Genomic DNA, 57671 nt, shown 5'->3' with positions numbered 1-57671 from the left:
GTCGCGTCTCTTGCGGTGGCCGTGTATTTATCGATCGCGGCTTTGCTGATCAAGGCGTTCTTGTACGTATTGGTGGGCACCGCCAACCGATCCGTTTCCTCGTTGCTGGGAGGCTGCGCATTGGGAGGAGCCATATCGAGCATGCACTATATCGCGATGGAGGCGGCGTATTTTATTCATGACCCTGCCGGCGACAATCCTGTCGTCGCGACCAGTCCTAATGTGCTTGCCGTTGCTATTGCATTTGTTGCGTTTTTGCTGATTTTCAGCGGCTTGGTCTTTACTTATTTGGGAGGAAAACTTGCCCAAGTTCGCGTCCGTATCAATGCCGTTCTCGACTCAACCAATCAAGGTTTTGTGATGATGGACAGAGACGGCGTTATTACGGAATGCAATAGCGCCATGTCGGTTTTGACGGGCATGGATAAACAGTTATTGATCGGTAAATTTTACTGGGATTTAATGATTACGGATCGCAACCTTTCGGCGGACACGGATCAACAGTTATTGGCCGGTACGTTTTACCGGGATTTAATGGCTCCGGATCACGTCCGCGCAAAGCAAGGCAATCGCCGCGCGGAAGTCAAATTAAACCGCGCCGACGGCAGCCTGTTGCCGTGCCTGGTCGATAGCAATTCAATCTTCGACAACGAGAGCGATGAAATATTGTATTCCTTTGCCTTGTTCAGCGACATCAGCCAACGCATAGCGGATGAGACGGAACTGCGGGAGCGGGAAATGCAATTTCGCGCTTTGCTCGAATCGACGCCGGACCCCATGGTCATCGTAGACGGCAACGATTCAATTAACATGATTAATCGTCAAGCCGTGGATTTGCTGGGCTACGCCAAGGACGAGCTGTTGGGGAAAGCGGTCGGTATTCTGTTAACCGATGAATCGGGCCGGATATACAATCAATTCCGTAATGATACGAATGCCCAGGCCGCACCGGCGAGCAGGCGGCAGGAGCTTTTCGTTAAAACCAATGGCGGCCGAAACATTCCGGTCGAGGTTAGCCTCAGTCCTATCGAAACCTCCAAAGGGGTGTTAATCGCGGCGGCGCTACGGGATATTACCGAGCGCAAGCGATACGAAGAAAGTATCCTCCAGTTGGCCGAGGCCAAAAGCCAGTTATTGCAGACGGAAAAAATGTCCGCAATAGGCCAGTTGGCGGCCGGCATCGCCCATGAATTGAACACTCCCATCGCTTTTGTTTATGCCAACCTTGGCGCTTTTGACGGCTATATTAAAGATATTCTGGAAATAACCGCCGCTTATCGCGCCAATGCCCGGCCCGGCGACGTTGTTGCATCGGCGGCCGAAAAAGACTTTGAATATTTGCAGTCCGATATTTTCGAGCTGATCGCCGAATCGAAAGACGGTTTAATGCGCATGAAATCGATTGTGGACGATTTGAGAAATTTTTCCCGTGCCGACGGCGGGGAATGGCAAATAGTCGATTTGCATAAAGGACTCGACTCGACGCTGAACATCGTTAGAAATGAGCTCAAATATAAATGCGTCGTGACCAAAAACTATAGTAACGATTTACCGTTAATTCGATGCTTTGCTTCGCAACTTAACCAGGTCTTTATGAATTTGCTGGTTAATGCGGCGCACTCTATTGAAGGACGGGGAGAAATTGCCATCACTACCCGCATATGCCCAACGGATCATTCTGCGATTCAGGTTTTAATCGCCGATACGGGTTCCGGCATTGCTCAGGAAAACCTCAAACGGATTTTTGAACCTTTTTATACGACCAAGCCGATAGGGCAAGGCACCGGTCTTGGCCTTTCAATTGCATGGGGGATTATCGCGAAACATCATGGTACGATTGACGTGAGCAGCGTTGCCGGTGTTGGCTCAACGTTCACGATTACATTGCCGATCGAACAGGATGATTTAATAAGCGAGGGTTTTCCGGTCGCGTAAAAAGAGCCCGTTATCTGTTATTACAATCGCGGTCGGTTCTATTTTTCTCAATGGTTTACGCCGCATGGATTAATCGTCCAATAAGTTTTGGCCGCCGTAACAGCTCATCCCTGGGCTGTTACGGCTCAAGCAACCCGGTCGCCAAACGTCCACAGCCGGCTTTGAACGGCTAAACCGTGGCCCAAAGATGTAGAGCATTCCCCGGATACCGCGCTTTCTCTCCGTGCGGTTCGCGCCCCACCGAACGCTACGGTGTTAAGCCAATTGTCCTCCCAGCGTTTAGTCCGGCTAATATTAAAGATGAGTTGGGCAGCTTGTCTGCTCAAACGAAACTTATGCCCTTTGGGTATAAGTCAAAGTTAAGCTGTGCCGTTCATATTATCCGGGCTTTTTCACTGTTTTATCCTTCGCCCGTCTTTATCAAAAGAGGCAATCGCTCGTAATCTGCCGAGAGTCCTAAAGACAAAGCCCGGAAAATGATGTTTCGTACTAATAAACATCCTGCCGATGCCGTCAATCCAAACTAATGCTGATAAGTGCCAATCAATTCCGCATGTTCGATCACATGCCCTTCCATCGCTTTTTCCAGCTCGCTCTTCTTCGGCTGGTGCAAATCGGGCAACTCGATATTCAACGCATAAAGTTTATGAAAGTAGCGATGCCGGCCGGTGGGCGGACAAGGGCCGCGATAACCTGTCTGTTTCCAGTCGTTTTTGCCTTGCAGCGTACCCGCCGGCAAATCCCTTACCGCAACGGACCGAGGCAGTTCTGTTGCTGTCGGCGGAATGTTATAAAGCACCCAGTGAACCCAGGTCATTTTAGGTTTGGCAGGGTCCGGCGCATCCGGATCGTCGACGATCAACACCAGGCTCTTCGCATTTTGCGGCACTCCGGACCAGCTTAAAGCCGGCGAAGTGTCGTTACCGTCGCAGGTGAATGTCTTCGGCATTTCTCCCTGATCGGCAAAGTCAGCCGATTTGAGGCTCAAAGTCATGTTTTGCTCTCCTTCAGCCAGCGCGGCTGTCGTAAAAAAGATGCTGGAAATTATAGGGATAATAGCAAGCTGCTTGATTGGGCTCATTGATCACCTCAAAAATAAAATTGTCGTTGCCGGTCCTGAAGCTGGAAGAGCCATGAAAATAGCCAAATAGCGAAAAAACCGCGCCCCGCCTAAACCATAAACCTATCGCGAACGCCTGGCAATTGTAGAAAAGACTTACAGACAAATAACTTTCCGTTGCTTTAAACTCCAAGCCTTACAGCCAACTCTTGCTCTATAAAATCAGGAGGTTGCGAACATGAAACATCCGATATTCCGGCTTGTGGTTAGCGGTATCGTTTTGCTGTTTTTTTCCGCCTGCGCCATAGCCGAAAACGATTTCGCACGGCAGCGTCACGCATTGGTAACCGCTATCAAAACCGAAACGGCGGGAACTCGCGGCTATTTGGATAGCGAATCGCTTGACCAGCGGGTTATAGAAGCCTTGCTGAAAGTCCCCCGGCATGAGTTCGTGCCCGATGCCGAGCGGCCTTTTGCTTATGCGAACCGGCCCCTCCCTATCGGCTACGGACAAACGATTTCCCAGCCGCTGATCGTCGCGATTATGACCGACCTGCTGAAACTGAATAAATCCGGCCGGGTTCTGGAAGTCGGCACCGGTTCCGGTTATCAGGCGGCGATGCTCGCCGAACTTGCCGATAACGTCTACACGATCGAAATTATTGAGCCGCTGGCAAAGTGGGCGTCCGCCAACCTCAAGCGCGCCGGTTACGATACCGTCCACACCCGCACCGGCGACGGCTATTACGGCTGGGAAGAAGCCGCGCCTTTCGATGCGATTGTCGTTACCGCCGTTGCGAGCCATATACCGCCGCCGCTGATCAAGCAGCTAAAACCCGGCGGCCGTATGGTCATCCCGGTCGGCGCCCCATTTATGACGCAATACCTAGTGTTGGTGACTAAAGACGCCGACGGAAAAATCGGCACCCGGCAAATCCTGCCGGTCAATTTCGTGCCGCTGACCGGCAGGCATTAATAAGGATTTGCTGTAACTATTCAGCGAAAAGAGAAATAGAACACGGATTAAACGGATCATCACGGATTTTAAAAAAGCGTCATCGGACGGTTAGAGTTAAAAATCCGTGTAAATCCGCCCTATCCGTGTCATCCGTGTCCTATTAGATATATGTAGAGTAGTTACGACTTGGTTGTATTTTTGTATCGTTTTGAAAACTTTCGTGCTTTCCGTGGACAAAACGATTTCCTATCATTAAAGGAGAAATGATGAAACCGCACTTACCGCTGTTGGCCGCCGTCGCGATTATTTCGGCATCAGCCCTGGCCTACGAAGTGTTATTGATGCGCTTGTTTTCGATTATTCAATGGCATCATTTCGCTTATATGATGATCAGCCTGGCGCTGTTGGGTTACGGCGTCAGCGGCGTGTTCCTGGCGCTGAACCGCGACCGGCTGGTAAAGCTGTTCCCGACCTGGACAATGGCCAATATGCTGCTGTTCAGCTGCTCGGCGCCGATGTGTTTTTTGCTGGCCCAGTACATCCCGTTTAATCCGGCGGAAATGCTGTGGACGCCGATGCAACTATGGAATTTGTGCAGCATTTACCTGATCCTGGCCTTACCTTTCTTTTTTACGGCCAATGTTGCCGGCTTGGCGCTTTACCGCTATAAAGACCGGGTATCGTCGATTTATGCGGCCGATTTGTCCGGCGCCGGCATCGGCAGTATCGGCATTATGTTGCTGCTGTTCTTGCTGTTTCCCGAAAAAATATTGACGGTGCTGATGCTATCGGGAGTCGTGGCGACGCTGCTGGTATCGAGCCATGATTTAGAGCGTTCGAAACCCTGGGTCATGCTGTCCGTTATCATCGGCTTGACCGCGATCATCACGCCTTCGGCTTCGATAGCGCTGAAAGTTTCGCCCTACAAAACCCTGAACCAATTACTGCAACTGCCCGGCACCCAAATCATCGGCCGCTATTCCAGCCCGCTGGGCTTGATCGACATCGTCAAAAGCGGCACGACTCCGCTACGCCATGCGCCCGGCCTAAGCCTTAATGCAGCAACAGAACCGCCGGAACAACTGGCCGTATTTACCGACGCGGACAATATGACCGCAATCACCCGCTACGACGGCAACCCGCAAACGCTCGGCTACCTGGATCAAACCACGTCGGCCCTGCCCTATCACCTGAAACGACACGCCGACGTCCTGATCCTCGGCGCCGGAACCGGCAGCGACGTATTACAGGCCAATTATCATGCGATTAAGCATATCGATGCGGTCGAACTGAATCCGCAAATCGTCGAGCTGGTTCAGCGCAAATACGCCGGCTTTACCGGTTATCTTTATTCGAGCGCCCATGTTGACGTTCATGTCGACGAAGCCCGCGGCTACCTTGCCGCAACCGGCAAAACCTACAACCTGGTCAATCTTTCATTGCTGGATGCGTTCGGCGCATCGGCGGCCGGGCTTTATTCAATGGCAGAGAATTACCTTTATACCGAACAGGCGGTACGGGAATATCTGCGCCACGTCAGCCCGGACGGTTATCTGAGCATTACCCGCTGGATTAAAATCCCGCCGCGCGACGAAGCCAAACTGTTGGCGACCGTTATCGGCGCATTGAAAACAGCCGGTATTGCTCAACCCCGGCAGCAGATCGTCATGATTCGCGGCTGGCAAACCAGCACCCTGCTGGTGAAACGCGGCATTATTTCCGCCGACGAGATAGCCCGTTTAAAACAATTCTGCAACGAACGCAGCTTCGACCCGGTTTACTATCCCGGCATAACGGAGCAGGAAGCCAATCGTTTTAATGTCCAGCAGCAACCTTACCTGTACCGGGCCGCAACGGCTTTATTGGGCGATCGGAGCCAGGCATTTATCGACGCTTATAAATTCAATATCGAACCGGCAACAGACGACAAACCTTACCTGTTCCATTTTTTTAAATGGCGCACCCTGCCGGAAATAAGCTCGTTAATGGCAAGCGGCGGCAGCTTTTTACTCGAAAGCGGCTATCTATTGCTAATCGCCGCCTTAGTACAAGCGGTACTGGCCAGCCTGCTATTGATAGTATTACCGTTGCGGCTTTGGAAAAACAAGCTCGGCATCGAGCCGGACTCAGGAAACCATCTACCCTTGTTGGCGTATTTTTTCTGCCTGGGCCTGGCTTTTTTGTTTATCGAAATCGCGTTCATCCAGAAATTTATGCTGATCCTGCACCATCCGCTTTACGCGATTACCGTCGTGCTAAGTACGTTTTTATTATCCGCCGGCGCCGGCAGCTATTTTTCAACCCGGCTGACAGCCGGCACGGAGACGCCGATACTTATGCTGCCGATAGGGGTCATTGCCCTGCTTAGCGTTAACTATGCGTTGGGCTTTGGAACCATCGCCGAATTTTTACTGAAGACCGGCAGTTTGAGCCGCTACTTGTTTTCAGTGATTCTGATAGCGCCGCTAGGCTTTTGCATGGGCATGCCGTTTCCGGTGGCACTGGCTAAAATCAGCCGGACGAATCCGGCGCTGATACCCTGGGCCTGGGGCATCAACGGCTGCGCCTCGGTGATCAGCGCAATACTGGCAACGCTGATTGCGATGCAGTTCGGCTTTACCGTATTGATCTTTCTGGCGGTGGGTTTGTATGGGCTTGCGGCGTGGTGTTTTCCCAGATTGGCATAAATTTAACAGCCAAACTGTCCACTTTATCGACGTTGCGGCTCACTGCCATTAAGTTAGGGCTCCGTTCGCCCTGACCCTTCGGCAGCGCTCAGGACTGAAGGCCTTGTCGAAGCCCGTCATGAGCTGGCCGAACTCACCACGAACGGCTTAACTTAATGCCAGTGACGTTGCGGCTGGCAAAACAGCCATCGCTAACATAAAATTGCCAATTGCTCCTCATAGTCAGCACATTCAAATATCTACGCTCAATCCGGTCATTCAGAATAATCCCCCCTAATTTTACCAACGCAACAACAGCCATTATGAAACGTTCCTTTTCAAGATACTTACCGCAGTCCGCTTTAGGCTTGTCTCTGGCATTGGCAATATCGCATGCGCTCGCCTTACCGATGAACGGCAATACGCCTAATGTTCTTTCATTCGGCTTCGACAACAATCTTGCCGGTTCAATCGACAAATCGTCCGATTTGCCGGCCGGTTACCGTTATCACTACCTTACCGGCGGCTTGGGTGTCGATGATTGGCGCCATTGGAATTCTCCCGATGGCGCGTTCGTCGATCAATGGCTGAAAGACAGCAACGATGCAGGACTGGTCCCGGTGCTCAGCTACTATGAAATCGTCCATGCCGAACCTAATCCCGACGTGGAACCGCCTTTACAAAATCTGCAAACGCCTGCAACGATGAAAAACTATTTTGAAAACTGGATTTTCTTAATGCAGCGCATTGCGATATTTGGCCGTCCGGTCGTCGTTCATCTGGAACCCGATTTGTTCGGCAATATTCAATGGAATAATAGCGATCCTGCGCTCACGCCTGTTGCAGTTGCCTCATCCGGTCTTCCTCAAGCGGTCGGCTATGAAAATAACGCCCGCGGTTTTGCCCAGTTGATCGTTGCGCTTCGCGACCAGTATGCCCCTAAAGTGATTCTGGGGTGGCATGCATCGACATGGGCGACGCGTACCGATTTAATCTTGAATCAAGGCGATCCGAACAAGCTGGCCTTGGCAACGGCTAAATTTTACCAAGCGTTGAAAGCGCCGTTCGACGTGATGTTTAGCGGGCTTTCCGACCGCGATGCCGGTTATTACCAAACACAAGGCAAAGCTAATCATTGGTGGCAACAGGAAGATTTCGACAGTTATCGCCAGTTCATCGCCCGCTTATCCGGCGAACTGAAACAGGACGTCATTCTCTGGCAGATACCGGTCGGTAATACCTTATACCGCAGCAGTAACAATACGGTCGGCCACTATCAGGACAATCGTCCGGAATATCTGCTGCAATCGGTGCTGGATAACGGCGATAGCAGTCATCTTCAACAGTTCCGCGATGCCGGCGTGGTCGCCTTTTTATTCGGCGCGGGACAAAAAGACCAGACCGAATATTTCGATGCGCGCAACGACGGCATCACCAACCCCGACCCCATCGATAACCGCCTGTACAATCATACCGATCACTTGAATGATCGCGTCCCGTTGAATGCCGACGATGACGGCGGTTTTCTGCGCTTTGCGGTTAAACGCTATTATGCCGACGGTGCTTTATCGCTGAATAAAACAGCAACTGCCTGCAACGACGGACTGGATAACGACAACGACGGCGCCATTGATTACCCTGCCGATAACGGCTGCGCCTCGATCGACGACAACGATGAAACCTCGCCGCCTGCGATATGCGCCGACGGCAAGGACAACGACAATGACGGCTTAATCGACTACCCGAACGATCCGGGTTGCGCGACAGCCGCCGGCAACAGCGAAGAAAACCAGCCTGTGCTGACCGATTTGCCTGCCAGCGTGAAAACCAACTCCAGTTGGAATACCGGTTATTGCGCGGACGTGTCGGTAACCAATAACAGCCCTGCCGTTGTTGAATGGCGAACTTCATTCACCTTGCAAGGCACGATTAAAAGTTTTTGGAACGCGCTGTATACACAAAATAATCAACAAATCACCGCGACCGGCGAAAGCTGGAATAAACTCTTAAAATCCGGCGCCTCGGCCAGCTTTGGCTTTTGCGCCGATCGTCCGCAAGCCAAAGCGGTCTGTGGCGACGGCCTTGACAACGATAACGACGGCAAGATCGACTATCCGGCCGATAGCGGCTGCTCATCAACATCGGACAGCGATGAAACGGACACGCAACCGGCTAACTTAGCGACCCAATTATCGATAACGAAGGATTGGACGAGCGGTTATTGCGCTAACGTGACGGTCAAAAACACCGCTGCCAAAGCGCTGGTATGGCAAGTCAGCATCGCGATAGAAGGCAAAGTGAACTCTTTATGGAACGCCATCTATAGCCAAAACGGCGCTATCCTGTCAGCGTCGGGAATGAAATGGAATAAATCGGTTGCCCCTGGAAAAAGCCGGGATTTCGGTTTTTGCGCGACGCGTTAACAAGTCCATCGGGATTTTGAATGGGGGCTGTAACACTCTCTCCACGCCGGTTTAGTGAAACTGGATAAATAAGTTGGAGCTGTCAAAAAGCAAACATACCTTACTTTCCGCTCATCCACGAACGAATCAGTTATCCAAATAATTTAAGAAACAGAGTATAAACGATGCCAACCATATCCATTTTTTACGGTATCCAAATCATGATGTATTTTTATGACAATGGAAAACATAACACGCCGCACATACACGCTGAATATCAGGATGACGAGGCGGTGTTTTCAATTTTAGACGGTGAGGTTATTTCGGGTATGTTGCCGCGCAAACAAACACGGTTAGTGCAGGCATGGATTGAGATACACCAGGAATCTTTAATGATCGATTGGAAATTGGCGGTAACAGGCCAAGAACCGTTGCGCATTGAACCGTTAAGATAAATCGAGGCGCTTATGAAATTGATTAATGTAGAACCTAAAGATGATTATATCGTTCGGATTTATTTGGATGACGATACAGTCGTTGATTTTGATGTTAAGGCAGAACTGGAACGAATACCTTGCTATAAATCGCTCTATGACAATGAGTTGTTTAAGACAGTAAAGTTTAAAAATAAACGCATCTATTGGAACGACCAGTGCGATTTTCATTTAGATCAAATTTTGGAACGTGGGCGTTTTGTTAACATTGACGCAAAAGAAGAACAGGCGGCGGTATCGAAGCAAGCTCAGCATTAACGAGATGATAGAGTTCAATACGAACATCACGTCTTATTGAAAGGCTCTCTTGACAATAAAGTCCAAGCCCACTAAGTTGGCTAACATTAGCCAACAAAGCAGAGGAATCCCCCATGCAAGTCAACATACTCGAAGCCAAAAACAACTTGTCCAGCCTGATCGTTGCCGCCGAGAGAGACGAAGAAGTCGTAATCGCCCGCAACGGCGTACCCGTCGCCAAACTTGTTAAATATACGGCCAACAAAGTCGCCCCGCCTGGAGCCTGGAAAGGCCGGGCTACTTATGCGGCGGACTGGAATTCCGCCGAAACCAACGCCGAAGTAGAACAATTATTCACCGACAGCAACAATGCGCCTGCTGCTTGATACCTGCATTGTCTACGACTGGCTGATGGGCGAAATCAAGGACAGCCCGGTCATCGAGCGGATTCAGGCCGAAGGCGCATTGGTCAGTTCGGTTACGGTCTGGGAAATGGCGATCAAAAACGGCTTGGGTAAAATGGCCTTGCCTTCGGAACATATCGCCGAAGACATTGAAACCCAAGGTTTTCAATGGCTGAATATCACGCCTTACCATGCCCAAACCGTTCTCGAACTGGGCGATCGTCATAAAGACCCGTTCGACCGGTTGCTGATTGCCCAGGCCAAGTACGAGAGGCTATGTATTGTGACTTACGATGTGGTGTTTCGGGATTATTGGGATGATGTGCTGTTTATTAGGAAATAGATAAACTTGACGGCCTGTAATATTGGGCAGAAAACCGTTTCCCCAATCTACTTGGCTATTAGAAACTGTCAATGGTGATCAACCAATGTCACATTTAGAAGAACGTATTCAATTTTTTGCTAAGATTGAAAAATAAGCTACATCAAGGCGCATAACAGATGAACGACAAAACTGACGACGATGAAATCCTAAAAGAAAATGTGAAGCGGAAAATAATTATCGATTTCTATGTATCCAAGGATATTCCAACTGAACTAGAAAACTTCAAATTCAATGTATTCATTAGATTGAATGCCATAAAAATAACGTTTAAAAATGTTTCCTTCTTACACTGTATTTTCGACAGCTGCTATTTAAAAAACTGTGTATTTGATACATGTGACTTCACTGGTTGCAGATTTATTGGTTCTAATTTTCACCAAACCTCTTTTAGAGGATGTAAGTTTGACTTTGCAACTTTCGAGCGTAGCCAATTAGACGACGACATACTGAGCGAGGCTCCGAGGGAAGAAAATCTCAGAATGCGTTTCGCTCGATCCTTGAGGATGAACTACCAACAGATTGGAAATGCCAAGGCTGTAAACAAAGCAATATCGCTCGAACTTGAGGCGACATCGATCTATTTGTACAAGTCCTGGAGATCCGGGGAGAGATACTATAAGGAAAAGTATCCGGGATTATTAAATGGCATTGTTCAGTTTTTAAAATGGCTAGAATTCTGGTTACTTGACTTCATTTGGGGAAATGGCGAAAGCATTAGGAAATTGCTGAGCTCAATCATTCTTATTATTTTCGCAATTGCAGTCTACGATACCAATACGAACGGTAGTCCACTGAACATTGGCTTCTACTGGAGCAGTCTTCAGACAGCAGTTGCAGTATTTTTAGGTACATTGTCCCCGTCTCCGTCCAATTTTACTGTTGGGGTACTTTCCTTCATCACGGGAGTAAGGTTCGTCTCAATTGCACTGTTAACTGCTTTGCTGGTCAAGAGGTTTAGTCGACGATGAGCACCCATTTTTATGTTTTTGGTTCATTATGCCGGGGAGAAACCGACCCGGCATCAGATATTGATCTTCTCGCCTGCCTTTCTAGGCCCAATCCTGAGATTGATCCGAAAAAGTTCTCGATATATACCTATGAACGTATACGTCAACTATGGCACGAGGGAAACCCCTTTGCATGGCATTTGCATTTAGAATCTCGACTAATATTTTCCTCAGATGGCTCAGACTTTCTCCTGAATTTAGGTGCACCATCAAAATACACGCAGATTTCGGAAGATTGCATGAAGTTTCACAAACTGTTTTCGGAATCCTATCATTCTCTGATGAAATCCAGCAACAGCATGGTGTTTCATCTCTCTTGCATGTTCCTCGCTACGAGAAATTTTGCCACTTGTTATTCATTTGGTACTGGCCAGCCAATATTCTCAAGGAAGTCTCCATTGCTTATAGACCGAAAATTGCCAATCACCAACGAAGTCTTTGATGTGTTCGCTCGTGCTCGAATATTATCAACTAGAGGGTATGGCTCCTCTATATCAGAAGCGGAGGTCAATACCGCGAAGTCCTCGGCCCCAATTATTCTTGATTGGATGAAAAATCTATCGCCTACTGAAGAAATGCACTATGAGCGAATTTAACAATCGTATTGCTGCGCAACGCGAAATTCTTATCGTCGTTAATAGAGGTGGCTGGCGAGAGGAACTGTTCGGTCTTTCAAGTGGAGCTATCGATCGGTGGATAAATGCAAATAGACTTGAAAATGGTTCGGCTTTGGTTGAATTGATTCGTCAAGCAGCAGACAAACTCTTTTTTCTTTCAAATAAAAGCCAAGAGCAAATTACTGAGGACTATAAACATTTATCTGGTGAGGTGTCTGCTCTAACTGATCAGATTAAACAGACAATCATTAATATGCGTTGATTTGTGTAACGGGCAAAACTTCCGCAAGTTATGCGAACAATAGCAGATGGTTGTTAAAGGGGCGACACGCTACCAAATCGAATTGATGACCATGTGGACGAAACAGCAACTCGATAAGAAGCGCATCGTTCGCGATTGATGCGCCTCCTGTCGTCGGCACATCCTATGTACTTGTGCGTAATTAAAAAATAATACCCAGTACGTACCCTACAGCCCGGAGCAAGCTCTTTTCGCTGTCCAACATTTGGCTAATTGTTTAATCCCGCCATCAAATCCCCAGCCATATCCCCCAACTTTCTCAACGTCCGTTCCAACCTGTCATTCCAAAGCACCGCGCAACTAAGCCGGATAAAATTGCCGTATTTTTTCTGCGTAGCCGAAAACAACGGCCCCGGCGCGATGATGATGCCTTCCAAACTGGCTTGCCGATGCAGCTCCATCGCATCGACTTGTTCCGGCAATTCAACCCACAACGCGAAGCCGCCTTCCGGTTGCGTCACTTTGGTGCCTTCGGGAAAACATTGACTGACGGCCTTGACCATCCGCGTCACGCTTTGCGCATAGTCCTGCCGGACTTGGCGCAAGTAACGGTCGTAACCGCCCTGCTCCAGCAAATGCGCAACGATCAGTTGATTCAGTGTCGGCGTGGCTTGGTGCAGCATGTATTTGAGGTTTTCGACTTTTTTCATGTGCCGTCCGGGAACCAGCCAGCCGACGCGCAAGCCCGGCGACAAGGTTTTCGCAAACGACGAGCAATACAAAACCTCGCCCTGTTGGCTCCAGGCTTTGGCGACCGAAGGACGTTTCAAGCCAAAGCCCAAATCGCCGTAGACGTCGTCCTCGACCAGCGGAATGCCGTGTTTTTCCAGCAATGCGACCAGCGTTTTCTTCCGTTCGTCCGACATGCAGGAGCCGAGCGGGTTGTTGTAATTGGAAATCAACAGGCAGGCTTTGATCGGCCACTGTTCAATCGCCAGTTGCAAAGCTTCGACAGAAACGCCTTCGCGCGGATGCGTCGGAATTTCCAGCGCTTCCATGCCGCAGGATTCGATGACCTGCAACAAGCCGTAAAAAGTTGGCGATTCGATGGCAATCACGTCGCCCGGTTTGCAGACAGCCAGCAGCGCGAGCCGGACCGCGTCCCTGGCGCCATGCGTGATGACGATGTCGTCGGGGCCGGCGTCGCAGTTCAGCTCGACCATGCGTTTGGCGATCTGGCGGCGAAGCTCCTGATTGCCGAGCAATTCGTCGGTATCGAAACAGCGCTTTTCAAACAGCCGCGCGACTTTTTGGGTGGCTTGTTGCAGGACTCGCGTCGGCAAAAAATCGGGCGTCGGCACCGACGAACCGAGGTTGATCTGGTAAGGATCTTTGGCCGCCAGCAGGATTTGCCGGGTCAGCGATTGGCCGGTAACGCGGGACGGCGTCGTTGACGGCTCGGAAATACCGGGTTCGGTGATCGGCAACCGGCGAACGGCGCTGACGTAGTAGCCGGAGCGGGCGCGAGCTTCGATTCGGCCTTGGTCCTCCAACAGCCGATAGGCTTCAAGCGCAGTCGATATACTGATGTTCATTTGCCGGCTTACGCGGCGTATGCCCGGCAAGCGCTCTCCCGGACGGTAAACGCCTTGTTCGATATGGGCGAGGATGTTTTCGGCTACGGTTTCGTAGAGATGTTTCATATAGTTTTTGGATTTCTGCGCTTTAAGCTGGGTTCGACGAATTTAGCATAACTGTACTGCTTGATAGTTTAGTTTTTTATATTGTATCGCCGCTTATTGCTCCAGCCCCACTCATATCTCTCGTTCCTACGCGCCGCGCTCGCCGTTATACACATCTCGGCGTAGGCCTGAAATCTGGTTGTTCCGTTGAGCGTTGCGCGAGTTAGACCTTCCAGGTTTTAAAAATTTGGAAGGTCTGCTATCCGCATGTTTCCCGTCTAACGTAGGTAAGGAATAACATCTCGCGAAATATTTGTGTATAACGATAAGCGCGCCGCGTGGGAACGAGATAAACGACATACTCTCCATTCAAATTACTCGTCCCTTTTCCATAACAGTTATCCGGTTTATGCGGCATAACAGATGACTTAAAACCGCAATCTGTACCCTAAAAATCGTTTTTTCCTGAATCTGTCAGCAATTCTGTCTCGTTCGTAAACTATGTCCCGTCGATTCCCCTCAGCGATTGACAGCCATAGCTCTTCCCTGCATCCCGCGATGCAGGGCTTTTTTATTTATTACGAGGAATATCCGATGCCGGCAGTTCAAAAACCAGCTCACGTTAAAGGCGATTTTTTTGTCGATTACGAAGAGAAAGTCTTCGAGGACGTCAAAGCCGAACCGGGCGAAAAAGCCCTGGTCAAATTCCACACCGTCGCCTTTGAAGGCTCTATCGGCTACGTAAACCTGTTGCAAGCCACCCGCCTGCAACGCAAGGGTTTTGAGACTTCAATCCTGCTATACGGGCCGGGCGTAACGCTGGGCATTCAACGCGGCTTTCCGCGCTTGGGCGACGAGGCTTTTCCGGGCCATCAAAACTACACCAACCAGATCAACAAATTCATCGCCGAAGGCGGCAAGGTTTACGCCTGCCGGTTCGCGCTGCAAGCTTTGTACGGCCACGGCGAACCCAGCCTGATCGAAGGCATCCGTCCGATCAGCCCGCTGGATGTGCTGGACATCGTGCTGATCCATCGCCGCGAGAACGCTTTGATCCTGGATACCTGGACGATGTAAATCACTCGCAATACTGAAAACGGCGGTTTTGTCCACGAAAGACACGAAAAGCACGAAATAAATCGGGTAGATACACATTTAATATTTTTTCGTGCTTTTCGTGGACCAACTGTTTTTCCCCCAGAATAATCAGCAACAGGAGTACAGATTGTGACATCGACAAGAATTGTCAGGGCGGCGGCGGTACAGATTGCGCCGGTGTTCGATTCAGCTACCGGCACTATCGACAAAGTTTGCCAAGCCATCGGCGATGCGGCCAAGGAAGGCGCGCAGTTGGTGGTATTCCCGGAAACCTTTGTGCCTTACTACCCGTATTTTTCGTTCGTGCTGCCGCCGGTCGCCGCGGGCCGCGAGCATCTAAAGCTCTACGAACATGCGCCGGCCGTGCCGGGACCCGCCACCGATGCGGTTGCGGCGCTGGCCCGTTCGCTGGGCGTGGTCGTGGTGCTGGGCGTCAACGAGCGCGACCACGGCAGTCTTTACAACACGCAATTGATTTTCGACGAATGCGGCAAGCTGGCTTTAAAACGCCGAAAAATCACGCCGACCTATCATGAACGGATGATCTGGGGCCAAGGCGACGCATCCGGCCTGAAAGTGGTCGAGACCGGCGTCGGACGGATCGGCGCTTTGGCTTGCTGGGAACATTACAACCCGCTGGCCCGCTATGCGTTGATGGCGCAGCACGAGGAAATCCATTGCAGCCAGTTTCCGGGCTCGCTGGTCGGACCGATTTTCGCCGAACAGATTGAAGTGACTATTCGTCATCATGCGCTGGAAGCCGGTTGCTTCGTGATTAACGCGACCGGCTGGTTAAGCGACGAGCAAATCGAATCGGTGACGCCGGACCCGGATTTGCAAAAAGCACTGCGCGACGGCTGTTGCACCGCCATCATATCGCCCGAAGGCCGGCATCTGGCCGAACCGTTGCGCTCCGGCGAAGGCATCGTCATCGCCGACCTGGACATGTCGCTGATTACCAAACGCAAACGCATGATGGACTCGGTCGGCCATTACGCCCGCCCGGAATTGTTAAGCCTGAGAATCAACGGCAGGCCGGCGGAGCCGATGTTCAACGATGAAGCGCTTCCTTTTCCAATCCTCCAAAACAGCGAGCAAGCCAGTCATGAATAAACAGCTAATCACCGAGCTGCAATCGTTGGGATTACGGCTGGAAGACGCCGAATCGGGCATGGCCGTCCGCCGCGGCGGCGCCGGTCCGTCCGATCACAAAGCCGTCAGCATCGGCGGCAAGACCGTAATGGTGCCGATTACAACGATCGGCGCGGCCAAATCGCCGTTTACCGCCTCAACTCCCGACCAACACGGCATCAGCATTATCCGCCGCGATGGCCGCGTCATCGACTCGATTGCATTTCCCCGCCGGCCGCGTTTTTACGATTTAAAAACCGAAGACGGCGTGCCCTATTCCCATATCGCGACCTTGCATGCGTCCGATGTACTGGCTACAACGGTATTGCAATCCTGCATCCGCTACGGCAACCGCAAAAAATCCTGCCAGTTTTGCGCGATTGTGCAATCGCTGAAAGCCGGTCGAACCATCCTGCGCAAAACGCCGGAGCAGTTGGCCGAAGTCGCCCGCGCCGCGGTCGAGCTGGATGGCGTCAAGCATATGGTCATCACGACCGGCACGCCGAACCTGAGCGATCGCGGCGCGGCGATTTTGTGCGAAAGCGCCCGCGCGGTGAAAGCCGCCGTCGCTTTGCCGATTCAAGGCCAATGCGAACCGCCGGACGACGATAGCTGGTTCGGGCTTATGAAAAAAGCCGGCATCGACAGTTTGGGCATGCACCTGGAAGCCGTCACGTCGAAAGTCCGCGCCCGCATCATGCCCGGCAAGGCCGGCGTGCCGTTGGAACGTTACATGGACGCTTTCGATGCGGCGGTGGCCGTGTTCGGCCGGGGAGAAGTCAGCACCTATATCCTGGCCGGGCTTGGCGATAGCGCGGAAGCGATACTGAGCGTTTGCGAACAGTTGATCGGTAAAGGCGTTTACCCGTTCGTCGTGCCTTTCATACCGATCACCGGCACGCCGCTGGCCGATCATCCATCACCCGACCCACGCTTCATGCGAGACATTTTGCAACCTCTGGGCGCGATGCTGAAACAAGCCGGGCTGCGCTCCGCCGACATGAAAGCCGGTTGCGCCAAATGCGGTGCTTGCTCGGCCCTTTCCAGTTACGAGATTTGATATGTTGAACGAAGCTATCAATCGTTTTATGCCCAACGAGTACCTGGTCAAATGGGTAACGCAAGATTGGGAACGCGAGCAAATGCTGCGCTTGCGGCAAGCTGTGTTTTGCGAGGAACAAGGCGTTTTTGAAGACAATGATATTGACGACATCGACCAAATTGCGACGCCGATTGTCGCGCTGGCCTGCGTCGGCGGCCTGCCCGACGAAGTGGTCGGCACGGTCCGCATTCACCAAAGCGAACCCGGCGTTTGGTGGGGTTCGCGGCTGGCGGTCGCGGCCGACTACCGCAAACTGGGCAACTTGGGCGCGGCGCTGATCCGCCTGGCCGTCACCAGCGCCCATGCCCAGGGTTGCCATACTTTCCTGGCCCAAGTGCAAAGCCGCAACGTGCCGTTGTTTCGCCGCCTGCACTGGCGATCGTTGCAGGAAATCGAACTGCACGGCAGGCCGCATCATTTGATGCAGGCCGATTTAGCTTGGTATCCGCCTTATGCCGATGGCGAAACCGGCTTTATTGCGACCGGCAGGGTTGCGGCATGAACGATTTAAACCGCCTGACGCAAAGCGTAAAGAAAAGCATCGGCCTGGCGCACAAGCGCGACATCGCCGCCGTGACCGGCCTGCTTAACAAACGCATGCCGTCCGGCGCAATTGCGCTCGGCGACGACTGCGCCGCGATAGCCGACCGCGACGGTTTTTTATTGTTCGCGGCCGAAGGCTTCCTGAACGAGTTTGTCGCGACCCAACCCTGGTTTGCCGGTTATTGCGGCGTGATGGTCAACGTCAGCGACATCTACGCGATGGGCGGCCGGCCGATTGCGGTCGTCGATGCGATCTGGAGCGACGGCGAAGCGCAAGCCAAACCGGTACTCGAAGGCATGGCCGCCGCCTCCGAAATTTATCGCGTGCCGATCGCCGGCGGGCACAGCAATCTTCGCAGCGACCGGCCGCAGTTGTCGGTCGCGATTCTCGGCCGCGCGAATAAGCTGCTCAGCAGTTTTGCGGCAAAAGCCGGACAAAAGCTGCTGGCGGCGGTCGATTTGCGCGGGCATTTTCGCGAGCCTCATGCCTGGTGGGATGCGAGCACCGGTTCACCGCAGGAACGCTTGCGCGAAGACCTGGAACTATTGCCGCAGCTTGCCGAAGGTGGGCTATGTGCGGCGGCGAAGGACATCAGCATGGCCGGTTTGATAGGCACGGTGCTGATGCTGTTGGAAAGCTCAGGTTTGGGCGGCGTGATCGATATTGCAGCGATACCGCGCCCGCCGGATATTCCGTTAGAACGTTGGCTGTGCTGTTTTCCAAGTTACGGTTTTGTGCTGAGCGTGGAAGATAAGCATAGCGAAGCCGTTATTGGGCGTTTTTCAGAACGCGGCATTGCCTGCTCGGTAATCGGAGAAACCGATGCGTCGGGCCGCTTGCGCGTTGCCGATGCGGGTAGTGAAGAACTGTTATGGGATTTACATGCTGAGCCGTTGACCGGATGCGGCATAAAACCGGAAAGGTACGCATCGCGTACCTTGTGAAGATTCGATCCAGCGAAAAAATTGAAATCGGTACGCGATGCGTATCCTACTTTTTACAACATACGGCAAGAGGACTTATCCATGCCTGAAATGCGTTTTCGCGTCCGCTGGCCGGACCAATCCACCAGCCTTTGTTATTCGCCGTCGCAAGTAATCAAGGATTTTTTTAAACCGGGCGAGACTTACGAACTGGACGATTTTCTCGCCCGTAGCCGTGCGGCCCTGCAAATCGCCAGCGAGCGGGTACGGCAGAAATACGGTTACACCTGCTCCAGCGCGATGAGCCAACTGGACGAAATTGAAGCTATCGCGGCGAACTTTTCCGATAGTGAAAACCCGAAAATTTTGATCGAAGAGTTTATCGGCTAAGGATGTAGGCCGAGCCGGTAGACAGACCTTCCAGGTTTTTACTGGAGACGCTCCCGGCGGCTCCAGTAAAAACCTGGAAGGTCTAACTGGCAGAAAACGAGAACAATCACAAACCGTCACATAACAACGAGAGAACATCATGAGCAATCAACACCCGCATTACCAAGTCATTATCGTCGGCGGCGGCCAAGCCGGCTTATCGGTCAGCTATTACCTGCAACAGTTCAACATCAGCCATGTCGTCTTCGAGAAAAACCGGATCGCTCATTCCTGGCGCAACGACCGCTGGGACAGCTTTTGCCTGGTGACGCCGAACTGGCAATGCCAGCTGCCGGATTTTCCTTATCAGGGCGACGATCCGCAAGGCTTCATGCTCAAGGACGAGATCGTCGACTATGTCGAAGCGTTCGCCGACAAGGTCAACGCGCCGGTCAACGAAGGGGTGGCCGTAACCCGCGTCCGCCGCGGCAAACAAGGCCGGCTTGAGGTGACGACCAGCGCCGGCGAGTTCACGGCCGATCATCTGGTCGTGGCAACCGGCGGCTACGATATTCCGATTGTGCCGGATTATGCGCACAGCCTTCCCGATCACATTACCCAGGTTCATTCGATGCATTACCACAACCCGCAACAACTTCCGGACGGCGAAGTGCTAGTGGTCGGTTCCGGCCAATCCGGCGTGCAGTTGATGGAAGATTTGCACCTGGCCGGACGCAAAGTACATCTGGCGGTCGGCAATGCGCCGCGCTCGCCGCGGCTGTATCGCGGCCGCGAAACCACGGAATGGCTGTACGACCTGGGCTTTTATCAAATGACGGTCGATAAGCACCCGCTAGGCGATGCGGCTAAACACAAAACCAACCACTACCTGACCGGACGCAACGGCGGCCACGAAATCGACTTGCGCAAATTCGCATTGGAAGGCGTCAAACTCTACGGCAGCATGGCGAATATCCAAGGCGCGACGCTGGAATTTAAAGCCGATTTAACCAAAAACCTCGACGAAGCCGACGACGTCTATGTGCGGATTCGCGAGGACATCGACCGCTATATCGCAGACAACGGTATCGATGCGCCGGAAGAGCCGCCGTTCAGGAAAGTCTGGGAACCCGAATTCGATCCGACCATTTTGGATGCCGACGCCGCCGGTATTACGTCGATTGTCTGGGCAATCGGCTTCCGGCCCGATTACAGCTGGATAGAACTGCCGGTTTTCGACGGCCGGGGCCATCCGCAATTCAAGCGCGGAATAACCCGTGAACAAGGGCTTTATTTTATCGGCCTGCCCTGGCTTAACACCTGGGGTTCAGGCCGCTTTTTGGGCATTGCCGAAGATGCGCAATACCTGGCCGGAGTGATTCACGACAGGCTAAAACAGCTCGCCGCGGCTTAAGATTAAAAAACCAAGGGCTCGAAAATGCCGGGCCCTCATGCAAGTCAATCAAAACAAGCGATGTCCTTAATCCTTGGAAAACCAAATATCGCCGTAAAAAGCGGAAACCTGTCCGTTGCTGTTGTCGGTATCGGTCATCAACGCTACGCCATCGATATGGTTGAAGTCCTCGCCGAACAGATTTTTCAAGTCGGCACGGACGTTGCGCTTTTCGCTATGCCAGACATTCGGCGCCGCTTCCGGGCCGCGCACCGCAATCATCATCGCATGGTTGCCTGCAAAGGCGTTAGGCCAGACCGTATCCTTTGCGGTATTGCCGGCCCAGACGTAATTAACCGCTTTGGTCTGCCAAAACGCCAGACCGCCGTTAATGATGACGTAAATACGGGCCGCATAATCGTCGCCGGCCTTGCTTTGCTCATTCAAGCCGCTCAAGCGGTTGCTAACGCGCCAGGACCAATTCAAGATCGGCGTCTGTTCGAGATCGATGCGCTGTTCTTTGAACAGTCCCGAACCTGAAGCCTGGCTATCGGCTGCCAGTACAACAACGCCATCCAGCGTTTGCAGCCGATAGCGGGTTTCGCCTTTAAAACTCTTGCGCTCCCAGCCATCCAGGCGGTTACGGCTGAATTCGCCAAGCGGCACTTGGGGTTCGGCGGCAAGTTGCTGCATCGTTAAAGCGGTTAAAAATGCGATCAACAATTTGTTCATGTTCGACCTCGAATCCCTTTTTCAATCAACCGCAACATCCCGAATGTTTCCCCTGCATTTGAACCGGAGGGCAAGCGACGCTGCCGTAAGAACAAAACACGCAGCAATCTCCGGGCTTTGGTTTTAGTAAACTATGGCAGCCCTGGCATTCGTAGAACCATTGACAGGCATCGGTGGGCATTTGTTCGGTTTTACTGAACCCGCACTCCGGGCAAATCAGTGTGGATTCCAAAATGACATGCTTCATTGTGTAATTCCTTCAATGACAGTGGATGGATAACCGGCATCGCCGGTAGCGCGAACCAGTGCTTCGGCATTGGTTTTGGCATCGTCGAAAGTCACAATGGCCTGGCGCTTGTCAAAGTTAACCGTCGCCGCAGTCACGCCCGTTACCCGGTTAAGCGCTATTTTTAACGTGATAGGACAGGCGGCGCAAGTCATGCCGGGTATCGCCAGCGCAACGGTCCGGGATGCCGCCCATACGGGCGGGTTAACAGCGAAAGCCATGATCAGCATAACAAAGCATCGTTTCATAAAAACCGCCTAGTAAAATAAAGGAAGAAGATAAGGAAAAACCAGCGCTAACAAAGCCAGCACCAGCACACCGTAAAAAATAACGGCGCGCCGCCCGCGATCCGATGTTGAGGCACACGCTTCGCCGGATTGGCAATTGGACTGCGAGCGAAAAATACGCCGCCAGGCAAAAAACAGTGCGATGAATGAAATGAGGATAAAAACAGGCCGGTAGGGTTCCAGTGCAGTCAGATTGGCTAACCACGCGCCGCTAAAGCCCAGTGCCAGCAATAATAGCGGCCCAAGACAGCAAAGGGAGGAAAAAATGGCTCCCAATCCGCCGATAATCAGAAAGAGCCGGCTATGTTGTGATTCAGACATGGATTTTCTCGCATAAACAAAACTGCCGCCAGCTTACTTCCGTATTCAAGTACGGAGTCAATAACCGTGAATAAAACCGTAGATAACTTGACGATTGGCAAAAGAAGCCGGAGTCGGCTCTGCGAACGCATGGGCTTTAGCCTTAACGAGGTGGCAGGTTTGCTAAAATCGGCCGACGGAGGCCAATGTGATGAATCGGCCGGGCACAAACTCACCGATGTTCAGAGCCGTATCGAACTGGCCCTACAGGAGCTGATTCCCCGTTGCCGGACCAGTCGAAATGCCCATTGATTTCAGCATTGCAGAAAAAACTCTGACGGAAATGTTCGAATCCTTAAACTCATTGAAGCACCGGCGCGGCTGTACCTTTTAGCTACTATTGGTAGCCAGCGGTTTGCCGGAAACCAGACGCTATTTCCTGTCCAAGATTACGAGATGTGCGTATCGCAGGAAGAACAGGATTCTTTACAAAAAACGCCAAGCCATTAGCAGCGAGATTACGGTATCGGCGGCGGCAGAATCGGTTCGACGCCTTCGAAATCCGCCTCGGGATGATGTTTTACGATCAGCTGTTTGATCGTCTCGATACGCTCCTTGGGTATGTCGACCAGAACCAGCAGTTCGCCTTGCTCGATCGCGTCTTCGAATTTCTTTAACCGGGTATTGCCGGAATTCATGCCCATCAAGCCGTTCATCATCGACCCTATTGTTGCCCCGGCTATGATTACGCCCAACAACGATCCTCCCGCAATCGCAAAGCCTGCAAGACGCAAGCCGACCAAACCGGCCAACAAGCCGGTGCTTCCGCCTAATGCGATGCCTCGCTCAACGGCGGGAATAAAATCCGTTTTTATGCTGACGCCGGCTTCAGGCAGGCCTTCTAGCGGCGTATCTCTTTTCGCCAGAATATGAATATGATGCTCCTCTATGCCTTCTGCCCGGAGTTCATCGACGATTTTGTGGGTAATAGCAATATCCGGAACTAAAAAATAGATTCTTCTCACGGCGTTCTCCTCTTTAATAGCGATATTCACATTGACGATGAAGTCCAATGAGAGCGGGGATTAACTTTCGGCGCGGGGCGACTACCGGCATGATAAATCGATTCGATTAGCTTTCAATCGGTTAAACTACGTATATATCGGGTTTTATCGATAGTATATTCTCAACATCCTGCTATAACGCTTGTATGAACTTCTTGGCAGAATCGCTCTGCACCTATAAAAATGAGGACATCCTTTGAACAGCCAACCGCTACTCCCCCGCTGGGAACATTTTGAGCATGAAGCGGACATCGGCATACGCGGCATTGCGCCTACGCTGGAGCAAGCGTTCGAGCAGGCCGCTATCGCGATGACCGCTGCCGTTACCAACCTTGACTTGGTCTCGCCGTCGAAAGTCATCTCCATCTCGTGTGAAGCATCCGACAATGACATGCTGCTGGCCAGCTGGATCAACGAACTGGTGTACGAAATGTCTACACAGGGTGTGCTGTTCAATCGTTTCGAGGTGATTATCGATGAAGACACGTTATCCGCAATCGCTTACGGCGAAGCCGTCGATCCGCAAAAACACCAACCGGCCGTGGAAATAAAAGGCGCGACGCTGACCGAACTGCGCGTCTATCAACAAGCTGACGGCACCTGGGTTGCCCAGTGTGTTGTCGATGTTTAGAGGAAGTATGCGATGGATACCCGCCAATTCATTCAACGAGACGAAACCTGCTGGGAAATTAAAGCCACAGGACGGATGCGCGTTCCGGCAGTGATTTATGCCGACGCGCAACTGCTGGAAGCGATGGACCGGAAAGTTTACGAACAGCTCGCCAATGTCGCAACGTTGCCGGGCATTGTCGATGCGGCCTACGCAATGCCGGACGCGCATTGGGGCTACGGTTTTCCTATCGGCGGCGTTGCGGCTTTCGACCCTGATCAAGGCGGCGTGGTGTCGGCCGGCGGCGTCGGTTTCGATATTTCTTGCGGCGTGCGCACGTTGCAGACCGGACTGACGATGGATCAATTACAGACTCATAAACAGGCGCTTGCCGATGCGCTGTACCGCACGGTTCCTGCCGGCGTCGGCAGCAGGGGCAGGATACATTTGAATCACGACAGCATGCACGGCATGTTGACCGGCGGCGCGCAATGGGCGCTCGAGCAAGGCTTCGGCGAGGAACAGGATCTGGAGCGAATCGAAGAACGCGGCTGCATGGCCGGCGCCGAAGCCCGTTATGTTTCCCCGAAAGCCCGCGAACGGCAAAAAGATGAAATGGGCACGTTGGGCTCAGGCAATCATTACCTGGAAGTACAGCGGGTCGCGAAGATTTTCGACCACGAAGTTGCGAAGGTTTTCGGTTTACGCGTCGATGACGTGGTGATCAGCATTCACTGCGGTTCCCGAGGTTTGGGACATCAAATCGGCAGCGAATTTTTAACGGACATGGCGATGGCGGCGGCCAAATATCAAATCAGCTTGCCGGATCGCGAACTGGCGTGCGCACCGTTAAATTCGCCGTTAGGAAAGCAATACCTCGGCGCAATGCGGGCAGCGATCAATTGCGCGCTGGCGAACCGGCAAATCATCACGCATTTAACCCGGCAGGCTGCGGAAACGGTATTTCCGGGCATCCATCTCGGCCTGCTCTACGATGTCTCGCACAACACTTGCAAGGTCGAGCAGCACATGATCGACGGCCAAAAAAAATCGCTGTATGTTCACCGCAAAGGCGCAACCCGCGCTTTCGGCCCCGGCCATCCCGATTTACCGGAACAATTCAGCGAAACCGGACAGCCGGTACTGATCGGCGGTTCTATGGGCACTAGTTCTTATGTGCTGTGCGGCACCAAAGACGGCGAACAACGCTCGTTCAGCTCGGCCTGTCACGGCGCCGGGCGGGCTATGAGCCGCAGCCAGGCGACTAAACGGTGGCAAGGCAGAACGCTGGTCGATGAACTGGCCGCGCGAGGCATTATTATCCGCAGTCCGTCGATGCGCGGCGTGGCCGAAGAAGCGCCTTTAGCTTATAAAGATGTCAGCGTGGTCGTGGACGTCGCAGACCGGGCCGGGCTGGCGCGGAAAGTCGCCAAACTGGAGCCGGTGATTTGTATAAAAGGCTAAAGGCGCAGGGCGAAAGGCAAAGGGACCGTGATTTTCATCGGTACCAGCGGCTGGAGCTATCGGGAATGGCGGCAACGTTTTTACTCAGGCAGTGCCCAAAAACACTGGTTGGAATTCTACGCCGAACATTTTGCCGCGGTAGAAATTAACGGCAGTTTTTACCGCCTGCAAAGTTCCGATACTTTTAAAAGATGGTTGGATCAAACGCCGTCCACTTTCCGGTTCGCACTAAAAGCCAATCGCTATTTAACGCATCGCAAGAAACTGCTTAATCCCTTACCGTCGATAGTGATCGAGAAAAGTCATGCCGAAGCTTTAGGCGATAAGCTGGCTGTCGTGCTGTGGCAATTGCCCGGCTCATTGCAGAAAGATTCCGGCCTGCTAAAACAGTTTATCGACGCGTTGCAACAATGGCCAAAAGTGCGCCACAGCATAGAATTCAGGCATTCGTCCTGGTTTAACGATCAAACGGCCGATTGTCTGGCTAAAGCGGACATTGCAATTTGTATATCGGACGCGGCAACGTGGCCGATCTGGGATCGCGTCACGACAAACCTGGTCTATATTCGCTTGCACGGACACGCGCAAACTTACGTCTCTTGCTACAGCGAGTCTGAATTGAGCTATTGGGCCGAGCGCATCAGCAGGTGGAACGACGAAGGCAAGGAGGTGCATGTTTATTTCGATAATACCGCTGAGTGCGCGGCGCCTTTTAACGCCTTGGCTTTGCAAGCCCGGCTCAAATCCTATGACGTGAACATGCGGCGAACATTTGGCATTTTCCCAGTGATAGGTGAAAAGCATGCCGGCATGTAGACCTTCCAGGTTTTACAAACCTCGAAGGTCTGAAAGGACAACAGGATTAGTTAAGCGCCGAATTTGATTGAGTCTATGATTTTTTGTAAAGTCGGGCGGCATTCTTCAAAATGCTCGGTGTTCGCAGCCGCCATCATGTTGATGTAATAATTCTGACGATCGTAAGCTTGATAGATAATGCGTTGATGGCCCCCCGCCTTGCCCTTTTCAACAAGCTCCCAACCGCGGGTAAAACGTACTTTTTTGCCGTTTTCCATTCCCGACTCGTCGCGGCGCTTGGCGGAAAGGTTCTTGTCAATCTTAATGTCTTTTTTGGCGCTGTCTAAAGACGCCTTAACCGAAGCTTCCGCAGGAAAGTCCGTTTGCATCCTGGTCATATTGAACTGGAAGCTACAGGTTTTACTCAAAGGCTCCTGCATAAATAGAACGGCATCTGAATTGACGTCGCCGCTTTGCTTCGACCAACCGGCAGGTATGGTAAAAGAAAAATTGCGATCGTTATTTTTGTAGGTCACAGCTTCGGTGGAACCCGCCGAACCGCCCGCAGCAGACGGTGCCTGCGCAGTAGATGTAGCGGGATTAAGCGATTGTTTAAGAAGTCCCTCCCCTAAACCGGCAGAGTTACACCCCGCCAACAGAAAAGAACATGTTGCTCCAGCCAAAAATAGCACTTTATTTTTATTATTCATTATTTAGTTACCTTTTGTTCTGTGAAAGTTTTACAGCGTCAAAAATGTAACCTTTTTTTGAACCGGTGACTAGTTTTTATGTTGCCGAAAAATCCTTTTTATGCCTGATAAATCAGTCTCTTAATTGCAAACGCAGTGTCCACTGCTGCCCAATGGTAACGCGTCTGAAATTACCGGAACCCTAATTCCCGCTATGAAACACACAGGCGTGTTTCGGCAGCACTGTGCCGGAATGCGTTTAGCCTTGCCTTTAATTTTGCCGGTCGGAATGGCATTGTTATTACCAAGGCGTACAAGAACAGGCATCAACGCCTCCGCCAACGGCTTCAAGCGGACTACAACTTTCGGAAGGAATTAAATCGATACAGCAGTCGCAATTGTCCAGAATGCTGTTTTTTTCTTGCCGCCTGCTTCTGTTGCGCTCCCTACCGCGCGCACGGCCGTGGGCATTATTGCCGGCATTAAGCGCCGAAGCCGCCAGTTTGCATTCGTGGAAGCGTTGCTTAATGTCAGGAATAGCCAGCCATATTCCATGATGCAGCAGAGCTTGTTTTACATGCTCCGAACAGGAGATTCCCCCATGTTTTACCCGGTGCGCACAGCAAAATCCTTTATAAGGCGAGATATATTTTTGATAGCCGGTAATAGCAACGGCAAGTGAGCGGTTTAACATTGACCATCCTTGTAGAGGTATATGAGATTCTAATCTTACACGGATAGACAAAATTTGATCTATACCGCCTATGCGTGTTCTCGTTAAGCGGAAGATTGTAAAGAACGCGCAGAAGGTCCATCCAATTTTCCACTCGAATATCAGACATAAATCCCCAAGATATAACTTGGTCTCATAACCGCCGTTCGGAAATTTCGCCGAAGGAGATCCCGATCAAGCTTTGTGGATTACGCATTAAGGCAAATGATCAAGATTATTGGCAGGATAATATGAATTATGCTCCGGCACTGATGGCTTTTTCCGGCAATCTGCAAAAGCGGCAATTAACATATCGAAAGAAAGAGCATGTGCGAGATAAAGCTGAGTTGAGCAGCTTGCCTGCTCAAACGAAACTTATGCCCTTTGGGTATAAAGCTGAGTTGAGCAGCGCGTCCGCTCAAACCCTACTTATGCCCTTTGGGTATAAAACGTCTTGGACCGGTTTGGGCAAAAAGAATGCCCTCCTAACCTAATGAGAGCATTATAAATAACCCAAGGGGAGAAAAAGAATTCAAAACATGAAGAATCGTTTTGAATTCACAGCGAATTATCTCCGGTTTGCTCGCGATGTAAATACGCTTAAGTACTTATAGAGACGGGTTTCTTGGGTAGGACGCCCTGAACACAGGTGGATAAAGACTAGAGGCGATTCTTTTGCTGCCGATGCGCGCCTCTGCGTCATTAGAACTACTGCGATTGAGATAGCGTCCAGCCACTGAAACCGAAGCATTTTTCAATGCTTAACGCGTCAATATAACTTTCCGGCTATCCGCCGGTTTATTCTCAGTTTGATTTTCACTATCGCTATTTAATAGTCCTAGCGAGGAAGAGGACTTACCCGGAAGCAGTAATTTATGCTCATCCGGCGCTTGGACTAACTGATGATCCGAATAACTCGGTTGCGGAAGCGGTGCGGGCACATGGGCTTCAACAAGTTGATCGGAAAAATAGTCCGTTGTAAAAATCGGTATAAAAAGCACGATCATGACAGCAATCGCAACAAATGCGGGATTGATAATATGCGACAACCAATACGCAAGCGCGCCGCCGCATAACAGGCGGGTTGGACTAGGCACTTTAACAACTTTCAATGTAGTTCTTCCTTTAAAACGTAATCGCCGGGCGGCGTTGATATTCTAAATAATACGCATGCTCTTCTAGCTAAGACCGGAGCTAACAAGTACCCGCAGTTTTAGAACTTTTCCAATGAGTTTCGCTCAACAGTAAGCTGAAACCGAATGCTCGGCAGTATACCAAAATCCAGCCGCTTAATTTAGCTTAAAGAAGCATTCGTTAACGACAAGAAAGCCTTGCTCCTCTCTGAACGATATATTCCGGCATTTAAACCTAAATTCTTAACACCCCTTGCAATCACTGTTTGTTTTAATTGAACAATGCTCTTTTTGATCTAGTAAACGGGCAAGTTATAAGGACTATTTCTAGCAAATTGCAAACCACCTCTCTTTTAGAGGATAATAGCCAGTTATTGCATAGCTTTACTATGCTTTCGATTGACTCTGTAACACGCCATACTCTCGATATAGAGATGCTATGCACGCTTTGGAATACGCTATGAAAAAGACTATGTACGAAAAAATCTGGGACAGCCATCTTGTCGTCGACGAGGCTGGACAGGCTCCTTTGCTTTACGTTGATCGGCATTTGATGCATGAAGTCACCAGCCCACAGGCTTTTGAAGGCCTGCGCATGTCAGGCCGCAAGGTGCGCAATCCGCACAGCATTCTTGCTACGATGGATCATTGCGTACCGACCAAAAACCGTAACCTGCCTATCGCCGATCCGATTGCCAAAAAACAGATCGAAACAATGGCTGAAAACTGCCGCGAAAACGGCCTGAACCTGTACGACATGAAAAACCCGAATAACGGCGTTATTCATGTTGTCGTACCTGAGCATGGGTTCGTTCATCCCGGCATGGTCGTCGTTTGCGGCGACAGCCATACTGCAACGCATGGCGCTTTCGGTGCGCTGGCCTTCGGCATCGGCACTTCCGAAGTCGAGCACGTGATGGCAACCCAGACGCTACCGCAAAAAAAATCCAAAACCATGCAAGTCGTCGTCAACGGCAACTTGTCTAAATATGCTTCCGCAAAAGATATTGCCTTGGCAATTACCGGCAAAATCGGCACCGCGGGCGGCACCGGCTATGTGATCGAATATACCGGTTCGGCGATCCGCGAACTGTCGATGGAAGGCCGTATGACCCTGTGCAATATGGCGATTGAAGCCGGGGCCAGAGCCGGCTTAGTTTCTCCGGACGAAAAAACTTACGAATACCTGAAAGGCCGCGAGTTTGCGCCGTCCGGCGCAGCCTGGGATCAGGCCTTGGCTTACTGGAAAACGCTGCCTAGCGACGAAGGCGCAGTATTCGACGCAACCGTGGTCATCGAGGCAGCCGACATTGCCCCGCAAGTTTCCTGGGGCACGTCGCCTGAACAAGTGGCCGGCGTCGATAGCCTTGTGCCTGCACCGGAAAGCTTTACCGACGAAACCAAACGCAAAGCTTGCGAAAGCGCGTTAGCTTATATGGGCTTAACGCCGAACACGCCAATAACCGACATTAAGGTAGATTACGTGTTTATCGGTTCTTGCACCAACGGCCGTATCGAAGATTTCAGGATTGCCGCCGAAGTCGCAAAAGGCACCAAAGTAGCTGAAGGCGTTACTGCGATTGCGGTCCCCGGCTCTTATCACGTTAAGCAACAAGCCGAAGCGGAAGGCCTGGATAAAATCTTTACCGATGCCGGTTGGGAATGGCGCGAGCCCGGCTGCTCGATGTGTCTGGCGATGAACGGCGACGAATTGACCCAAGGCCAACGTTGCGCCTCAACGTCGAACCGTAACTTCGAAGGCCGCCAAGGCAAAGGCGGACGCACGCACCTGGTATCGCCGGCAATGGCAGCGGCCGCCGCAGCAGCAGGCCACTTTGTCGATATTCGCAAACTATAAGATTGACCGGAATAAAATTATGGAACCGTACAAAAAACACGAAAGCATCGCGGCGTTGATGGACCGCAGCAACGTCGATACCGACCAGATCATCCCTAAGCAGTTCTTGAAAAAAGTGGAACGCAGCGGTTTTGGCGTACACCTATTCCACGACTGGCGTTTTAACGACGACGGCAGCGACAACCCTGAGTTCGAACTGAACAAACCGGCGTTCAAAGGCTCTAAAATCCTGGTCGTCGGCGACAACTTCGGTTGCGGCTCTTCACGCGAGCACGCGCCTTGGGCGATTGCCGATTACGGTTTTAACACGATCGTTTCGACCAGCTATGCCGATATTTTCTATAACAACTGCTTTAAAAACGGCATCCTGCCAATCAAAGTCAGTAAGGAACAGTTGGATAAATTGATGGCGGAAATCGCCGCTAACGAAGGCGTGTGTTTTACCGTCGATCTTGAAAACCAGCAAGTGACTACGCCCGGCGGCAACGGTTTCAGCTTCGAAATCGATCCGTTCCGCAAGGAAAACCTGTTGAACGGTCTGGACGACATCGGCTTGACGTTAAAACATGCCGACAAGATCGACCAGTATGAACAACAGCACAAGCAAAATTTTCCTTGGCTTTGGGCCTAGGGGTTATTTTCGTGGATTAGGTTGGCTATTGCCAGCCCAATCCACGCCGGTTGCAGCGTTTTTGACGACCTGGATTAGCCAATATGCAAGAGAAAATCATTAAGAACACAAGCTCAATACTTCCGGATCTTAATAAAATTAAAGATATTGAGACATTAAAGTCTTTTGGCAGTTACGCCGAAGTCAGACTTAGTGTTGAAAAAAGAATTGGAATTCGCCTCAAAAGTAACAGTTGGCAGCAACTCTTAAAAAGAATTAGCGGCCTATCGCTTGTGGTGAACAACAATATTGAGAAATTGATATTTCTTCTTGACGAAAATAAGCATCTTAAAGAGCTTGGCTCATTTCACGAAGCTAAAAAAAAAATATCTACGCTCTTAGGCGTACAAATCAAAGCCCGCAGCTGGAAGCAACTTGAAATAAGCCTAAAATCCATCGTTGTAGCATTTAGGAACCGCGACGTAATTGATAAATCGGCAATCTTTGAGACAAATAAAATTCAAAACTTTATTCATAGCTCCAGGCTGGAAGGCATACAGCTGAATGATATGCCAGCCTTAAAAATGGCCGATGTAATCGATAAATACCGGATAAAACAATAAATGGATAAATACGATGTAGGCAATGACCATTATTGTTACCCGAATACAGCCGTATTAAAAAATAAACTAGGGATAACTGACGAAAAAACTTTCGAGGAAGCGGAGCGAGAAATAACCAAAATATCGGCGCATAATATTAAAAACGCCAAACCGCCGTACCATTTACAATATCTCCAGCACATTCATGCCGCATTGTTTTCCGAGTTATATGATTGGGCGGGACAAATTCGCGATGTAAATATTTCAAAAGGCGGCACGTTATTTTGTGTTGCTCCCCGCATTAGCCAAGAGATTGGGAAGTTATTCAACAAATTGAAAGATGAAAACTATTTACAAAATCTTTCATATAGCGATTTTGTAAAGAAACTTGCTTGGTATTACTCAGAGTTCAACATGATACATCCATTTCGAGAGGGCAACGGCCGCGTCCAACGCTTATTTTTTGAGCATTTGGCTGCTTATAACGGCTATGCTTTAGATTGGTCAGTCATTTCTCAGAAAGAATGGATCAATGCCAGCATCGACAGCGTTTACGTTGATTCTCAACGCCTAGCGGATATTTTTGAAAGGGTGCTAAAGATTCGGTAACCTTAGCGTATTCAACGCTACACACCTATATACCTTACATAGCTACTCCCTACACCACTGAAACCAACAAACCAAAATTAAATCACAGGCGACAACCATGTCCACCGATTCCAGACACATCCAGCTGATGGACACCACCTTGCGTGATGGCGAACAAACCCAGGGCGTTTCTTTCACGCCGGTCGAAAAAGTCAGCATTGCCAAAGCCTTATTGCAATCTCTGCGGGTTGACCGCATTGAGGTGGCTTCCGCTCGTGTTTCCGAAGGTGAAAAAGAAGCGGTCACGAACATTAACGAATGGGCAAAACAGGAAGGCTTTGCCGGACGCGTTGAAGTGCTCGGTTTTGTCGACCATACGCGTAGCGTCGACTGGATATTGGAAACCGGCGGCGAAGTGATCAACCTGCTGATTAAAGGCAGCGAAAAGCATTGCCGCGTGCAGCTAGGCAAAACGCTGGCCCAACATACCGAAGATGTGTTGCAAACCGTTAACTACGCGCTGGAAAAAGGCCTGAAAGTCAACGTCTACCTGGAAGACTGGTCCAACGGTTACCACGACGACCCGGATTATGTTTACGGCCTGATGGACAACCTGAAAGACGCCGGCATCAGTCATTTCATGTTGCCTGATACGCTCGGCGTTCTGTCGCCCGAGGAAGTATTCTCAAGCTTCAGCGATATGTGCAAGCGCTATCCGGACCTGCAATTCGACTTTCATCCGCATAACGACTACGGACTGGCAACCGCCAACGTGATGGCAGCGGTTCGCGCCGGCGTCAATGCAATCCACTGCACAGTCAACTGCCTCGGCGAGCGCGCCGGCAATGCGTCAATGGCCGAAGTGGCCGTGGTGTTGCGCGACAAAATGCATATGCAGCTGTCTATCAATGAAAGCCATATCGTGCGCATCAGTACGATGGTGGAAAACTTTTCCGGCAAACGCGTTGCCGCCAACGCACCTATTGTCGGCGCCGATGTTTTCACGCAAACGGCGGGCATTCATGCCGACGGCGACCAAAAAGGCGGACTCTATAAAACCAAATTGGGACCGGAACGCTTCTCGCGTACCCGCAGTTACGCATTAGGCAAGATGAGCGGCAAGGCATCGCTGAAAAAGAACCTGGAAATGCTGGAATTGGACCTGTCCGAAGAGAACCAGAAAAAAGTGCTGGCCCGGATCGTCAGTCTTGGCGATTCTAAGCAGACCATCACAACCGACGACCTGCCCTTCATCATCGCCGATGTACTGGAAAGCAAAAACTACCAGCATATCAAACTGCTGAACTGCTCGATCACCAGCGGCCTGGACTTGGAATCGACAGCCAGTTTGCGGATCAAAGTCATGGGCACGACGCATCTTGCTTCAGGTTACGGCAACGGCGGCTTTGATGCGTTTGTCGATGCGGTGAATAAGATCATGGAAGAACATGACTATGTGATGCCCGCACTGGCCGATTTTGAAATACGTATCCCCAAAGGCGGCCATACCAGCGCGTTAACCGAGTGTGTAATCACCTGGAATTGCGACGGTGAATTGCGCAAAACCCGCGCCGTACATTCCAACCAGGTTTTTGCTGCGATTTTAGCGGCGCTTAAAATCATCAATATGCAATTGCACGAGCGGGGTTTAAACCAAGCTTGAAAAGCATCCAGACTGCTATAGCTCCTTTACAGGAGCTATAGAACCTCTTCCTGTTGCAAAACGCCGGTAATTGCATGAATGCAAGCGGCACAAAATCACGGCATGAATAACGTTAACCCAAACAAAAAGAACACGATTTGCCACTGCAGCGGAACGACTAAAGAGCAAATTCAAGAGCTTGTTAAGAATGGAGTCACCGGCCTGGAGCAAATATCCAACATGACCGGCGCCTGCTCGGGATGCGGGGCCTGCGATGTTTCCATAATAGAGCTGTTAGCCGAAAATAGCGTTGGCTGTAACGACTAGCCCGATAGAAATATCTTGCTATCAAAACAAATTTCCGCCAAAAGTTTAAAAAAGAAACTTTGCAATGCCGGAATCCTCTATACCCCTCCTCCCAACATAACGACTTTCCGTAAAATATCGCATCACGCCCCTCCAACGGCTCGGCGTTATTTTTCAGCTTGATTTCAGAAGACTTTGATATAGTGCCAGTAGATTATTTTTCATTGGAAAATCCGCTTCTTATAGAAGCTAGTCCGGCTTGGCAGCTCGACACTAAAATAATTGTACTAACCATAGAAAAAAGCTATAAAATTGTATTGAAGCTCAATTTCATCAATATTTCGATTAAAACGCCCACAAATATCATTAGCGTGATCGAAACAATGTCCATACGGCAGACGTCCCAGTCCTTCTTCTCAGGAGAGACGATAAAAATACCGAATTTTGATATGCTATGAATGTTATTCGGGATTCACAACTTGAATCCTCACTTCTCCAGCACAATTCAAACAGCATAAACTGAATACTACTAAACACGTTCACAATGAATAGATTATACGCAGATGCTCCCATTCATTTAGGCTCACCCGGCGAAGAAATCAGCATGCAAGACCTTCAATCGATCAAGCATCGGTTTAAGCGTTTGAACCAGCTTCGCAAACAACGTGTTCAAGATTTTTTACAGCCTCGTCAGCGAATTTTTCTGGAATTATTGCCTTTAATTTTTCATTGCAACTTTTCAACGCTGCCGGGATTTGTTTCTCCGACTACGCCGGCCGGAATACCCGAATACAATCCTGACGCCCATATCCAAAATACGGCCAAGCAGTATGCGCCGAATTTCAACTATACCCGTTTGGCCTCGCATATTTACCCGATTGAAGGGCTGTTTTTAATGGGAAGCGTCGGCAGCATCGCCTTCTCAAAAACCAGCGATATGGATATCTGGTTATGCCACCAATCCGGTTTATCGCCCCATGCCCTTGAAGAACTGCAACAAAAAGCCACAGCCCTGGAAGTCTGGGGTGAATCATTAGGGCTGGAAGTGCATTTTTTCCTGATCGACAGCAAAGAGTTCCGCCTCGGACATAAGACGCCGCTTTCCGCTGAAAGCAGCGGCCAGACCCAGCACTATATGCTGCTGGAAGAATTTTACCGAACCGCAATTTATATCGCCGGAAAGAGCCCTGCCTGGTGGGTAGTTCCTCCTCACGAAGAAAGCAATTACACGCGCTATATAAAACATCTTGTAACGAATCGCTTCATTCCCGAACACGAACTTATCGATCTTGGCGGATTCGAAGACGTCCCGGCCGAGGAGTTTACCGGCGCAACCCTCTGGCATCTTTATAAGGCGTTATATTCACCGCACAAATCCTTACTGAAATTGCTGCTGATGGAATGCTATGCCAGCGAATTTCCTCAGACCCAATGGCTATGCCAAGACATAAAAAAATCAATCTATCAAGGCGACTTTATGAAAGTCGACCTCGACCCGTATTTGCTTATTTATACGAAAGTCGAAAAATATTTGCAGAATCTTAATAATCAAGAAAGATTAGCCTTGGCCCGGCAAAGTTTTTATTTAAAGGTCATGGGATCTTCCGACACAACTCTCGATTCCGCAACCCGTACATTCAGGGAAAACTATATCCAGGAAATTGCCAAAAAATGGGATTGGCCGGCATCGACTATTGATGAACTTAAACAGATTCAATCATGGAATATACAAAAAGCCACAGCCGAACACGCCGTTATTGTGCAGCAACTAACCCAGTGTTACCGGATGATTATGGGATTCGCCAGAAACCATTTAACCGCAAATCAGGAAAACAATAATGACCTGAAGTTAATCGGCAGAAAACTTCATTCATTTTTAGAAAAAAGGCCGGGTAAGATTGAAATCATTACCACGCACGCCGACGTTCATTCAAAAGAAAGTTCGTTATCCATTGTCGAGACCAGTCCTGGCGCCAAAATCGATGGCTGGGGGTTGTACTTGAAATACGTACAGATGACTACCGCTACGAATTTTGAACCGGTACATAAATGCAGGACTTTAATAGAAACGCTTTGCTGGCTAGTGATTAACGGCCTCTACCACAAACACCTGCTGATCAATTTCAGCTCGCACTCGCTGAACATGCCGGATTCGGAGCTGCGCTCGACCTTGAGACTGGTCAATCTTTTTTTAACGCATAACTTTAATCTTGACGCGCCGCTGGAGACTTACCAAAGCCCAAAGATCCCGTTGTATACAATGGTTTTTATCAACATGGGCATTTCCGATAATGAGCGCCTATGCGTTATGAGCGAACGGCGCTCCGACCCGCTGAGTTATGGCGCAACCCGGCAGTGTTTTGTTCACACTGTCAGCAGGATTTCGCTATCCAACTGGAGCGATATTACAACGCACCATGAGTATGGCCTGGATGGTTTGTTTAAATGTTTAACAGACATCATTAATAACAACCAAAAACCGCTATCCCTGAAAAACGTAAAGTTCGTCTGTCATTCGCCGACCCGGGCCAGAGACATTACTTTCCGCGTTGAGATCATATTTAGCATCTTTGTTAAGCTTTTCTCCGCACCGCAGGAAAATCATTCGCCTCGCTATATCTTGCCTGGCGGCACGGCGTATTATGTTTTTCAATCGGTCAATAAAACCCTAGGTTATAAAATGCTGGCTACCGATGAACAACTGCTGGACGAATTAAGCCGGCCTCAGCAGCAGTTCAGCACCATTCATTTCGACCAGTCTGTGCTTGAAGGCACCCCTATCCATCTTGTTTACTCGATCAATAAGCCGCAAGTCGTGCAGTTTTTTTATCATGACAATAAAACCGACGTCAGCGTTTATATCGTTGACGAGAAAGGAGCTCTGCATGTCCAGCAGCATCACAAGACAAGTGCCGCGCATGTACTAAAACAATACGCCACTTTTCTGGAATCGATCATCAGCCGTACATTGCTTGAAAATTTTGCGGAAGTTGAATATTACGAAATAGAAAAAAACGCCGACCACAGTTTTTCCTGTCACCCAGTGGAGCTGAACGCCGCCTCTTTAAATCATGAACTCAGTCTCCGCATCACCGGAGAAGACAGCAATGAAGGCATTATTTACAGCATTTACTGCAATGAAAATGAATTTTCTTCGCTAGAGCACGGCAATAAAGTTTTTTATGCGGCTTATCAACATATCATTCAGTTCAGGAACGGAAAAAGTAACTACCCGATTCATATTACCGATATAGATTTACCCCTGACCGCATTCCGTATCAGCGACCCCTCGCAGTTGCAAACCATTCATTATTTAAAGTACAAGCAAAGAATCGAGGAGCGGTTTAATGTTTAACGCGTCGTTCGCGCTTAGCTGAACGGCACTATCAACATCCTACGCAAAAACACCTTAAGCAATTGTATCTATAGACATTTATAAATTACTGCCGCACACTTCAAGCACGTACGATAAAGCCAATCCTGCCGAGAGACAGGCGCAGAAAGTCGCGGATCCTATCAACGGAAAGCCGGACTGCCGAAAGTGACCGCAAAAAAGTCATACAAGGCAGTTCGGCTTTTTTGTTTTTAGCAAAGAGGAAAGCTATCTCCGGCTAAAGCCGCAGATTACTACAGGAGGGCATTAATCATGTTATACAGGAACCTTATTTTTCGTCCTGCCCGTATCATGTTATCGGCCTTGAACGGGCTTCTCTTCTTATCGCTAATCTTGTTGAGGGTGTTAACACTGCCCAAATAAACCATTTGCATTTAATTCATTTCCGCACTTCTCTAACAAGTCTCGATAAAAGATCACTTCTGCTCTACTACAGGCTATGCTACGAATAGTCTGTAGTAGAGCGGCACGGCAAAATATTGACAGTCGACATGGTCGAAAAAGTTCTGCCCAAACCCAATTATTGCCAACCATTACTGCAATGATGCTCTTAACGAAAAAACCGCATGACAACATCGCCCAATAAGCCCCAAACCGATGCCGAAAAAAAACGCCTGCTGGCGCAAAGTAGCGGCGAGGAGGCATGGCGGTCATGGGGGCCGTATCTGAGCGAGCGCCAATGGGGCACCGTGCGCGAAGACTACAGCGAAGACGGCAACGCCTGGAACTCTTTCAGCCACGACCACGCCCGTAGCCGAGCCTATCGCTGGGGCGAGGACGGCATCGCGGGCTTTTGCGATGAAAAACAGCGGCTATGCCTGGGCTTGGCTTTATGGAACGAACAGGACGCTATCCTGAAGGAACGCTTGTTCGGATTGACCAACAGCCAAGGCAATCACGGCGAAGACGTCAAGGAGCTTTATTACTATCTCGACGCCACGCCGAGCCACTCCTACCTGAAAATGCTGTACAAGTATCCGCAACAGGCATTCCCTTACACGGAGCTGATCGAACAAAACCGCAAGCGCGGCCGCAACATGCCGGAATTTGAACTGCCGGACGCCGGCGTATTCAACGACAACCGTTACTTCGACGTATTCATTGAATACGCGAAGGCCGACGTCGACGACATCCTGATGTTAATCACCGCGCATAACCGCTACGCGGTCCCTGCCCCGCTGCATATACTGCCGCAACTGTGGTTTCGCAATACCTGGAGCTGGGGCTACGACGATACCCGCCCTGCACTATCCGCCACCGGAAGAGACGACATCCTGGTACAGCAAGCAGACCTCGGCAGCTACCATTGTTATTTCGACGGCAAACCGAACCTGCTGTTCTGCGACAACGAAACCAATTTTCCGCGTTTATATAACCAGCCCACTTCCGGCTATTTCAAGGACGCGTTTCATGACTACATCATCTACGGCAATCTCAACGCGATCAATCCGCAAAAAAACGGCACCAAAGCGGCGGGGCATTTCAGTTTTTCCGTTCCGGCCCACGGCAAAGTCGAAGTGCGACTGCGCCTGAGTAAAAATCAAAACCGCCAGCCTTTCCATGACTTCGACGCGCTGTTCACTGCGCGCCGCACCGAAGCCGACGACTTTTATGCCGGCTTACAAACAAATTTGCACGATGCCGATGCCAAATTGATCCAGCGCCAAGCTTTGGCCGGCATGATCTGGAGCAAGCAATTCTATTACTACGACATTCCCCAATGGCTGAACGGCGACCCGGCAACCGTCCCGCCGCCTGCCAATCGCCATAACGGCCGCAACAGCGACTGGCAGCACCTGAATAATGCCGACATCATTTCAATGCCGGACACTTGGGAATATCCGTGGTACGCCGCATGGGACTTGTCGTTTCACTGCGTGACGCTGGCGATGATCGATCCTGCCTTTGCCAAAAACCAATTACTGCTGATGGCGCGGGAATGGTACATGCATCCGAACGGCCAGATGCCGGCTTACGAATGGAATTTCGGCGACGTCAATCCGCCCGTTCATGCCTGGGCCGCCTGGGAAGTCTATAAATCCGAATGCCAATGCAGCGACGGCAGCGGCGACCTCGATTTTCTGGAGCGTATCATGCACAAATTGATCATCAACTTTACCTGGTGGGTCAATCGCAAAGACGCCGACGACAACAACGTCTTCCAGGGCGGCTTTCTCGGCCTGGATAATATCGGCGTATTCGACCGTAGCGCCCCGCTGCCGGACGGCGGCCGCATCGACCAGGCCGATGGCACCAGTTGGATGGCGATGTATTGCCTGAACTTGATGCGCATTGCGTTGGAGCTGGCCTTGCATGATCGCGCCTATGAAGACATCGCCACCAAGTTTTTCGAACACTTCCTCTACATTGCCAAAGCAATGGACAACATCGGCGGCGAACAATGCCAATGCATCGGCCTTTGGGACGAAGAAGACGAATTTTTCTATGACGTGCTGCGCTCTCCGGACGGCAAAATGATACCGCTTAAAGTCCGCTCGATGATCGGCCTGATCCCTTTTTATGCGGTAGAGATCATCGAGCCGGAACTGCTGGATAAGCTGCCGGACTTCAAACGCCGGATGAAATGGTTTCTCGATTACCGTCCCGATTTGGCGTCGTTAGTCGCCGATTGGAACGTGCCCGGAAAAGGCAACCGCCACTTGCTGTCGCTGCTTGGCGGCCACCGGATGAACAAACTGCTGCAACGGATGCTCGACGAAAGCGAATTTCTGTCCGACTACGGCGTGCGTTCGCTGTCGCGCGCGCATCAAGGTCAACCTTATATAGTTAGCTGCGCGACCTCGCCGATGAGCGTCTACTACCAACCCGGCGAAGCCGAAACCGGCATGTTCGGCGGCAACTCGAACTGGCGCGGGCCTATCTGGTTCCCGGTCAATTACCTGCTGATCAGTTCGCTGAGGCGTTTTGCCGCGTTCTACGGCGACAGCTTTAAAATAGAATGCCCGACCGGTTCCGGTATTTTTTTATCGCTGAATGAAGTCGCCGATGAATTATCCAAACGGCTGACGCGGATATTCCGCAAAGATCAAAATGGGCGAAGACCTGCCTACGGTCACGATGAAAGACTGCAAAACGACCCGCACTTTAAGGATTACCTGTTATTCCACGAATATTTCCACGGCGAGAACGGCAAAGGCTTAGGCGCATCGCACCAGACAGGTTGGACCGGCTTAGTCGCGAAACTGCTGCAACCCAATATCTAACCCTATTTTGCCCGAAACCGGAGTGCAGGCTTCGCCTGCATGGACGCAGGCGAGGGGCGTAAGCAGGAGCAAAAGCTTCGCCTGCTTTACAAACAGAGCTTGCATTCCAAAACACAGGAAAGCTTTAACTCAAGTCTTTATTGCTCTTGCCAACTGCAATTGCCGAACCACAAAAAACACATAACCACCGCCAGCTACCAATAACGTCCCGATTTGTCGGCAAAAGTCGCTCCTACATCATTCTAATCCGGGAAGTTATTTTTGCGATTTGGAAAATCGTCAATTCGATAGTGCTGCGAAGCAAATTGGGTAGTCTTGCTGATTGATTATATTGATTTTTTACATAGAATGCGCAGGCCCAACCAACTTTGAATAGGAGGTTACTATGAAGCTGATCAATGAATCATTACTGGAAATAACCATCGATTTCTTAAAAGAAGTTCGAGAGAGTAACGGAATCTGCCTAATCGGTTTGATAGAAGACCTTGAAAACATCATGCAGTCGCCGACTTTTAATGACGAAAAGCAAAAGCCCCCTCGCAGACGCCGCTTAAGCGACCAAACGGACGATTGACCTGCTTCCAATCCTCAAATAATCCCTATATCTTGGTCAACGCCAGTATTTACGGACCTGTTGTGCTTAACGATAAGCTCATCAATACAGCTTAAATACCGTCATACACGCAATACCTTACCGGGAATAGCTCAGGCGTATGCTCTTAGTCCGGTTAAAAACCAATGACTTGATCCGGCCCGCGCTGTTAAAGCCCATTGACGGGGTTGAGTTGGCCTTGCGTATCGTTATGCTTTAGCGAGGTACGGTTGAACTCTTTAACCACACCTTTTTACTCTTCAACCATATGAATCTATAAGCTGCCGGCCCCTTTTCTGTCTTTTATAAATAAAAACCAAGTGGCGCGCATCTGCATTGATTTCGCTTCGACGCTAAAAGGCTATTTTTGAGTCTACGTTATTCCTGAAAGGCTAGCCGTCGTCTTTACCGGCATACACATCATCAACAAGCCTCTTAAACCAGATAGGCCGGAAAATCAAGATAAATAGTCCTATCGTACCGGTGACGGGAAGTATAGGAATCAGCATAAAGATAATAAGAGCCAGCGCGCATTTAAGTCTGGCAGCGGTGGAGGACGTCATCATGTTTTTCTCCCGTGTCTGTTTTTTCGGATACTAAAAGAACATGCCTAATATAGCCCTGTTTCACTAAATCGCAGACATAAAATAAGCATTCGTACAACGCGGATTACAGCCTGTCATCATGAGGTAGATTGCCTAGTGACGAGTCAGCCTTGCAGCTTTGAGCCAATCACTGCCGTTAAGTTAAGCCGCTCGTGGTGAGCCCCATTCGACCAGCTCATGGCAGGCTTCGATAAACTCAGGAGAGCCCTGTCGAACCATGAACGGCTTAACTTAACGCAGCACATGGGGCGCAACCCTTACAAGCTCGCGGTATACGCAAAGGCTGGCATAGGCATCGTCTGCCGCATAGAGCAATTGGCGGTCGGACAGTGTTTTAGCGGCCCAATTCGAGGTTGTCAGTTTCTTGGATTTTTGCAAATACCGACCCAACACAACCGCTACCGCCGCTTGCACGCCAACTTGCTGTTTATAGCCTAAACGGCGTACCGCCGCGCATAGCTCTATAGTCGGCTGAAGCATAGCGCCCAATTTGTTGTAGAGCGGGCCGCGATCCGACTTGAGCCCAAAACCTACCTTTACAATTTTATCCGAGCGGATAATCTCGCTGAGCAGCTCATTGCCCGGCGAATCGTTAAGCGTAAACAAAAACGCATGCTGACCGGTGGCGATTTGGACAAGATGAGGACCGGTTTTCGGTTGATTGACGACGAAGTTCGGCTTGCTCTCGGTATCGAAGCCGACGTGACTCGCGTTGAAGATTTCATCGCGCGCAAAAAGTAAATCGTCTGCCGTACGCACTAAACAAATTTTTTGTAGCGGCAATCCTTCGAACTTCGGCAGTTCGCGAATGGCTTCTTTTGTTGGCCTTTCTAGGAATTGGCGGGGATTCATAATAAGTGTAGGGATTGGTTTTTGTGGTTTGAATTGATGTGCAAGAAAACGCATCGGAGCCGCAAAGTGTTGGGCTTCGTACCTCAGCCCAACCTACGCGCTAATGCCGATGGTTACAGTCTTATCAAGCGGCATGGTCTTTAAGCCACTCTTTGAGCGCTTCATTCATCCGAGCCTGCCAACCTCTGCCGGTAGCGCGAAATGCATCCAGAACGTCGCTGTCGAAACGGACGGTAGTGGACACCTTGGTAGGTGATTTCTGCTTACCGCGCCCTTTTATTCCGCGCAGTTTAGTTTGTAACGATTCAGGCAAAGCTGAAAACGGGACGGCATTTTTGAAATCTTTGTCCGTCCATTCCGGATTATCGTTATCCATCAATTCAGGATTGGTTTTCATAGTGCTTAACCTCGCGTTTATTGGCTTTTCTAAAACTGATTATAAGCTAATGTTTTTTGGACAGTGCGTTGGGCTGAGGCAAGGAAGCCCAACAGATCGGAGCCGCGAAGTATTGGGCTTCATACATCAGCCCAATCTAAGGCCCTGTTCAAGATACGAGTATCGATTCAGTTCCGAAATGAAAAAACGTGACAATACAGCTACGGACGAGAATTTCAATAAAATAGGAACAGCCACATAAGTAACGACAAACATAACCGGTATAACAATCACAAAATACCCAAATATTATGAAGAATAATGAAAATAATAAATAGCTTTTCACTACATCCATCGGAATATCTTGAATCACTTCATATATACTGTATTGACTTTCAGGTTTTATTACAGTTAATACAGCTATTAAGCTAATCAAATAAATTATCAAACTAAGTATTCTATTTTTGGATTCAGGGTCGTATAAGAACCTTGAAAAATGATACCCAATATTATCAAGAACAAAGTTTCTATTCTTATTGTGGGTTTCAACGATTTCTTTAAATATCTTCATAGTTTCAAATAATGAAGGGGCAACATGGTATGTTAGCTCATGAAGAAATAAGGCTTTGTGATCTGAAACCTTTTTGCTCTCTAAATGCGAGTAAAAACTTAAATGACGAATTAGATTTTGGTCATATTCTTTTTTAGCCTTTTCCCAGAGAAAAACACATACAGATATCGGTAGCAATATCAAATTTTCGGCATGAAGTTCAAAATCTAAATAGAGAGAAATAAGTAAAAATGGGGTAGAGAAAAACAAGAATGCTCCACCCTTGATTCCAAAAAATCTAATACCCACCGTGTTCTGATAGTATTGAATTGATAATCTTCGTAGCTCTTCCATCTATTTAAATGAATGATAATTTTGAAAGTTAATAACTTACAGTCGCATAGGGTGGGCTGCCCAACAGGTCGGAGCAGCTGAGTATTGAGCAACGATAAGGCGTCACCCAATTTGCTTTCTCTTATTATCGCTCAACAATGTAATGCACTTAGTCATTCGCTGGCTTAAATAATCTAGTTGAACTCCACTAATTTTTCCAGATCGAGATTTAATCTCTTGATTTACAAGCTCCTGCACTTTATGAATCCATTTCAATTCTGGTAAAATATCAGATATATAAGAAACATTATATCTAGATTCAAATGCAGTTAATAAAGGATAATATATTCTAGGCAGGCTCGCGATAACCTTATTAACAAATGTTTCAGGTTCGATATATGTTAGGATCGGTTTATTGTAAAAATGATTATTTTCCTCATTAATTTCAAAAAGCATTTTTGCAAAAACAATAGGATCTTGTTGCATCATATTTAACAATTTGTCTGCTTCAGCTGGAAGATTGTCTTCTAGGCTCTGGTTTATGGAATCTTTGAAATACTTTAATAATGATCTAAACTCAGAGGTATCGCCGCTATTAAACCCAAGCCCTCCCCAACCATTAGATATTGCATGAAAGTCAATGCGATATATATCCAAATTTCTATTTTTTATTAGAATATTAATATTATCTTGAGTTTCTCTAATAATATGTTCTTTCGTATTCGAATAGAGGCCATGATCTGCCAAGCTCAGCAGAGTACCTGCCACATGTAAGACAACACCAACTTGGTTGTATTGTTTGCTACTAAACTTTTCAACAACCTCCTTTAATGTCGATTCCATGTCTTCGTCACTTAATTCATAGAAGCGCCATAGATGCTGCCATTCAGGTGTCGTTTTGTTTGAAAAATATGTACAAGAGCGAATTGCTTCGTTTAGAGATTTTGAATCAATTAACCCGGTTTCAATAATATTAGACCACATTGAATCAGGTAGTGGACTATCGCACCAAACAAAACCTAAATACTTACTTTTTAAATTCTTAAAAGGGGACTCATCTTTTTTATTCCATAATGAGGCAAACATACCAGCTGAAATACTTGATATATCTGATGCTTTTAATTGTCCACTACGTACTTCAAATGTATAGATCAGAAACGCGCTCAACATATCTTGTATAAATTGGTTGGAATTATCGCACTTGAGGAACTCTTCATTTATTTCAAACACGATACGCTCGAATTCAAGAATAGCTTGCCTTAAATTTCTCAAATTTTCATATTTAGACGCTTTATATAAATCTTTGATGAGCTGCTTATGGCTTTTAATTAATGTTTGATAATCACCACCAAATTCATTTATAAAAGCATTCAACGCACTTTCTAAATCAGCCTCAATCTCAAAAGTTTTCCCAATAAGCTTTTCTTTGATACGTTCATAACCTTTATTGCTATCACTCGAATCATTTAAAATTTCCTCTTCATTCGCCACTAACACAACCTTGTGCCCACCATGCTCGACAAAGTAATTGATATATCCAAACAAATGGTCGATTTGAATTTTACATCGCTCTATATCATCGAAAATCAGAACATGCCCATCAGTATTATTCAAATCTTCGGACAAATTGAGCTCAGGCACTGCTATTGATAGAGTTCCGTCATCCTTATTATCCCCATCGATATCAATCTTCAGTGTTCCCTTAATAAAACCTTTTAGAACTCGGCCAGCTAGAACCATTTTTTTGCTAGCTAACACTGGGTGAAGCTGACTAAATAGTGCTTCTTCGATTTCGTTCGTATTAGAAATTCCATACAGACTTACATATAAAGCTTTGCCTCCATCTTTTCTTAATTGACCGGCAGAGCGCTCAACGAACCATGTTTTACCTGATCCCCATTTTCCTTTAATCAGTACCGCATACCGTGGAGATGGATTCGCCTTGTAATAGTATTTAAGGAAGTTATCGATCTGTTCACGCTTATTGCACATACTTTAATTCTCTCTTTCAAAATTCCACATTGAGTTCCGTAGAGTGGTTTTGCGCCAGCCAGTAGCCTCTATATTCTTCGGCACGGCCAACACCAAGTCTCAAGTTAATGTACCAAACCCATTTGAAAGCATATCCTTACAAATCTCAGAAACTAAGAATAAATTTGGAAGAAAATTGAGAGCGCCCCAACTTCGCCGCAAAAAATCTTGAACAATTTGAGTTTGAGCTACTTGAAAAAAATCCCCGCCATCCCCACATGGGCATCGGGAAATTTGTTTTTTCCTAAACCAGATACTGTATTAAATAATTTGACTATTGATGGTGAATAAGAATGAAAAAAATAACACTGATTTGCTCAAGTTTATTATTGGCAGCCAGCACTGCCGCTTTTGCAGTTGAAACTCATGGAAAGGCCGCTCTTGAAAGTGCGAATGCGGCGGCTAAAGCAAGCGATGCTAAGGAAATTGTGAAGCAGGCAAGCGCGGCATTGGAACATAGTTTGGCGTCGGCTATCGTTCTTAAAGGCGCTTCACAAAAACACATGCAATCGGCTTCCAACCACCTGGAAGAGGCTATTAACGAGGGCAATCTGGGCCATGCTGACCAGGCTAAATCCCACGTTAACGCGGCAATAACCGAAATCCAGGGCGCTAATACGTAAATCGTAAATAGCGGTATATTGAATTAACGGAAGCCGGTTTTATACCGGCTTCTTTGTATTTACCGGAATGTCATTCCTAACTTTTTGCCAGCCGGTTGACAGCTCCTTTGCCATTAATCAATGTTCGCCGGCGCACCGACCGCATTCAAAATTGCGAGTAAGGTAAAAATTTAGCAAGTAAAGCGGGCAATCGTGCCGTAATTCGCTCTAAGCGATTGAAGCTCAAGTTCAAAGCAGAGCCGAACAAAGCAAAATCAAGGAAGGTTGCCGATCAATTCGAATTCAGAAATCCGCGACATAAGTCGGGTTAAATTCAATCGCGAACAGGTTATTCAAGATTCAAGACAAAATGGAGGTTTGCAATGAAACCTAAAAACATCATTCCAGTCTTTTTCATCCTTGCCGTGCCGGTTCTTAGCGCCTGCGTTTCCAGCAGCGGCGGCGGTCCGTCAAGGCCAAGCGACGTTAATGTCGTCGTTCCGCCTAATGCCAAAATGATCGTTTCGCCCGATGACAAAACCGACTCGCCGAAAATAGGCTCACGGTAAAACTTTACACTGTTCTACGGCAGCTTCGGCAATACGGGCCATTACTTGATTGGATAAGATTACGTTGTCGCCGGACACCGAAAGCCCTGAATCATGTAGTGCGTCGGCCACCCAAGTATTGCAGGTGTGTAACAGGTTATATTCGCTTTGCGCTTCGTAAAACAATCCGGCGGGATCATGGCTGTACGCGGCTATCTTAGGCTTTCCGGATGCGTCCTTAACAATATCTTTCCAGATATAAGCCGACAGCAATTGGCTGCCATTCGGTGGCAAAAGCAGCGTGACGGTATTTTCGGAAAAATAAGCCTGTGCCGGTGCGACACTAAGTCCGACAACTTGAATCACTGCCGGGCCAGGAAAGGGACCCAGCACATAATCATTGATGGTGTGCTTTGGCGCGGTAAAAAACGTCTGTTTGCCATAACTGAACATAATCACGCGAGCGCCGGGAAAGATTTTTCGGTAGAACGACATATTCCGATCCAGCTCTTCAACGGGAATACCGATCTCAACATGCCACCCGTGATCGACAACATACGCCACGTCGCCCGTCATCGAACGCGAGCAGGGAGGCGGGACAACAGAGCTGCACGCTGAAACCGCAAGGATAATGAACATAAAACAGACACGCTTCATCATGCCGATCCTATTGGCTAGTCCCGTAGGGGTGGTTTCGCGCCACGACTTGCATGGACAGATATTTGCTCCTGCAATATCTGCATTCCCCACATCCCTGTGGGTCATGCAGGAGGTAGGCAGAAAAATGCTCCATGCATTTTCTGCATTCGCCACATCCTTGTGGCTTAGCAACGCAGGAGCAGTTGCCGAGCAAACCGCCTCACTCGCGCAACGTTGGTTATAAGCTGTCGTCGTGGGTGGATTGCCTAACGGCGAGTCCTCCTTACAGCTTTATCTCGTATCTCCCCTACCCGCGCCAAGAAACAAACGCATGACTTCTTCCGTTCCTATCGCCCGAATCAATTCCCGCACAGCGCAATAAATAAACAATAAAATCACCAGCCAAATCTGAATTAACCAGAAATGCGGCCAAACGATGCCTGCCAACAGGTGCTGGTTAGCCGTTGTAAAATCCCCGTATTCCCGCAGGAACGAAACCATCTGTTCAACGTAGCGAAACGTGAATGTCGCGGCAAAGTAAATGCCGCTTTTCCAAATAACGTTATGAAGCAGGGGTTTACCGGAAAATTTAGTAGTGAACGGTAAATGGTCAACAACCAAGACTACTTTGGCGATAATCAGCGCGCCAATTGCAGCGCCTGCAAAACTGGTCATCGAAATGCCGTATTCACGGAGAATCAAATTTTCAGTCAGCTTCAGCAAGCTGAACGATAGAAAAAAAAACAGTGCCGGCGGCAGCATCAGCAAATAATTGCGTTTCAAGGTGTTGAATAGTTGTCTCATTTTGGGCCACCGTGCGTTTTTTATTAAGTGTGTCATTAAAGCACGCCGGAGATTGTGTTCAAATAGCCTCTAAGTGCTTTTTAAGGAAATTGTTTTCACCAAACGCTAAACCTTCCGAATTACGGGTTTGTATTCGAACTGGCGGCGGGAATTGAACCCGCGTCCGTAAGTACTCCGCCGCAAGGTCTACATGCTTATCCCGCACATTTAATTTAACCGGTGGCTACCCGTCGGGCCAAGAAAATCGCAAGCAATGAACGTCTCTGCGGACATTAAATGTCTATCGGTTGCAAACGTATATTTTCATATGTAAAGTGCAATTATGGACTTTACCTGTAACCCGATTAAAAACGAAACTAATATCCGTGAACGCGGGTTGCCGCTGTTGACGGCAAGATTGATGTTTAACAAAGGAATGCTGGTGCGAGAAGATACTCGCAAGACATACTCTGAGCGGCGTTTTATCGGCTATAACACAATAGACGGGCGTTTAATGGTAGTGGTGTTTTGTACGCCCTCCGATAACTGTATCCACATTATTTCTTTTAGAAAGGCGAATCGACGTGAGCAAACGAAATTTGAAAACAAAGCCCTCTAATATAGATTGGACAGCGGTGGATGCTGCACCTTTGGCCGACCAGCCGGATGAGGATAGTCCGGAATTAACTTCCGCCGAATTCTCCGAACTACGCCCATTGACTGAGGTATTGCCGGGACTAAACTTAGGAAAACAGCGTATTACTATTATGCTGGATGAAACAGTGGTTCAGGCATACAAGGCTAAAGCAGGCGCACGCGGATACCAGACGCTTATTAACGACACGTTGCGCCGGGCATTGGAGGTTGATAACGTAAAAGAAGCGTTGCGAGAGGTAATACGGGAAGAGTTGCATCGAGCTTGATGTAGATTTGGACAATAAAAAACCCGCTAAGCCTTCCGGCTTGCGGGTTTTTTATTTTATATTTTGAACGGTTCATGAAATCATAAACTGCCAACTTATCGCCACTCACTGAACTATAAAGTAATATTTATTATTATAATTCAGTATCTTAATTGGTGGAGGCGGCGGGAATTGAACCCGCGTCCGCAAGTACTCCGCCACAAGGTCTACATGCTTATCCCGCACTTTTGATTTAACCGGTGACTACCCGTCGGGCCAAGAAAATCACCAGCGATTCCGTAAAGTTTTAGCGCCTCCACACCGGACAGATTTCAGCGCGATCTTATGTAGATGACCTCTGAGCGCCTCTCATACCTAAAAGGTACTAAAAACTCCACCCGCATAAGCACAGATGGTCAGAGGAATGGTGCTGTTTTTAAGCAGCTAAAGCCATTGAGTAGTTTTCGTCATTTGCGAATACTTTAGTTTCAGTAGATTTTACGAGGTGTACTGTCCTCGGCATGCACTTAAGGTTTCGCTACCCACGTCGAAGCCATGTCGCCCCCTTAAGTAGATATTTTATATGAGTTGGCTAAAAATTGTACAATTATTTTTTTAGGCCAGTGTTTATAAGGGTTGCTGGGTAATTCGGGCGGCTTTCCCGTTCATCCTTCGACAGGCTCAGGACGAACGGGAAAGCCTTAACTTTAATTTTTATTGATCAAATCCAATTTTAAATGCCCTTCCCTAACCCGTTCGCTCAACAGAAAAAATAAATCTAATCAACCAGCATCCGGGACAAAGGACTGTCGCCGGCAATTGCCGGTTGTCGGTCGGCAGCATTGCAAGACTCGATAATCGCATCCAGTTGCCTGATCTGCTCGGCATATTGTTTGCCGATATTTTCTATCGCCTGCAACACCTCGCCATCTATCATGCTAATGGCATTGCTTAACCCTTTGTTTAATCCTCTTAAAGCGCTTTTTTCCAACGACGGCTTCAATTTCTTCAATATAAAAAAAGGCGTCAGCCAGGTGATGGCGATTAACAGGGTGCTGTGTATCGCAAAATCCACGCCTAAATAACTTACATTGCTGATGTTGCTGGTGTAATAACCGATAAAAACCTGGTAGCCAACCCAGCAAATGGCTGCAAGCGGCAGTACTATTTCGCACAAGCGCATAAACTTTAAAAAGCCGCGATGCAGCGCGTTACCGGGATTCGCCAATGCTTGCCGGGCCGCCAGTTCGGTTTGGGCATGGATGATTTTAGGCGCTTTTTCTCGGACTGTAGACAGCTGTTTTTTAAGCGGACCGACCGGAACGCCCAGTTGATCGGCATCACTGACAAATTCATCCAAGGCATCGTCAAAGCGGGCTTCGGCCCAATCGTCCCATATGTTTGCTTGGCCTCCTGCTGCATATTTTGCTGCGACCTGGCTGACTAATAAATCGGCTGCGTGATCGGCATAATGCCGCGCCAATTGCTGGGTGGGCCAGGTAAATCCCTGCTGTAACACTTGGCTGGTTCGCTGCCATTGGCCCTGCCACAGCCCCGGCAATTGCTGCAAGGCCGAACTGGACCCCAATGAGCGGCTGATGTTTTGCAGGTTTTGCTTTAACTCGTCTTTTTTAATCTTGGAATTTCTTTGCTCCAATTGTTCGACAGTATGCTCGTTAGCCAATGAGCCGATAGTCAGTTCCAATGCGGCAAATTCGTCGGCTTGCGAACTGTCGGCGCAGGAAGTTTTGAAGATAATCGGCTCGGAGAACCCGGCTTTATGCAGTTGCTGTTTGAAATCCTCATACTGCTCGGTCAGTCCCCTATCCCACTGATTCAACACAAACAGCCACGCGTGCCTGCCGCCTTCGGCAAGCAGCAAGCGCCAGGCTTTTTCATCGCGATAGCGTTCGGGGCTGACCACATAGATCAATACATCGATATGCGGCAGCCATTCCAGCACTTGGTGTTTGTTACTTTGTTCGGTGCTGTCGAAATCGGGCATATCGATCCAGATGATATTTTTTCCGGATTCATTGTCGTGTTCGGCGATTTTGATTTGCGCCAGCGGCAGTTGCTCGGGCAAGTGGCTTATTGAAACGCTCCGATGATGATAAAGCGTGACTTCCCGCGACGTAGGCCGCTCGATGCCGGCCCTGGCAATGGCTTTGCCGGCCAAGCGGTTCAGCAAGGAACTTTTACCGACGCCGGTGCCGCCCATGAATGCGACAATCAACGGCCTTGAGCCGCTATGGTTAAACAGCGTATCGGGCGTTCGCGTATCAATATCGTTTAACTGCTGCGCGGCGCCGCTGTGAATCCAACCTGCGGCCAAAGCCTGATCCGCCCAGCGTTTTGTTGTTTGTACCAAACTAGAGTAGTCGTAAGCCATGGCGCTTTTCCGTCAGTTGAAGCTCTGCTGTGCGCAGTTGCTCGGGAGATATATTGAAATAAGTCGTCATCGGTAATTGTTCGGGCAATCGCAACAGTTTCTTGCGCAGGCTATCGATAAATAACGCCTGTTTTACGGTATTGAACTGGTTTTGTTTTAACTCGGCCTCCACTTTGTGCATATAACCGCCGACCGCGCTTTCGGCCAATAACGAAGTCACAGCCAGCATCGCCGGGGCGATAACCAGATCATCGACGCCTATGCCGCCCAGATAAAAGCTGATTGCAATCACGGTTGCATCGGTAGTCGCCCTGGTTGCGCGCAAGCTGTTCAATACGACCGGCTGGTCTTGCAGTTTGTAATACAAGCTATGTGCGGCGCTTTCGACATCCTGCTGAAACGACAGATGATAATTTTTCGCCGCCTGGGCAAAATCCTGTAACGCCTCCTGCCTATGGCTGCGCAACAGGCTGTTCAATTGCCGCCACCACTGGCCGTGCTGGCCTTGCTCGGCCCTATCCAGCAGCTTATCGCCGAGCTGAATCAGCGTATGTTCGGCGATTTGGTTTAGCAGGCCGATTTCGTAACTGCTGTCGGCAATGTGCAAACTTTTGCTTCCCAGTTTCATCAGCTGTTTGACCGGCCACGTCAAAACCTTGCGGGTACCGGCCAGCACGCGGGCTAATCCGGGCATTTCCAACAAGTTCAGCAATTCGGCTATGGCAAGCTGGAAGGTTTCATAATGATGCGGATGATCCAAGTAGTCGCGCTGGTAACTTTGCATCGCCTGTTTGACCGTCAGGTCGACCATTTCCTGCCAATCGTTTAATGCTTGATGCTCGGCAAGAACCGGCTCCAGCCAAGTCTGCCAATGCCGTTTCAATAATTCCTGTTCAAAGCGCGCATGTCTTTCCGGCTTTACTTTATGCGCCAATTGGTTAATCAGTTGCTGTTTGGGTCCGGGCCACACGGGCAATCCGCCCGGCTTTTGGTAATACAGCGGCACGACCTCCGGAAATTCGTCGCTTCGAGCTTGCCGCCACTTGTCTTTTAACGATTCAATAATGATAGGCTCGGAACCTTCAACCAGTTTATTCAGGCAAATAATCGTCGGCTGATGCAGTTCTTCGATAGCCGCCATGATGTCCCAAACCGATTGGTCGGCATATTTTTCCTTGCTGACCACCAGGATAATCATATCCGCCAGCGCAACCGCCCGGATCACGCCTTCCCGGTAAGTCGCCGAATCTATCGAATCGAAATCCGGAGTATCCCACAGCACGCCATGCGGCAACAGTTTTGAATCGGTGGTGTTTTCGCTTAGCGAATAGCAGTCAAACCTATCCTTGCCGAGCTGCGTTTGTTGCAGTTGCTGGAAGCGTCCGAAATAACGTTGCAAGCCGCTGCAATCCGCGACGCGGACGCCGTTGCAGAAACCTTGCGGATGAATGGTGTAACCGGCCAGCGGGCTGACTCCGGCGGCGTTACTATTTAACAGCACGTTAACGACTGAACTTTTTCCTGCCTGAGTCGGCCCCACCACGGCCATCTGCAACAACGGATGTACTGACGAATCGATCAGCTGGCCTTTACGGATGAAAGCTTCAGCCAGAATCAACTGATCAATTCGCTGTTGATAGCTAATTTTGGCCGCTTCATTGCCCAGCTGAGCCAAGACTGTTTGATAACGTTGTTTTAATAATTGGATAAATTCCAGCATGAAAAACCAGCTCAGGGTTATAATGTCCTGCTATTTTACTTTGTTTGGCGATCCTGCGTTATATAATCACAACCGTAAACCATATAAATAGCATGACACGCGCCCGTACTTAAACTTGAGGTTATCCCTATGAAGAAATTACCTATTCTTCTGCTCATTCTTTCCTGCACATCTTTAGTTGCATGCAGTAAGGGATCGCAAATCAACGGTCATACTACCCGTACCGCTTATAAATCAGTCAAGGCCCTTAAAAACCGTTTATCTCCCGAAGCTCGCATTGAATTTGAAGTTTCGTTCTGGACGCTTCGCGACTCTATTAAAAACGAAAAAGAATTCCTTAACACTGTCGATGGTAAAAAGCCTGAAGAAATCATTGCGATGGGCAAGGAACTTTATCAGCAACGGAAAAACTCCGGCTTTGCAGGCTATGACCAGTACTCAAGCTGGGAAGATATGATCGCCAAATTCGGCAAGGAAAGGCTCGATCAAGAAAACCGTAAAAACAAAGAAGACGCCAAAGATAAAGCCAACGACGTTTTGTACAAACTCTAACCGTATTAACGCCCAGGCAAGGCTTTTTGTTCGGTTAATACCGCAACAAATTGACTTGCCTCAGCGATTGTTTGTTCCATCGCACTGATAAGCTGCGAAATATCAATTCCTATCTCAATAAACTCATGCCTTAATGCGGCAATCGCCTGGGCATTAAGATTGTGCTTCAAATATAAAACCTGATCCTTAAACGCCGCCAGCACCGGCTGGATTTTAGCTTCGGCTTTTTGCATGGTTTTGATCAACCTGACGTAATTCTGCCGGGCTAACTTTAGCTGCTGTTTACTATGGGCTCGCAAATTGCGATTCGTGTATTCATTAAGCTCGTTTTCCCATTCCCTAAACAGCGCCTCGCTGACTTCTTCAATCGCCCTGATTCGATCGCTTACCGCTTCCGATTTAGCGCAGCAAAATTGGTATTGCCTGTTCAGTAAATGGTATCGGTGATCCAATGCGGTTTCGTTAACGCTGACTAAAGTTTTGAAACGCTCCAATGCATCTTCGAACTCGTTTCGGGTCTCCTGTAAGCCGGCGCAAGCCTGCTCTACATGAGACACGACGATGTCGCGTTTATGCTCGCCAATCGATTCCCTGGCGCTGTAATAAACGGTACGGATTTTTTTTGACAGAAAGCGGCTGATAAAATTTAACGATTTTTTTGCCAAATCGTTTGATGGCGGTTTGTTATGATCGGCCATTGGAGCTTTGCTTAAGTTTTATTACTTGGTTTATAAATGCTGATACAGCTTTATTCACCATGAAGACACGAAGGGCATAAGTTTCGTTTGAGCGGGCAAGCCGCTCAACCCAACTTTATTCCCGCCGCCAGCTGGTGGTGCCGTCCGGACGATCTTCCAAAATCACGCCCAGCTCTTTCAAGTCATCACGGATTTTATCGGCCAAAGCCCAGTCTTTGGCTTTTTTTGCAGCAATACGGGCTTGGATTTGTTGTTCGACATCATCTTCCCCAAGCGCCGCATCCGCGCTACCTTTTAGAAAAGCATCGGGTTCATCCTGCAAGATTCCCAGCAAACTACCTAAAAACTTCAGACTGGAGGCCAACTCTTTCGACCTTTCACCGTTATTTTCTTTTTTTGCGGTGTTAAGCTCCCTGACTAAATCGAATAAAACCGACAAAGCAACCGGCGTATTAAAATCGTCGTCCATTGCTTGGTCGAAACGCGTTTTATAAGCCTCTTCGACTACCGCATCGGCTAGCGTTTCCACCCCGCGCAAAGCAGTATAAAGCCTTGTTAACGCTGCTTTCGCATCGTTCAGTTGCTCATCGGAATAATTCAGCGGGCTGCGGTAATGACTGGAAAGAATGAAGAAGCGAATCACCTCCGGACTGTACTTTTTCAGCACTTCGCGCACGGTAAAAAAATTACCCAGCGACTTGGACATTTTTTCATCGTCAACGCGCACAAAGCCGTTGTGCATCCAAACGTTGACAAATTTCTCGCCGGTCGCGCCTTCGGATTGGGCTATCTCGTTTTCATGATGCGGAAACTGTAAATCCATGCCGCCGCCGTGGATATCGAAATGATTGCCAAGGCAGCAAGTAGACATTGCCGAGCATTCGATATGCCAGCCGGGACGGCCCAAACCCCACGGCGAATCCCATGCAGGTTCATTGGTTTTAGCCATTTTCCATAACACGAAATCCATCGGATTGCGTTTAGCCAAATCGACGTCAACCCGTTCGCCGGCCTGCAAATCGTCCAGATTCTTGCCCGATAAACGACCGTAATTCTCAAACTGGGTCACCGAATAAAACACGTCGCCATTGGTGCCGACATAAGCCAAGCCTTTATCGACCAAGGTTTTAATCATCGCAATAATATCGGCGATGGATTGCGTCGCCCTGGGCTCACGATCGGGCGGCAACACGGCCAGAGCCCGCTCGTCTTCATGCATTGCATCGATAAAACGCTCAGTCAATTTAGTGTAGTCCTCGCCGTTTTCGAGCGCGCGCTGAATAATCTTGTCGTCAATATCGGTAATATTACGCACGTAGGTCAGTTCGTAATCTTGATAGCGTAAATAGCGAGCAACCGTATCGAACACCACCATGACTCGCGCGTGACCGATATGACAATAATCGTAAACCGTCATACCGCAAACATACATGCCGGCTTTACCTGCTACGCGCGGCTGGAACGGTTCTTTTTTTCGGGTCAGGGTGTTATATATTTTTAACATGTGAGCGATTTACGAGAAGCCCATTAAAGCGGGCGAAATAAGTAATTGAATGATTAAGAAGAAAATAACCTGTTTAAAAAGTCATCAATAAACGGGCGGATTGCCTGCAAACATTATTGCAGACTTGGCTTGATATAACAAAGTCCAATTATCCAGTACGGCCAGTGTAAGCCAACCGCTATTAGTCCACAAAAACCACGAAATATTCGTCTTTAATATTTTCGTGCTTTTTGTGTTTTTCGTGGATCAATTGCTTTTGCCAGGTCAAGCGCGTGCTTCTCTTTCAATACAAAAACACTTAAAATTTGTTTTTCGCATCAACTTATTAGGAAATTTATGCGCACTTTCATTTTCTCTATGATGCTGTTTTTAACCACAACACTCTCATTTGCAACGGAAAACAAAATGACTGACACATCATCAAAAGTTAAATTAACAACGTCTTTAGGTGAAATTATTATTCAGCTGAACCCTGAAAAAGCGCCTATTTCATCAGCAAACTTCCTGACTTATGTTAATGAAGGCTTTTACAACGGCACCATTTTCCATCGCGTCATTGCCAGCTTCATGGCTCAAGGCGGCGGTTTCGATACTGATTTCAACCAAAAAGCGGTACATGATCCAATCAAAAACGAAGCCGATAACGGCCTGCCAAACAAACGCGGCAGCATAGCGATGGCGCGCACCAATGTTCCCGATTCGGCCACGGCCCAGTTTTTTATCAACTATAAAGACAACTCATTCTTGAACCATACCAGCCCAACGCCAAGCGGCTGGGGCTATGCGGTATTCGGCGAAGTTATTGAAGGCATGGACGTTGTCGACGCAATGTCCAAAGAACCTACCGGCAATCGCGGCGGTCATCAGGATGTCCCCAAAATCGACATCGTTATTGAAAAAGCTGAAGTTATAAAATAGGCTTAAAGACAAAAGGTTCAAGGCGAAAGGCGCATAAGCCGAACCTTGAACCTTGAACCTTGAACCTTGAACCTTGAACCTTGAACCTTGAACCTTGAACCTTGAACCTTGAACCTTGAACCTTGAACCTT

General features: G+C 49.1%; 58 protein-coding genes, 1 other RNA gene and 1 riboswitch (1 of these 60 running past the window's edge). Of the genes, 37 read left to right on the top strand and 22 right to left on the bottom strand.

Annotated features, from left to right (window positions below):
* A protein-coding gene (locus tag EKO24_RS13485; RefSeq protein WP_127027554.1) for an MHYT domain-containing protein crosses the window boundary here: on the top strand, positions 1–1935 show its 3' portion. Its footprint begins 465 nt before the window's first position; 1935 of the gene's 2400 nt are visible here — the last part of the coding sequence; its start codon lies off the left edge, out of view; the stop codon is at positions 1933–1935.
* Between the two features lie 523 nt (positions 1936–2458).
* On the opposite strand, the gene EKO24_RS13480 is transcribed toward EKO24_RS13485, so the two are convergent.
* Positions 2459–3016, bottom strand: a complete 558-nt coding sequence (locus tag EKO24_RS13480) for a YbhB/YbcL family Raf kinase inhibitor-like protein (protein WP_127027553.1) — start codon at positions 3014–3016, stop codon at positions 2459–2461.
* A 217-nt stretch (positions 3017–3233) separates the two neighbouring features.
* Between EKO24_RS13480 and EKO24_RS13475 the strand changes: the two genes are divergently transcribed.
* The 10 genes from EKO24_RS13475 (at position 3234) to EKO24_RS13430 (ending at position 12427) form a co-directional block, all read left to right on the top strand.
* A complete protein-coding gene (locus EKO24_RS13475; RefSeq protein WP_127027552.1) occupies positions 3234–3971 on the top strand; it encodes a protein-L-isoaspartate(D-aspartate) O-methyltransferase in 738 nt (245 codons plus the stop codon).
* A 248-nt stretch (positions 3972–4219) separates the two neighbouring features.
* Positions 4220–6640, top strand: a complete 2421-nt coding sequence (locus EKO24_RS13470; RefSeq protein ID WP_127027551.1) for a spermine/spermidine synthase domain-containing protein — start codon at positions 4220–4222, stop codon at positions 6638–6640.
* Positions 6641–6942: 302 nt separating this feature from the next.
* Positions 6943–9042 carry a cellulose binding domain-containing protein gene (locus EKO24_RS13465; protein WP_127027550.1) on the top strand — a complete coding sequence of 700 codons (2100 nt, stop codon included), beginning with the start codon at positions 6943–6945 and terminating at the stop codon, positions 9040–9042.
* Positions 9043–9206: 164 nt separating this feature from the next.
* Complete coding sequence (locus tag EKO24_RS13460) at positions 9207–9476, top strand: DUF4160 domain-containing protein (protein WP_127027549.1); 270 nt, start codon at positions 9207–9209, stop codon at positions 9474–9476.
* A gap of 12 nt (positions 9477–9488) precedes the next feature.
* A complete protein-coding gene (locus tag EKO24_RS13455; protein ID WP_127027548.1) occupies positions 9489–9773 on the top strand; it encodes a DUF2442 domain-containing protein in 285 nt (94 codons plus the stop codon).
* A gap of 113 nt (positions 9774–9886) precedes the next feature.
* Complete coding sequence (locus EKO24_RS13450; RefSeq protein WP_127027547.1) at positions 9887–10138, top strand: type II toxin-antitoxin system Phd/YefM family antitoxin; 252 nt, start codon at positions 9887–9889, stop codon at positions 10136–10138.
* Positions 10122–10499: a type II toxin-antitoxin system VapC family toxin gene (locus EKO24_RS13445; RefSeq protein WP_127027546.1), complete on the top strand. Its 378-nt coding sequence runs from the start codon at positions 10122–10124 to the stop codon at positions 10497–10499. Before EKO24_RS13450 ends, EKO24_RS13445 begins: the two co-directional genes overlap by 17 nt.
* A gap of 158 nt (positions 10500–10657) precedes the next feature.
* Complete coding sequence (locus EKO24_RS13440) at positions 10658–11509, top strand: pentapeptide repeat-containing protein (protein ID WP_127027545.1); 852 nt, start codon at positions 10658–10660, stop codon at positions 11507–11509.
* On the top strand, positions 11506–12144 hold the full coding sequence (locus tag EKO24_RS13435; protein ID WP_127027544.1) for a nucleotidyltransferase domain-containing protein: 639 nt from the start codon (positions 11506–11508) through the stop codon (positions 12142–12144). The genes EKO24_RS13440 and EKO24_RS13435 overlap by 4 nt, the downstream gene beginning before the upstream one ends.
* Entirely contained in the window at positions 12131–12427 is a 297-nt protein-coding gene (locus EKO24_RS13430) for a hypothetical protein (RefSeq protein WP_127027543.1), read from the top strand. Before EKO24_RS13435 ends, EKO24_RS13430 begins: the two co-directional genes overlap by 14 nt.
* A gap of 248 nt (positions 12428–12675) precedes the next feature.
* Here the strand turns inward: EKO24_RS13430 and EKO24_RS13425 are convergent, their stop codons facing one another.
* A complete protein-coding gene (locus EKO24_RS13425; protein ID WP_127027542.1) occupies positions 12676–14109 on the bottom strand; it encodes an aminotransferase-like domain-containing protein in 1434 nt (477 codons plus the stop codon).
* A 480-nt stretch (positions 14110–14589) separates the two neighbouring features.
* Here EKO24_RS13425 and EKO24_RS13420 point away from each other — a divergent pair, with 480 nt between their 5' ends.
* The 7 genes from EKO24_RS13420 to EKO24_RS13390 all read left to right on the top strand — a co-directional run bounded on the left by EKO24_RS13420 (position 14590) and on the right by EKO24_RS13390 (position 20669).
* Complete coding sequence (locus EKO24_RS13420; protein ID WP_241674530.1) at positions 14590–15165, top strand: MSMEG_0572/Sll0783 family nitrogen starvation response protein; 576 nt, start codon at positions 14590–14592, stop codon at positions 15163–15165.
* A 150-nt stretch (positions 15166–15315) separates the two neighbouring features.
* Positions 15316–16299 carry a Nit6803 family nitrilase gene (locus tag EKO24_RS13415; RefSeq protein WP_127027541.1) on the top strand — a complete coding sequence of 328 codons (984 nt, stop codon included), beginning with the start codon at positions 15316–15318 and terminating at the stop codon, positions 16297–16299.
* A complete protein-coding gene (locus EKO24_RS13410; protein WP_196240023.1) occupies positions 16292–17377 on the top strand; it encodes an MSMEG_0568 family radical SAM protein in 1086 nt (361 codons plus the stop codon). The genes EKO24_RS13415 and EKO24_RS13410 overlap by 8 nt, the downstream gene beginning before the upstream one ends.
* Before the next feature lies 1 nt (position 17378).
* Positions 17379–17921, top strand: coding sequence for an MSMEG_0567/Sll0786 family nitrogen starvation N-acetyltransferase (locus tag EKO24_RS13405; RefSeq protein ID WP_127027540.1), 543 nt, complete (start codon positions 17379–17381; stop codon positions 17919–17921).
* Complete coding sequence (locus EKO24_RS13400) at positions 17918–18907, top strand: sll0787 family AIR synthase-like protein (RefSeq protein WP_127027539.1); 990 nt, start codon at positions 17918–17920, stop codon at positions 18905–18907. The genes EKO24_RS13405 and EKO24_RS13400 overlap by 4 nt, the downstream gene beginning before the upstream one ends.
* Positions 18908–18988: 81 nt before the next feature.
* Positions 18989–19276, top strand: coding sequence for an MSMEG_0570 family nitrogen starvation response protein (locus EKO24_RS13395; RefSeq protein ID WP_127027538.1), 288 nt, complete (start codon positions 18989–18991; stop codon positions 19274–19276).
* Positions 19277–19415: 139 nt separating this feature from the next.
* Complete coding sequence (locus EKO24_RS13390) at positions 19416–20669, top strand: MSMEG_0569 family flavin-dependent oxidoreductase (protein WP_127027537.1); 1254 nt, start codon at positions 19416–19418, stop codon at positions 20667–20669.
* 66 nt (positions 20670–20735) lie between these two features.
* On the opposite strand, the gene EKO24_RS13385 is transcribed toward EKO24_RS13390, so the two are convergent.
* From EKO24_RS13385 to merT, 4 genes are read right to left on the bottom strand one after another with little or no spacing between them, the layout of a single operon-like run.
* Positions 20736–21380 (bottom strand): DUF3047 domain-containing protein, encoded by a 645-nt coding sequence (locus EKO24_RS13385; RefSeq protein ID WP_127027536.1) that lies wholly within the window; start codon positions 21378–21380, stop codon positions 20736–20738.
* 25 nt (positions 21381–21405) lie between these two features.
* The gene (locus EKO24_RS13380; RefSeq protein ID WP_127027535.1) at positions 21406–21627 is read right to left on the bottom strand and encodes a GDCCVxC domain-containing (seleno)protein; all 222 of its coding nucleotides are present in this window, start codon (positions 21625–21627) and stop codon (positions 21406–21408) included.
* Positions 21624–21914 carry a mercury resistance system periplasmic binding protein MerP gene (gene merP, locus EKO24_RS13375; protein ID WP_127027534.1) on the bottom strand — a complete coding sequence of 97 codons (291 nt, stop codon included), beginning with the start codon at positions 21912–21914 and terminating at the stop codon, positions 21624–21626. The genes EKO24_RS13380 and merP overlap by 4 nt, the downstream gene beginning before the upstream one ends.
* 9 nt (positions 21915–21923) lie before the next feature.
* Positions 21924–22274, bottom strand: a complete 351-nt coding sequence (merT, locus tag EKO24_RS13370; protein WP_127027533.1) for a mercuric ion transporter MerT — start codon at positions 22272–22274, stop codon at positions 21924–21926.
* Between the two features lie 66 nt (positions 22275–22340).
* On the opposite strand from merT, the gene EKO24_RS13365 reads away from it, so the two are divergent.
* A complete protein-coding gene (locus tag EKO24_RS13365; RefSeq protein ID WP_127027532.1) occupies positions 22341–22565 on the top strand; it encodes a hypothetical protein in 225 nt (74 codons plus the stop codon).
* A gap of 206 nt (positions 22566–22771) precedes the next feature.
* On the opposite strand, the gene EKO24_RS13360 is transcribed toward EKO24_RS13365, so the two are convergent.
* Positions 22772–23278 carry a DUF1269 domain-containing protein gene (locus tag EKO24_RS13360; RefSeq protein WP_127027531.1) on the bottom strand — a complete coding sequence of 169 codons (507 nt, stop codon included), beginning with the start codon at positions 23276–23278 and terminating at the stop codon, positions 22772–22774.
* A 235-nt stretch (positions 23279–23513) separates the two neighbouring features.
* On the opposite strand from EKO24_RS13360, the gene EKO24_RS13355 reads away from it, so the two are divergent.
* The 3 genes from EKO24_RS13355 to EKO24_RS13345 are packed head-to-tail and all read left to right on the top strand — an operon-like array spanning position 23514 to position 26207.
* Positions 23514–23948 (top strand): archease, encoded by a 435-nt coding sequence (locus EKO24_RS13355; protein ID WP_127027530.1) that lies wholly within the window; start codon positions 23514–23516, stop codon positions 23946–23948.
* A 12-nt stretch (positions 23949–23960) separates the two neighbouring features.
* Complete coding sequence (locus EKO24_RS13350) at positions 23961–25391, top strand: RtcB family protein (protein WP_127027529.1); 1431 nt, start codon at positions 23961–23963, stop codon at positions 25389–25391.
* Between the two features lie 27 nt (positions 25392–25418).
* Positions 25419–26207, top strand: a complete 789-nt coding sequence (locus EKO24_RS13345; protein WP_127027528.1) for a DUF72 domain-containing protein — start codon at positions 25419–25421, stop codon at positions 26205–26207.
* A gap of 50 nt (positions 26208–26257) precedes the next feature.
* On the opposite strand, the gene EKO24_RS13340 is transcribed toward EKO24_RS13345, so the two are convergent.
* The 3 genes from EKO24_RS13340 to EKO24_RS13330 all read right to left on the bottom strand — a co-directional run bounded on the left by EKO24_RS13340 (position 26258) and on the right by EKO24_RS13330 (position 28699).
* Positions 26258–26896 carry a hypothetical protein gene (locus EKO24_RS13340; RefSeq protein WP_127027527.1) on the bottom strand — a complete coding sequence of 213 codons (639 nt, stop codon included), beginning with the start codon at positions 26894–26896 and terminating at the stop codon, positions 26258–26260.
* Between the two features lie 280 nt (positions 26897–27176).
* Positions 27177–27569: a membrane protein insertion efficiency factor YidD gene (yidD, locus tag EKO24_RS13335; RefSeq protein WP_127027526.1), complete on the bottom strand. Its 393-nt coding sequence runs from the start codon at positions 27567–27569 to the stop codon at positions 27177–27179.
* 779 nt (positions 27570–28348) lie between these two features.
* The gene (locus tag EKO24_RS13330) at positions 28349–28699 is read right to left on the bottom strand and encodes a hypothetical protein (protein WP_127027525.1); all 351 of its coding nucleotides are present in this window, start codon (positions 28697–28699) and stop codon (positions 28349–28351) included.
* Between the two features lie 481 nt (positions 28700–29180).
* Between EKO24_RS13330 and leuC the strand changes: the two genes are divergently transcribed.
* From leuC to EKO24_RS13285, 9 genes are all read left to right on the top strand, one after another.
* Positions 29181–30578: a 3-isopropylmalate dehydratase large subunit gene (leuC, locus tag EKO24_RS13325; RefSeq protein ID WP_127027524.1), complete on the top strand. Its 1398-nt coding sequence runs from the start codon at positions 29181–29183 to the stop codon at positions 30576–30578.
* A 19-nt stretch (positions 30579–30597) separates the two neighbouring features.
* Positions 30598–31209, top strand: a complete 612-nt coding sequence (gene leuD / locus EKO24_RS13320; protein ID WP_127027523.1) for a 3-isopropylmalate dehydratase small subunit — start codon at positions 30598–30600, stop codon at positions 31207–31209.
* Positions 31210–31292: 83 nt separating this feature from the next.
* Positions 31293–31811, top strand: coding sequence for a YhfG family protein (locus EKO24_RS13315; RefSeq protein WP_127027522.1), 519 nt, complete (start codon positions 31293–31295; stop codon positions 31809–31811).
* Positions 31812–32399, top strand: a complete 588-nt coding sequence (locus EKO24_RS13310) for a putative adenosine monophosphate-protein transferase Fic (RefSeq protein ID WP_127027521.1) — start codon at positions 31812–31814, stop codon at positions 32397–32399.
* Positions 32400–32496: 97 nt separating this feature from the next.
* Positions 32497–34041, top strand: coding sequence for an alpha-isopropylmalate synthase regulatory domain-containing protein (locus EKO24_RS13305; protein WP_127027520.1), 1545 nt, complete (start codon positions 32497–32499; stop codon positions 34039–34041).
* 78 nt (positions 34042–34119) lie between these two features.
* Positions 34120–34347: a (2Fe-2S)-binding protein gene (locus EKO24_RS13300; protein WP_241674528.1), complete on the top strand. Its 228-nt coding sequence runs from the start codon at positions 34120–34122 to the stop codon at positions 34345–34347.
* 523 nt (positions 34348–34870) lie between these two features.
* Positions 34871–37681 carry a class I adenylate cyclase gene (locus EKO24_RS13295; RefSeq protein WP_127027519.1) on the top strand — a complete coding sequence of 937 codons (2811 nt, stop codon included), beginning with the start codon at positions 34871–34873 and terminating at the stop codon, positions 37679–37681.
* A gap of 108 nt (positions 37682–37789) precedes the next feature.
* A riboswitch (cyclic di-GMP riboswitch) is annotated at positions 37790–37866 on the top strand.
* 420 nt (positions 37867–38286) lie between these two features.
* A complete protein-coding gene (locus EKO24_RS13290; protein ID WP_127027518.1) occupies positions 38287–40944 on the top strand; it encodes an MGH1-like glycoside hydrolase domain-containing protein in 2658 nt (885 codons plus the stop codon).
* A 385-nt stretch (positions 40945–41329) separates the two neighbouring features.
* Positions 41330–41518, top strand: a complete 189-nt coding sequence (locus tag EKO24_RS13285; RefSeq protein ID WP_127027517.1) for a hypothetical protein — start codon at positions 41330–41332, stop codon at positions 41516–41518.
* 410 nt (positions 41519–41928) lie between these two features.
* On the opposite strand, the gene EKO24_RS22585 is transcribed toward EKO24_RS13285, so the two are convergent.
* From EKO24_RS22585 to EKO24_RS13265, 5 genes are all read right to left on the bottom strand, one after another.
* Positions 41929–42102, bottom strand: coding sequence for a hypothetical protein (locus EKO24_RS22585; protein ID WP_154671595.1), 174 nt, complete (start codon positions 42100–42102; stop codon positions 41929–41931).
* 270 nt (positions 42103–42372) lie between these two features.
* Positions 42373–42993, bottom strand: coding sequence for a 3'-5' exonuclease (locus EKO24_RS13280; protein ID WP_161990604.1), 621 nt, complete (start codon positions 42991–42993; stop codon positions 42373–42375).
* 124 nt (positions 42994–43117) lie between these two features.
* Positions 43118–43390 carry a BrnA antitoxin family protein gene (locus EKO24_RS13275; protein ID WP_161990603.1) on the bottom strand — a complete coding sequence of 91 codons (273 nt, stop codon included), beginning with the start codon at positions 43388–43390 and terminating at the stop codon, positions 43118–43120.
* A 126-nt stretch (positions 43391–43516) separates the two neighbouring features.
* A complete protein-coding gene (locus EKO24_RS13270; protein WP_206667275.1) occupies positions 43517–44272 on the bottom strand; it encodes a hypothetical protein in 756 nt (251 codons plus the stop codon).
* 102 nt (positions 44273–44374) lie between these two features.
* A complete protein-coding gene (locus tag EKO24_RS13265) occupies positions 44375–46243 on the bottom strand; it encodes a P-loop NTPase fold protein (protein WP_127027514.1) in 1869 nt (622 codons plus the stop codon).
* A 332-nt stretch (positions 46244–46575) separates the two neighbouring features.
* On the opposite strand from EKO24_RS13265, the gene smbP reads away from it, so the two are divergent.
* Positions 46576–46905: a small metal-binding protein SmbP gene (gene smbP / locus EKO24_RS13260; protein WP_127027513.1), complete on the top strand. Its 330-nt coding sequence runs from the start codon at positions 46576–46578 to the stop codon at positions 46903–46905.
* Positions 46906–47267: 362 nt separating this feature from the next.
* Positions 47268–47453 (top strand): hypothetical protein, encoded by a 186-nt coding sequence (locus tag EKO24_RS13255; protein WP_127027512.1) that lies wholly within the window; start codon positions 47268–47270, stop codon positions 47451–47453.
* Here the strand turns inward: EKO24_RS13255 and EKO24_RS13250 are convergent.
* The gene (locus EKO24_RS13250) at positions 47445–48245 is read right to left on the bottom strand and encodes a DUF2459 domain-containing protein (RefSeq protein ID WP_206667274.1); all 801 of its coding nucleotides are present in this window, start codon (positions 48243–48245) and stop codon (positions 47445–47447) included. The genes EKO24_RS13255 and EKO24_RS13250 overlap by 9 nt on opposite strands.
* 117 nt (positions 48246–48362) lie before the next feature.
* Positions 48363–48875 (bottom strand): hypothetical protein, encoded by a 513-nt coding sequence (locus EKO24_RS13245; RefSeq protein WP_127027511.1) that lies wholly within the window; start codon positions 48873–48875, stop codon positions 48363–48365.
* Between the two features lie 322 nt (positions 48876–49197).
* Here EKO24_RS13245 and EKO24_RS13240 point away from each other — a divergent pair, with 322 nt between their 5' ends.
* A complete protein-coding gene (locus EKO24_RS13240; RefSeq protein ID WP_127027510.1) occupies positions 49198–49473 on the top strand; it encodes a BrnT family toxin in 276 nt (91 codons plus the stop codon).
* A 16-nt stretch (positions 49474–49489) separates the two neighbouring features.
* Positions 49490–49777, top strand: coding sequence for a BrnA antitoxin family protein (locus EKO24_RS13235; protein WP_206667273.1), 288 nt, complete (start codon positions 49490–49492; stop codon positions 49775–49777).
* Between the two features lie 153 nt (positions 49778–49930).
* Here the strand turns inward: EKO24_RS13235 and ssrA are convergent.
* The 3 genes from ssrA to EKO24_RS13220 form a co-directional block, all read right to left on the bottom strand.
* Positions 49931–50322: a transfer-messenger RNA gene (ssrA, locus tag EKO24_RS13230) on the bottom strand.
* A 212-nt stretch (positions 50323–50534) separates the two neighbouring features.
* Complete coding sequence (locus tag EKO24_RS13225) at positions 50535–52148, bottom strand: GTPase (protein ID WP_127027509.1); 1614 nt, start codon at positions 52146–52148, stop codon at positions 50535–50537.
* Positions 52129–53868: a GTPase domain-containing protein gene (locus tag EKO24_RS13220; RefSeq protein ID WP_127027508.1), complete on the bottom strand. Its 1740-nt coding sequence runs from the start codon at positions 53866–53868 to the stop codon at positions 52129–52131. Before EKO24_RS13220 ends, EKO24_RS13225 begins: the two co-directional genes overlap by 20 nt.
* A gap of 129 nt (positions 53869–53997) precedes the next feature.
* On the opposite strand from EKO24_RS13220, the gene EKO24_RS13215 reads away from it, so the two are divergent.
* Positions 53998–54420, top strand: a complete 423-nt coding sequence (locus tag EKO24_RS13215; RefSeq protein WP_127027507.1) for a hypothetical protein — start codon at positions 53998–54000, stop codon at positions 54418–54420.
* A 5-nt stretch (positions 54421–54425) separates the two neighbouring features.
* On the opposite strand, the gene EKO24_RS13210 is transcribed toward EKO24_RS13215, so the two are convergent.
* Together EKO24_RS13210 and cysS are read right to left on the bottom strand one after the other, a co-directional pair.
* Positions 54426–55118 carry a DUF2959 domain-containing protein gene (locus EKO24_RS13210; protein ID WP_127027506.1) on the bottom strand — a complete coding sequence of 231 codons (693 nt, stop codon included), beginning with the start codon at positions 55116–55118 and terminating at the stop codon, positions 54426–54428.
* Between the two features lie 115 nt (positions 55119–55233).
* A complete protein-coding gene (cysS, locus tag EKO24_RS13205; RefSeq protein WP_127027505.1) occupies positions 55234–56622 on the bottom strand; it encodes a cysteine--tRNA ligase in 1389 nt (462 codons plus the stop codon).
* A 336-nt stretch (positions 56623–56958) separates the two neighbouring features.
* Here cysS and EKO24_RS13200 point away from each other — a divergent pair, with 336 nt between their 5' ends.
* Entirely contained in the window at positions 56959–57540 is a 582-nt protein-coding gene (locus EKO24_RS13200; RefSeq protein ID WP_127027504.1) for a peptidylprolyl isomerase, read from the top strand.
* The last annotated feature ends 131 nt before the right edge of the window (positions 57541–57671 follow it).

It is taken from the genome of Candidatus Methylobacter oryzae (assembly GCF_003994235.2).
GTDB lineage: Bacteria > Pseudomonadota > Gammaproteobacteria > Methylococcales > Methylomonadaceae > Methylobacter_A > Methylobacter_A oryzae.
This window is presented reverse-complemented; position numbering and strand designations above follow the sequence as displayed.

What these genes read in the sequence shown, in the direction of transcription:
- EKO24_RS13290 (WP_127027518.1), top strand. Translation starts at nt 38,287, where the DNA reads ATGACAACATCGCCCAATAAGCCCCAAACCGATGCCGAAAAAAAACGC.
- EKO24_RS13465 (WP_127027550.1), top strand. Translation starts at nt 6,943, where the DNA reads ATGAAACGTTCCTTTTCAAGATACTTACCGCAGTCCGCTTTAGGCTTG.
- EKO24_RS13385 (WP_127027536.1), bottom strand. Translation starts at nt 21,380, where the DNA reads ATGAACAAATTGTTGATCGCATTTTTAACCGCTTTAACGATGCAGCAA.
- EKO24_RS13315 (WP_127027522.1), top strand. Translation starts at nt 31,293, where the DNA reads ATGCAAGAGAAAATCATTAAGAACACAAGCTCAATACTTCCGGATCTT.
- EKO24_RS13475 (WP_127027552.1), top strand. Translation starts at nt 3,234, where the DNA reads ATGAAACATCCGATATTCCGGCTTGTGGTTAGCGGTATCGTTTTGCTG.
- leuC (WP_127027524.1), top strand. Translation starts at nt 29,181, where the DNA reads ATGAAAAAGACTATGTACGAAAAAATCTGGGACAGCCATCTTGTCGTC.
- smbP (WP_127027513.1), top strand. Translation starts at nt 46,576, where the DNA reads ATGAAAAAAATAACACTGATTTGCTCAAGTTTATTATTGGCAGCCAGC.
- EKO24_RS13200 (WP_127027504.1), top strand. Translation starts at nt 56,959, where the DNA reads ATGCGCACTTTCATTTTCTCTATGATGCTGTTTTTAACCACAACACTC.
- cysS (WP_127027505.1), bottom strand. Translation starts at nt 56,622, where the DNA reads ATGTTAAAAATATATAACACCCTGACCCGAAAAAAAGAACCGTTCCAG.
- EKO24_RS13440 (WP_127027545.1), top strand. Translation starts at nt 10,658, where the DNA reads ATGAACGACAAAACTGACGACGATGAAATCCTAAAAGAAAATGTGAAG.
- EKO24_RS13300 (WP_241674528.1), top strand. Translation starts at nt 34,120, where the DNA reads ATGCAAGCGGCACAAAATCACGGCATGAATAACGTTAACCCAAACAAA.
- EKO24_RS13470 (WP_127027551.1), top strand. Translation starts at nt 4,220, where the DNA reads ATGAAACCGCACTTACCGCTGTTGGCCGCCGTCGCGATTATTTCGGCA.
- EKO24_RS13265 (WP_127027514.1), bottom strand. Translation starts at nt 46,243, where the DNA reads ATGTGCAATAAGCGTGAACAGATCGATAACTTCCTTAAATACTATTAC.
- EKO24_RS13460 (WP_127027549.1), top strand. Translation starts at nt 9,207, where the DNA reads ATGCCAACCATATCCATTTTTTACGGTATCCAAATCATGATGTATTTT.
- EKO24_RS13430 (WP_127027543.1), top strand. Translation starts at nt 12,131, where the DNA reads ATGAGCGAATTTAACAATCGTATTGCTGCGCAACGCGAAATTCTTATC.
- merT (WP_127027533.1), bottom strand. Translation starts at nt 22,274, where the DNA reads ATGTCTGAATCACAACATAGCCGGCTCTTTCTGATTATCGGCGGATTG.
- yidD (WP_127027526.1), bottom strand. Translation starts at nt 27,569, where the DNA reads ATGTTAAACCGCTCACTTGCCGTTGCTATTACCGGCTATCAAAAATAT.
- EKO24_RS13210 (WP_127027506.1), bottom strand. Translation starts at nt 55,118, where the DNA reads ATGGCCGATCATAACAAACCGCCATCAAACGATTTGGCAAAAAAATCG.
- EKO24_RS13350 (WP_127027529.1), top strand. Translation starts at nt 23,961, where the DNA reads ATGGATACCCGCCAATTCATTCAACGAGACGAAACCTGCTGGGAAATT.
- EKO24_RS13245 (WP_127027511.1), bottom strand. Translation starts at nt 48,875, where the DNA reads ATGAGACAACTATTCAACACCTTGAAACGCAATTATTTGCTGATGCTG.
- EKO24_RS22585 (WP_154671595.1), bottom strand. Translation starts at nt 42,102, where the DNA reads ATGATGACGTCCTCCACCGCTGCCAGACTTAAATGCGCGCTGGCTCTT.
- EKO24_RS13225 (WP_127027509.1), bottom strand. Translation starts at nt 52,148, where the DNA reads ATGGCTTACGACTACTCTAGTTTGGTACAAACAACAAAACGCTGGGCG.
- EKO24_RS13305 (WP_127027520.1), top strand. Translation starts at nt 32,497, where the DNA reads ATGTCCACCGATTCCAGACACATCCAGCTGATGGACACCACCTTGCGT.
- EKO24_RS13220 (WP_127027508.1), bottom strand. Translation starts at nt 53,868, where the DNA reads ATGCTGGAATTTATCCAATTATTAAAACAACGTTATCAAACAGTCTTG.
- EKO24_RS13295 (WP_127027519.1), top strand. Translation starts at nt 34,871, where the DNA reads ATGAATAGATTATACGCAGATGCTCCCATTCATTTAGGCTCACCCGGC.
- EKO24_RS13395 (WP_127027538.1), top strand. Translation starts at nt 18,989, where the DNA reads ATGCCTGAAATGCGTTTTCGCGTCCGCTGGCCGGACCAATCCACCAGC.
- EKO24_RS13480 (WP_127027553.1), bottom strand. Translation starts at nt 3,016, where the DNA reads ATGAGCCCAATCAAGCAGCTTGCTATTATCCCTATAATTTCCAGCATC.
- EKO24_RS13310 (WP_127027521.1), top strand. Translation starts at nt 31,812, where the DNA reads ATGGATAAATACGATGTAGGCAATGACCATTATTGTTACCCGAATACA.
- EKO24_RS13270 (WP_206667275.1), bottom strand. Translation starts at nt 44,272, where the DNA reads ATGGAAGAGCTACGAAGATTATCAATTCAATACTATCAGAACACGGTG.
- EKO24_RS13285 (WP_127027517.1), top strand. Translation starts at nt 41,330, where the DNA reads ATGAAGCTGATCAATGAATCATTACTGGAAATAACCATCGATTTCTTA.
- EKO24_RS13425 (WP_127027542.1), bottom strand. Translation starts at nt 14,109, where the DNA reads ATGAAACATCTCTACGAAACCGTAGCCGAAAACATCCTCGCCCATATC.
- EKO24_RS13450 (WP_127027547.1), top strand. Translation starts at nt 9,887, where the DNA reads ATGCAAGTCAACATACTCGAAGCCAAAAACAACTTGTCCAGCCTGATC.
- EKO24_RS13445 (WP_127027546.1), top strand. Translation starts at nt 10,122, where the DNA reads ATGCGCCTGCTGCTTGATACCTGCATTGTCTACGACTGGCTGATGGGC.
- leuD (WP_127027523.1), top strand. Translation starts at nt 30,598, where the DNA reads ATGGAACCGTACAAAAAACACGAAAGCATCGCGGCGTTGATGGACCGC.
- EKO24_RS13435 (WP_127027544.1), top strand. Translation starts at nt 11,506, where the DNA reads ATGAGCACCCATTTTTATGTTTTTGGTTCATTATGCCGGGGAGAAACC.
- EKO24_RS13380 (WP_127027535.1), bottom strand. Translation starts at nt 21,627, where the DNA reads ATGAAGCATGTCATTTTGGAATCCACACTGATTTGCCCGGAGTGCGGG.
- EKO24_RS13275 (WP_161990603.1), bottom strand. Translation starts at nt 43,390, where the DNA reads ATGAAAACCAATCCTGAATTGATGGATAACGATAATCCGGAATGGACG.
- EKO24_RS13280 (WP_161990604.1), bottom strand. Translation starts at nt 42,993, where the DNA reads ATGAATCCCCGCCAATTCCTAGAAAGGCCAACAAAAGAAGCCATTCGC.
- EKO24_RS13400 (WP_127027539.1), top strand. Translation starts at nt 17,918, where the DNA reads ATGAACGATTTAAACCGCCTGACGCAAAGCGTAAAGAAAAGCATCGGC.
- EKO24_RS13340 (WP_127027527.1), bottom strand. Translation starts at nt 26,896, where the DNA reads ATGAATAATAAAAATAAAGTGCTATTTTTGGCTGGAGCAACATGTTCT.
- EKO24_RS13410 (WP_196240023.1), top strand. Translation starts at nt 16,292, where the DNA reads ATGAATAAACAGCTAATCACCGAGCTGCAATCGTTGGGATTACGGCTG.
- EKO24_RS13455 (WP_127027548.1), top strand. Translation starts at nt 9,489, where the DNA reads ATGAAATTGATTAATGTAGAACCTAAAGATGATTATATCGTTCGGATT.
- merP (WP_127027534.1), bottom strand. Translation starts at nt 21,914, where the DNA reads ATGAAACGATGCTTTGTTATGCTGATCATGGCTTTCGCTGTTAACCCG.
- EKO24_RS13215 (WP_127027507.1), top strand. Translation starts at nt 53,998, where the DNA reads ATGAAGAAATTACCTATTCTTCTGCTCATTCTTTCCTGCACATCTTTA.
- EKO24_RS13405 (WP_127027540.1), top strand. Translation starts at nt 17,379, where the DNA reads ATGTTGAACGAAGCTATCAATCGTTTTATGCCCAACGAGTACCTGGTC.
- EKO24_RS13240 (WP_127027510.1), top strand. Translation starts at nt 49,198, where the DNA reads ATGGACTTTACCTGTAACCCGATTAAAAACGAAACTAATATCCGTGAA.
- EKO24_RS13255 (WP_127027512.1), top strand. Translation starts at nt 47,268, where the DNA reads ATGAAACCTAAAAACATCATTCCAGTCTTTTTCATCCTTGCCGTGCCG.
- EKO24_RS13420 (WP_241674530.1), top strand. Translation starts at nt 14,590, where the DNA reads ATGTCCCGTCGATTCCCCTCAGCGATTGACAGCCATAGCTCTTCCCTG.
- EKO24_RS13390 (WP_127027537.1), top strand. Translation starts at nt 19,416, where the DNA reads ATGAGCAATCAACACCCGCATTACCAAGTCATTATCGTCGGCGGCGGC.